Origin of the sequence: Breznakibacter xylanolyticus (assembly GCF_003254275.1) — a bacterium.
Classification (GTDB): Bacteria; Bacteroidota; Bacteroidia; order Bacteroidales; family Marinilabiliaceae; genus Breznakibacter; species Breznakibacter xylanolyticus.
The window spans coordinates 1-47670 of sequence record NZ_QKZK01000009.1; the positions used below are offsets into that span (position 1 = coordinate 1).

The 47670-nt window shown below is 46.2% G+C and carries 45 protein-coding genes and 1 pseudogene; 34 read left to right on the forward strand and 12 right to left on the reverse strand.

The window, feature by feature from the left end:
• Positions 1-115: 115 nt before the first annotated feature.
• Entirely contained in the window at positions 116-1558 is a 1443-nt protein-coding gene (locus LX69_RS06805) for an IS4 family transposase (RefSeq protein ID WP_111445080.1), read from the forward strand.
• A gap of 271 nt (positions 1559-1829) precedes the next feature.
• On the opposite strand, the gene LX69_RS06810 is transcribed toward LX69_RS06805, so the two are convergent.
• The 6 genes from LX69_RS06810 to yihA all read right to left on the reverse strand — a co-directional run bounded on the left by LX69_RS06810 (position 1830) and on the right by yihA (position 5980).
• A complete protein-coding gene (locus LX69_RS06810; protein WP_111445081.1) occupies positions 1830-2393 on the reverse strand; it encodes a DUF4924 family protein in 564 nt (187 codons plus the stop codon).
• Between the two features lie 49 nt (positions 2394-2442).
• Entirely contained in the window at positions 2443-2856 is a 414-nt protein-coding gene (locus LX69_RS06815; RefSeq protein ID WP_111445082.1) for an RNA-binding S4 domain-containing protein, read from the reverse strand.
• 103 nt (positions 2857-2959) lie between these two features.
• On the reverse strand, positions 2960-3523 hold the full coding sequence (gene pth, locus LX69_RS06820) for an aminoacyl-tRNA hydrolase (RefSeq protein WP_111445083.1): 564 nt from the start codon (positions 3521-3523) through the stop codon (positions 2960-2962).
• A gap of 134 nt (positions 3524-3657) precedes the next feature.
• A complete protein-coding gene (locus tag LX69_RS06825; RefSeq protein WP_111445084.1) occupies positions 3658-4227 on the reverse strand; it encodes a 50S ribosomal protein L25/general stress protein Ctc in 570 nt (189 codons plus the stop codon).
• Positions 4228-4324: 97 nt separating this feature from the next.
• On the reverse strand, positions 4325-5263 hold the full coding sequence (locus tag LX69_RS06830) for a ribose-phosphate pyrophosphokinase (RefSeq protein WP_111445194.1): 939 nt from the start codon (positions 5261-5263) through the stop codon (positions 4325-4327).
• Between the two features lie 81 nt (positions 5264-5344).
• Entirely contained in the window at positions 5345-5980 is a 636-nt protein-coding gene (gene yihA / locus LX69_RS06835) for a ribosome biogenesis GTP-binding protein YihA/YsxC (protein ID WP_111445085.1), read from the reverse strand.
• A 194-nt stretch (positions 5981-6174) separates the two neighbouring features.
• Here yihA and LX69_RS06840 point away from each other — a divergent pair, with 194 nt between their 5' ends.
• The 3 genes from LX69_RS06840 to lysA all read left to right on the forward strand — a co-directional run bounded on the left by LX69_RS06840 (position 6175) and on the right by lysA (position 10153).
• A complete protein-coding gene (locus tag LX69_RS06840) occupies positions 6175-7170 on the forward strand; it encodes a type I phosphomannose isomerase catalytic subunit (RefSeq protein ID WP_170124272.1) in 996 nt (331 codons plus the stop codon).
• Positions 7171-7586: 416 nt separating this feature from the next.
• Entirely contained in the window at positions 7587-8897 is a 1311-nt protein-coding gene (locus LX69_RS06850; RefSeq protein WP_111445087.1) for an aspartate kinase, read from the forward strand.
• 107 nt (positions 8898-9004) lie between these two features.
• Positions 9005-10153, forward strand: a complete 1149-nt coding sequence (gene lysA, locus LX69_RS06855; RefSeq protein ID WP_111445088.1) for a diaminopimelate decarboxylase — start codon at positions 9005-9007, stop codon at positions 10151-10153.
• 57 nt (positions 10154-10210) lie between these two features.
• On the opposite strand, the gene LX69_RS06860 is transcribed toward lysA, so the two are convergent.
• Entirely contained in the window at positions 10211-10513 is a 303-nt protein-coding gene (locus LX69_RS06860; RefSeq protein ID WP_111445089.1) for a Dabb family protein, read from the reverse strand.
• Between the two features lie 135 nt (positions 10514-10648).
• Between LX69_RS06860 and LX69_RS06865 the strand changes: the two genes are divergently transcribed.
• Entirely contained in the window at positions 10649-11377 is a 729-nt protein-coding gene (locus tag LX69_RS06865) for a 3'-5' exonuclease (protein ID WP_111445090.1), read from the forward strand.
• A gap of 5 nt (positions 11378-11382) precedes the next feature.
• On the opposite strand, the gene LX69_RS06870 is transcribed toward LX69_RS06865, so the two are convergent.
• Positions 11383-12183 (reverse strand): alpha/beta fold hydrolase, encoded by an 801-nt coding sequence (locus LX69_RS06870; protein WP_111445091.1) that lies wholly within the window; start codon positions 12181-12183, stop codon positions 11383-11385.
• A 79-nt stretch (positions 12184-12262) separates the two neighbouring features.
• Positions 12263-12982 carry a pyridoxine 5'-phosphate synthase gene (locus tag LX69_RS06875; RefSeq protein WP_111445092.1) on the reverse strand — a complete coding sequence of 240 codons (720 nt, stop codon included), beginning with the start codon at positions 12980-12982 and terminating at the stop codon, positions 12263-12265.
• Positions 12983-13128: 146 nt separating this feature from the next.
• Between LX69_RS06875 and LX69_RS06880 the strand changes: the two genes are divergently transcribed.
• The 10 genes from LX69_RS06880 to murI all read left to right on the forward strand — a co-directional run bounded on the left by LX69_RS06880 (position 13129) and on the right by murI (position 23478).
• Entirely contained in the window at positions 13129-13794 is a 666-nt protein-coding gene (locus LX69_RS06880; protein WP_111445093.1) for a CBS domain-containing protein, read from the forward strand.
• A 58-nt stretch (positions 13795-13852) separates the two neighbouring features.
• Positions 13853-15259 (forward strand): BamA/TamA family outer membrane protein, encoded by a 1407-nt coding sequence (locus tag LX69_RS06885; protein WP_170124273.1) that lies wholly within the window; start codon positions 13853-13855, stop codon positions 15257-15259.
• A 224-nt stretch (positions 15260-15483) separates the two neighbouring features.
• Complete coding sequence (locus tag LX69_RS06890) at positions 15484-16359, forward strand: NAD kinase (protein ID WP_111445095.1); 876 nt, start codon at positions 15484-15486, stop codon at positions 16357-16359.
• 302 nt (positions 16360-16661) lie between these two features.
• Complete coding sequence (gene porG, locus LX69_RS06895; RefSeq protein WP_170124274.1) at positions 16662-17408, forward strand: type IX secretion system protein PorG; 747 nt, start codon at positions 16662-16664, stop codon at positions 17406-17408.
• 7 nt (positions 17409-17415) lie between these two features.
• The gene (locus LX69_RS06900; protein ID WP_111445097.1) at positions 17416-18159 is read left to right on the forward strand and encodes an isoprenyl transferase; all 744 of its coding nucleotides are present in this window, start codon (positions 17416-17418) and stop codon (positions 18157-18159) included.
• Between the two features lie 6 nt (positions 18160-18165).
• Positions 18166-20730 (forward strand): outer membrane protein assembly factor BamA, encoded by a 2565-nt coding sequence (bamA, locus tag LX69_RS06905; protein WP_111445098.1) that lies wholly within the window; start codon positions 18166-18168, stop codon positions 20728-20730.
• A gap of 151 nt (positions 20731-20881) precedes the next feature.
• Positions 20882-21454 carry an OmpH family outer membrane protein gene (locus LX69_RS06910; protein ID WP_245934957.1) on the forward strand — a complete coding sequence of 191 codons (573 nt, stop codon included), beginning with the start codon at positions 20882-20884 and terminating at the stop codon, positions 21452-21454.
• 83 nt (positions 21455-21537) lie between these two features.
• Complete coding sequence (locus LX69_RS06915) at positions 21538-22050, forward strand: OmpH family outer membrane protein (RefSeq protein ID WP_146260662.1); 513 nt, start codon at positions 21538-21540, stop codon at positions 22048-22050.
• Positions 22051-22072: 22 nt separating this feature from the next.
• Positions 22073-22585: an OmpH family outer membrane protein gene (locus tag LX69_RS06920; protein WP_111445100.1), complete on the forward strand. Its 513-nt coding sequence runs from the start codon at positions 22073-22075 to the stop codon at positions 22583-22585.
• A gap of 65 nt (positions 22586-22650) precedes the next feature.
• Positions 22651-23478, forward strand: a complete 828-nt coding sequence (gene murI / locus LX69_RS06925) for a glutamate racemase (protein ID WP_111445197.1) — start codon at positions 22651-22653, stop codon at positions 23476-23478.
• 56 nt (positions 23479-23534) lie between these two features.
• Here the strand turns inward: murI and LX69_RS06930 are convergent, their stop codons facing one another.
• A complete protein-coding gene (locus LX69_RS06930) occupies positions 23535-24053 on the reverse strand; it encodes a gamma carbonic anhydrase family protein (protein ID WP_111445101.1) in 519 nt (172 codons plus the stop codon).
• Positions 24054-24480: 427 nt separating this feature from the next.
• Between LX69_RS06930 and LX69_RS06935 the strand changes: the two genes are divergently transcribed.
• The 11 genes and pseudogenes from LX69_RS06935 to LX69_RS06980 all read left to right on the forward strand — a co-directional run bounded on the left by LX69_RS06935 (position 24481) and on the right by LX69_RS06980 (position 36465).
• Positions 24481-26328 (forward strand): 2-oxoacid:acceptor oxidoreductase subunit alpha, encoded by a 1848-nt coding sequence (locus LX69_RS06935; protein WP_111445198.1) that lies wholly within the window; start codon positions 24481-24483, stop codon positions 26326-26328.
• A 3-nt stretch (positions 26329-26331) separates the two neighbouring features.
• Positions 26332-27366, forward strand: coding sequence for a 2-oxoacid:ferredoxin oxidoreductase subunit beta (locus LX69_RS06940; protein ID WP_245934958.1), 1035 nt, complete (start codon positions 26332-26334; stop codon positions 27364-27366).
• A gap of 101 nt (positions 27367-27467) precedes the next feature.
• A complete protein-coding gene (locus tag LX69_RS06945) occupies positions 27468-30395 on the forward strand; it encodes an FAD-binding and (Fe-S)-binding domain-containing protein (protein ID WP_245934959.1) in 2928 nt (975 codons plus the stop codon).
• Between the two features lie 231 nt (positions 30396-30626).
• Positions 30627-30929: pseudogene (locus LX69_RS18440) on the forward strand (Glu/Leu/Phe/Val dehydrogenase dimerization domain-containing protein); the annotation flags it as partial.
• A gap of 92 nt (positions 30930-31021) precedes the next feature.
• On the forward strand, positions 31022-31810 hold the full coding sequence (locus LX69_RS18445; RefSeq protein WP_449495009.1) for a hypothetical protein: 789 nt from the start codon (positions 31022-31024) through the stop codon (positions 31808-31810).
• Positions 31811-31873: 63 nt separating this feature from the next.
• Entirely contained in the window at positions 31874-32650 is a 777-nt protein-coding gene (locus LX69_RS06955; protein ID WP_111445102.1) for a TatD family hydrolase, read from the forward strand.
• Positions 32651-32996: 346 nt separating this feature from the next.
• On the forward strand, positions 32997-33797 hold the full coding sequence (locus LX69_RS06960; RefSeq protein ID WP_111445201.1) for a MotA/TolQ/ExbB proton channel family protein: 801 nt from the start codon (positions 32997-32999) through the stop codon (positions 33795-33797).
• A 7-nt stretch (positions 33798-33804) separates the two neighbouring features.
• Positions 33805-34251, forward strand: a complete 447-nt coding sequence (locus LX69_RS06965; RefSeq protein ID WP_111445103.1) for a hypothetical protein — start codon at positions 33805-33807, stop codon at positions 34249-34251.
• Positions 34252-34285: 34 nt separating this feature from the next.
• The gene (locus LX69_RS06970) at positions 34286-34864 is read left to right on the forward strand and encodes an ExbD/TolR family protein (RefSeq protein WP_111445104.1); all 579 of its coding nucleotides are present in this window, start codon (positions 34286-34288) and stop codon (positions 34862-34864) included.
• A gap of 3 nt (positions 34865-34867) precedes the next feature.
• The gene (locus LX69_RS06975) at positions 34868-35341 is read left to right on the forward strand and encodes an ExbD/TolR family protein (RefSeq protein WP_111445105.1); all 474 of its coding nucleotides are present in this window, start codon (positions 34868-34870) and stop codon (positions 35339-35341) included.
• A gap of 197 nt (positions 35342-35538) precedes the next feature.
• Entirely contained in the window at positions 35539-36465 is a 927-nt protein-coding gene (locus LX69_RS06980) for a magnesium transporter CorA family protein (protein WP_111445106.1), read from the forward strand.
• Positions 36466-36548: 83 nt separating this feature from the next.
• Here the strand turns inward: LX69_RS06980 and LX69_RS06985 are convergent, their stop codons facing one another.
• On the reverse strand, positions 36549-37277 hold the full coding sequence (locus tag LX69_RS06985) for a CDP-alcohol phosphatidyltransferase family protein (RefSeq protein ID WP_245934960.1): 729 nt from the start codon (positions 37275-37277) through the stop codon (positions 36549-36551).
• A gap of 335 nt (positions 37278-37612) precedes the next feature.
• On the opposite strand from LX69_RS06985, the gene hisG reads away from it, so the two are divergent.
• The 8 genes from hisG (at position 37613) to LX69_RS07025 (ending at position 46447) form a co-directional block, all read left to right on the forward strand.
• Positions 37613-38464: an ATP phosphoribosyltransferase gene (gene hisG / locus LX69_RS06990; RefSeq protein WP_111445108.1), complete on the forward strand. Its 852-nt coding sequence runs from the start codon at positions 37613-37615 to the stop codon at positions 38462-38464.
• Between the two features lie 9 nt (positions 38465-38473).
• Entirely contained in the window at positions 38474-39751 is a 1278-nt protein-coding gene (hisD, locus tag LX69_RS06995) for a histidinol dehydrogenase (RefSeq protein WP_111445109.1), read from the forward strand.
• Positions 39752-39789: 38 nt separating this feature from the next.
• The gene (gene hisC / locus LX69_RS07000) at positions 39790-40821 is read left to right on the forward strand and encodes a histidinol-phosphate transaminase (protein ID WP_111445110.1); all 1032 of its coding nucleotides are present in this window, start codon (positions 39790-39792) and stop codon (positions 40819-40821) included.
• Positions 40822-40926: 105 nt separating this feature from the next.
• Complete coding sequence (locus tag LX69_RS07005) at positions 40927-41808, forward strand: alpha/beta hydrolase (protein WP_245934961.1); 882 nt, start codon at positions 40927-40929, stop codon at positions 41806-41808.
• Between the two features lie 141 nt (positions 41809-41949).
• Positions 41950-42141: a HEPN domain-containing protein gene (locus tag LX69_RS17955; RefSeq protein ID WP_221621297.1), complete on the forward strand. Its 192-nt coding sequence runs from the start codon at positions 41950-41952 to the stop codon at positions 42139-42141.
• A gap of 172 nt (positions 42142-42313) precedes the next feature.
• A complete protein-coding gene (locus LX69_RS07015) occupies positions 42314-42616 on the forward strand; it encodes a nucleotidyltransferase domain-containing protein (protein ID WP_111445112.1) in 303 nt (100 codons plus the stop codon).
• A gap of 87 nt (positions 42617-42703) precedes the next feature.
• A complete protein-coding gene (hisB, locus tag LX69_RS07020) occupies positions 42704-43840 on the forward strand; it encodes a bifunctional histidinol-phosphatase/imidazoleglycerol-phosphate dehydratase HisB (protein ID WP_111445202.1) in 1137 nt (378 codons plus the stop codon).
• Positions 43841-44278: 438 nt separating this feature from the next.
• A complete protein-coding gene (locus LX69_RS07025) occupies positions 44279-46447 on the forward strand; it encodes a rhamnogalacturonan lyase (RefSeq protein ID WP_170124275.1) in 2169 nt (722 codons plus the stop codon).
• A 218-nt stretch (positions 46448-46665) separates the two neighbouring features.
• On the opposite strand, the gene LX69_RS07030 is transcribed toward LX69_RS07025, so the two are convergent.
• The gene (locus LX69_RS07030) at positions 46666-47403 is read right to left on the reverse strand and encodes a DUF6261 family protein (protein ID WP_111445113.1); all 738 of its coding nucleotides are present in this window, start codon (positions 47401-47403) and stop codon (positions 46666-46668) included.
• Between the last annotated feature and the right edge of the window lie 267 nt (positions 47404-47670).

Genomic DNA, 47670 nt, shown 5'->3' on the forward strand with positions numbered 1-47670 from the left:
ATTCAACTTTCGCAAGTACGATATATGACTGATTTACAACAAAAAAGCAGCACAATAATTTGGTTAAGATCCTGATATTCAGTATCTTTATGTCGCCAAACAATCCCAAACGATTATGCTGCGGTTTAAAGATACTGTAATACTTTCAGAGATTAATGGCTTTTTTACTTCAAGTGAAAAAGCGATGGATACAATTTTTACCACGATACGTTCATTGACATTTTCGGATACAAAATTTGGGTTTTCACAAGCCTGTAATCATAAGTACACCAATCACGGAAAACTTGCTTTATTGCTGTTGTTTCCTTTTTTTGAAGTTAAAACATCATGGCATTATTCGAATTCCGGTTTAAGCCGTATTCTATACTGCGGTAAAGATGTATTTTATCGACTCCTGAACGATTCCTCCATCAACTGGCGTAATTTGGCATATAGCCTGAATATGCAATTGATACGTAAGGTGCAGAAAAGTACGGATTCGACAAATTTAAACCCGACCTGTTTGATTTTCGATGATACTGATTTGCCCAAGACTGGTCGCAAGATTGAGTTGATTAGCAGAATTTATTCGCACGTAAGCCATACGTTTAATATCGGGTTTAAAGGGCTTTTCATGGGGTATCACGATGGAAAGAGCTTCTTCTCTCTTGACTTTAGTTTGCATGGCGAGAAGGGTAAAAATCAAAGCAAACCTTATGGATTCACCCCGATCCAAATCAAAAAGCAATACGCAAAGAAACGACACAAGACGAGCATGGGAAGTGAACGCGTCAACGACTACCATTTGAGTAAAATTGAGTCCATGATCAAGATGATTCGCTTGGCTATCACCAAAGGCATTCGCTTTGATTATGTGCTTACTGACAGTTGGTTTACCTGTTTTGAATTGATCAAATTCATTGTTACTCGCCGTATCGGCTGCCACTTCATTGGCATGATCAAAATGGGAAAAACTCGATATGAGGCCTTCGGCAAAAGCCTGACATCGAAAGAAATCATTGATTTACTGCGGCGTAAGAAAAAGACCAAACGTTCTAAGCTTATCGGTTACTATTACGCTGAAACCATTGTTGACTTTAAAGGGGTTCGCGTAAAGCTCTTTTTTTGTAAAGCCTCCCACAAAGGCAACTGGAATGGCATGATGACCACCAATACAGAACTAACTTTCGAACAAGCGTATAAAATCTACTCGACTCGCTGGTCTGTGGAGGTTTTTTTCAAAGAAAGCAAGCAGCACCTTGGCTTGGGTAAATGCCAGTCGCAGGATTTTGATGCACAAATTGCATCGACGACGCTTTGTATGGTTCAATATAACATTCTTTCGGTCATTAAGCGGGTCAATGACTATGAAACACTCGGTGAACTATTTAGAGCATCACAGAAAGATGCCCTAAAACTAACCATTGCCGAGCAGGTATGGCTAATAATCACGGAGATATTGAGTGAATTGTCCGAAATGTTTAATGTCGAAATCGAATTGTTAATGGAAAAATTATTTGCTGAAAATGATAAACTTACAAGATACTTAAATCTCAACAGCCTATTACAGGCAGGTTGACAGAGCTTGCGAAAGTTGAATGATTTATTGAAATTGCACTTTGTAAATCCACTTAAAGCCCCAACGGGGCTGAATCCCTCTTATGTGCTGCGTCCAAAAACGCTTTCGCCCCTTTGGGGCTTGTTCTTTACCTCTCTTTTTCCCAGGGCTACGCCCTGGGCTCGATGCTTACGCCCCTTAGGGGCTATACGGCCTAACCTTTATGTAGGCGTTTTAACTGATATTGTTCATGTGTCTATTTCAAAACATCTAAATAGTTGATGCTTTTGAGTTATTGTTCATTGTCGTTTTCGTCACCTATTTTGCCAGCTTGCCACAGAGGGTATTTTTTTGCCAGCAATGCCATGAGTCGGCTAATTGATCGGACGGCTTCGCGGGTGCCGGAGCTGATCTCTTTTCCTTGTAATTTGAGCAGGAACGAGCTGTAGATGGCTGTCAGGCAAGTGTCGATTTCATTGCCGGGTGTTTGACCCATTTTGCGCTCAAATTCAATGATAAATGGGGCTGTTTGGTAATATTGGTTGCGGTAGGCAGCCTCCCTGACGTCCTTCATCAATGTCATGTGCAGTTGGTGCAAGTCGTTGACGGTGTTAAGATTGATTTGAAGATGCCCGCTTTGTTCTTTTTTTTCCAGTCGCATCATTTCCACCAGGTTTTCCCACCAATCGCGAATTTCAAGCAAGAGGTCGGCCGGTTGGTCATGGTATTGGGTGATGATGTTTTGGTCGATTTTCTGCATGTCCAGATTGTTGGCTCTAATCAGGTCTTCAACCTGCCACATGTAGAGCATGTATTCAATGATGTTCTCTTTTTTCTTTGTTTGAGCAATAATCATGTTGATGTCATTTTTACGTGATGGTGGATTGCCTTAGGGGGGATGATGATTAAGAGTCGTGCTCCTCTTCTTCGTCCCAGTCGGATTCGAAGAGGTCATCCAGGTCGCGACGTTCTTTTTTTGTCGGACGTCCCAATCCTTTGGGGCGGTTGAGTGACTGAGCCATTTTGGCCATTTCCAATAGTTGGAGCTGTTCGGGGGTGGTGACGTCTTCCAAAAAATCGGGAACGAGCTTGGCTCCCATTCGGTTGCCCGATGTTTGCTTTACACGGAAGCTTCGGGTGATGGGCGGTTGGCGGAGTTCAAATGTGTCGCCCGGTTTTATCATGCGCGAGGCTTTGAGGGGTGACCCGTTGATCGTCACCCGGTTTTTTTCGCAGGCTTCGGCGGCTAGGCTTCGTGTTTTAAACAGGCGTACGGCCCATAAAAACTTATCGATGCGGACGGGTTCGTTGGTTTTCATGTATTTATTAGTATCAAGACATAAGTATCAGGAAGCAAGACTGAGATAGGGATTTTCATTTTCCAGTGTTCACGGGCTTGCTTTTGTGTGTCATGGCATCTCGTTATTTGTTGTTGAATTGGGTCATGGTGAGCTGGGTGCCGATGGTGCCAAAACTTTTAATCATTTCAATGGCCAGGTCGATTCGCGTTTTGAGTGCTGCTTTTTCATCGGCATTCCATTCGCCCAGTACGTAATCTATTTGGCGTCCTTTGGGGTAATCGTTGCCAATGCCAAAGCGAATGCGCGAATAGTTGCTATGTCCCAAGGTGGCTTGTATGTGTTTGAGTCCGTTATGTCCCGCATCACTGCCTTTGGGCTTGAGGCGTACCGTGCCAAAGGGAAGTGCCAGGTCGTCCACCAGTACCAAGAGGTTTTCGACAGGGATTTTTTCGGTCTGCAGCCAATATTGTATGGCGTTACCGCTCAGGTTCATGTAGGTATTGGGTTTGAGAAGGATGAATGTGCGCCCCTTAAATCGATAGGTGGCTATGCTGCCGTAACGTTTTTCTTCAAATTTTAAATCTTCCTTATCAGCCAGGATGTTTAGAATGTCGAATCCTATGTTGTGCCGGGTGTTTGTGTATTCACTGCCAATATTGCCCAGTCCGGCGATGAGATATTTCATGGTTGGTAGAGATTTTTTTGTTTCAGGATTGGCAAAGTTAGTAAAAGGAGTTGTGATGGAGAAAAGCAATGGCTGGGGACAAAAAAACCTCCATGCGCGTGCATGGAGGTTTTTGGGAATCGCGATGCGATGGATTATTTTCCTTGCTGAGCGGCACGTGCGGCACGAGTCAGTTTCACTGCAACCACAACGGCATTTTTAGCGTTCAGAATTTCGATGTTGTCAAAAGCCAACTCTTTTACCTGAATGGTTTTACCCAATCCTAAGCTGTCGATTTTAATCTCCAGGTTATCGGGCATGTCTTTGGGCAACGCTTTCACGCGCAATTTGCGCAATTCGAGTTGCAACTTACCACCGGCCTTCACACCTTCGGCAAACCCCGACAAAGTAACGGGAATTTCCATTGTGATGGCTTTGTCGTTGTTGATGCTCAAAAAGTCAACGTGCTGAATGGCGTCAGAAACAGGGTGAAATTGAATGTCCTGCATGATGGCGCTGTAGGTTTTGCCATCGATGTTCAGATTCACCAGGTACACGTTGGGCGTGTAAATCAGGTGACGGAATTCTTTTGCAGGAGCCGAGAAGTGTACGTTACCTTCTGTTCCGTAAAGAACGCAGGGAACCATTTCTTCGGTGCGCAATTGCTTGGTGGCTGATTTGCCCAGGTTGGCTCGTAATGAGCCGTTCAATTCAATCGTTTGCATTGTATAAGTTTTAGTTGTGCTACTCAAAATCAGCCCGATAATCGGGTCGATCTCCCATCACACGGGAAGCCAAAATGGCGGCTGCAAATTTATAACTTTAGTTGATAAATTGTGCGCTGATGGATTGATAATTATAAACTTTTTCGATGGTGTCGGCAAAAACCTGTGCTACTGAAAGGACTTTAATTTTGTCGCTCTCCTTTTTCAAAGGGATGGTGTCGGTGACATACATTTCGGTGAGTGCCGAGTTGTTGATGTTGTCGTAAGCTTTGCCCGAAAGCACGGGGTGAGTGACAAAGGCACGCACGCTTTTGGCACCGTCAGCCATAATCACATCAGCAGCTTTTGAGAGAGTGCCGGCAGTGTCGGCCATGTCGTCAATCAGGATGACGTTTTTATCTTTCACATCACCAATAATGCGAATTTCGTCCACCACGTTGGCTCTTGAGCGTTGTTTGTACCCGATCACCATGGGAGCGCCCAGGAATTTTGAGTAGGTGTTGGCACGCTTGGTACCCCCCACGTCGGGCGAAGCAATAACCAGGTTATCGAGGTTCATGCTGCGGATAAACGGCACGAAAATCGACGAGGCATAAAGGTGATCGACCGGAATGTTAAAGAAACCCTGAATTTGATCGGCATGTAAGTCCATGGTGATAATGCGATCCACGCCGGCCGCGGTGAGCATGTCGGCAACCAGCTTGGCGCCAATGGAGACGCGCGGCTGATCTTTACGATCCTGACGAGCAAAGCCAAAGTAGGGAATCACCGCCACAATTTTGTATGCCGAGGCACGTTTGGCGGCATCAATCATCATCAGCAATTCAAACAGGTTGTCGGTGGGCGGGAACGTCGATTGCATCAGGAATACATGCGAACCCCTGACGGTTTCCTCGTAAGCGGTAGCGAATTCGCCATCGCTGAAGTGGATGCAATTGATTTTGCCTAAATCTCTGCCCGAGCAAAGACTGATTTTCTCTGAAAGATAGAGTGTGTTTCTTCCCGAAAAAAGCTTGATGGGTGCTTTTGGTGGCATTTTGATGGTTTGTATGGATTGATTTTGATGCCGCAAAGATATTTAAATTGCGTGTGAATTGATTGCTACTTTTTTATGAAATCATTGACCTAAATCGTGTTTTTCCTCACGTGGGGGGAGAACCCAGTTTGCATTCAGTTCATCAATGTATTGCAATATTTCTTCTTTTCCTGTTTTGTGACTTGATGAAGAAATGAAGAAATGGGGCATTTCTTCCCACTCCTGAAGCATGACATCGGCATAGTGTTTAATATTGTCTTGCAATGCCTGTGGTTTAAGTTTGTCGGCCTTGGTGAAAATAAGCGTGAATGGTATTTGTTTCTTTCCCATTTCGCGCATAAACTCAAGGTCAATTTTTTGTGGCGCTAGCCGTGAGTCAATCAGGATGAAAAGGCACTGCAGGTTGCTGCGTTGAGTCAGGTAATGGTTGATGATGGTGGTGAAGGTGGCCTTGAGACGTTTGCCCACCTTTGCGTAACCATATCCGGGCAAATCGACCAGATACCAGTTTTTGTTGATTAAAAAGTGGTTGATGAGCTGCGTTTTGCCGGGGGTGCCCGATACTTTGGCCAAATGACTGTGGTTGCACAGCATGTTGATGAGCGACGACTTGCCCACGTTTGAGCGTCCGATGAAAGCGTATTCGGGGAGCGTTGGGGTAGGGCAACGGCGTGCATCGCTGTTACTAATTACAAATCGGGCTTCATTAATTTCCATTCAAAAAAGTTTTGTGCAAAAATAGACATCCTCAACGAATTATATGTGTGAATGATCATTTTGCAGGAAAGTTTCTCATGAACGATGTTTAATTTTGTACATTGAAAAAGGGGGCGAAGCTTCGTATGAGCCATTGTTGCTCTGATGATTGTGCTTACTCTAAATAAATGGTTATTTCAAAAAAAGCAAATATAATGAACACACTTTATCCACTGAAGTTTCGACCTATCTTAAAAGATAAAATTTGGGGTGGTCACAAGTTGCAGGCATCCTTTGGGAAACAAGCACCCGAATTGCCCAATATCGGCGAGAGTTGGGAAATATCGGGGGTTGAAGGGAGTGAATCGGTGGTGAGCAATGGCTTTCTCGAAGGCAATACCCTTAACGAGTTGGTTGAAACCTATATGGGAGATTTGGTTGGCGACAGCGTGTTTGAGCGTTTTGGTGAGCAGTTTCCCCTGTTGATAAAGTTTATTGATGCGGCTGATGATTTGTCTATTCAGGTTCATCCCGATGACGAAATGGCCATGGATCGACATCAGTCGTATGGCAAAACTGAAATGTGGTACGTGATGCAGGCCGATGCCGGTGCTAAGCTGATATCGGGATTTGCCAGGTCGGTCACTCGCGATGAGTATCTGAAGCATCTCGAACATAAAACATTGAACCAGATTTTGGGCTATCACGAGGTTACTCCGGGCGATATTTTTTTCATGCCATCGGGGCGTGTGCATGCCATTGGGGCAGGCATTTTGCTGGCCGAAATACAGCAATCGTCTGATGTGACTTACCGGATTTATGATTTTGACCGGCGCGATGATCAAGGCAACTTGCGCGAGCTGCATACTGAACTGGCTCTTGATTGTATTGATTTTTCAGAGTTAAAGGATGCCAAAACTGTGTGTCAGCCACAGGCAAACCGATCTGTCAGAGCTGTGGAATGTGATTATTTTACTACTAATTTATTGCATTTGACCATGCCGGTGGTGAAGGATTATTATCCCATCGACTCCTTTGTTATATATGTGTGTGTTGAGGGTGAGTGCTTTTTGCAGTACGGTGATGCACAAACGCTTGGATTATGTTGCGGTGAATCGGTGTTGGTTCCCGCCTCTCTCAACGATGTAACGCTGGTGCCCGCACCCACGGCCAAATTGCTTGAGGTTTATATCGATTCGGAAAGAGTATAACCCCCTTTTAAATCATCGAAAGTGGATGTTGAAGCTTGTCTTTGGCATCCATTTTTTGTTTCGAGATGTCACAATTTGCAAATTTTGATTCCATGTCGATTCGTGAAGAGAAGATGGCGTAAGACGATGAGGGAGGTGATAAGATACAGCAAGATTTTTAGAGCTGAATTCTTTGTTTCTTCAGTCTCGTCTATCAGTCTGAAGTTTAATGATTTTCTCATTTTTTGTCTGAATGTCATTAAGGATATGACATTGAAGTGAGATTCAAACGAATAGATGGTTGTTAAAATCTCAACACACATAATGGTTTTTAAACATTTCTCTTTAAAAATTACTTGTCGATTAAAAATGTTGTATTTTTGCGTCGACAAAAAATGTGTTAAAAAAGAAATCATAACAAAATAAGACGGTAGAACATGAGAGTTTCAAAGTTTGGCGGTACATCTGTTGGTTCTGCTCAACGGATGATGGAAGTGGCTGGTATCATTAATGATGGTGTTTCCAAGGTGGTGGTGCTTTCGGCAATGTCGGGAACCACAAACAATTTGGTTGAAATTGCCAGCCATCTTTATAAAAAAGATCAGCAGTCGGCAGCAGATGTGATTGCCCGACTGGAAAAGAAATACATCACCGAGGTGGAAGCTCTGTATTCAACACCGGCGTACGTTCAAAAAGGAAAGGATTTAATCAAAAGTCATTTCGACTATCTCAAGTCCTTTACCATCGATATGTTTACCGTTTACGAAGAGAAAGTGATTTTGGCACAAGGGGAGTTAATTTCCACAGCCATGTTTCAATATTATCTCGAAGAGCAGGGCCGTTCGTCGGTGTTGCTGCCGGCACTTGAGTTCATGCGTACCGATAAGCACAACGAGCCGGACATGACTTACATTCAAGAGAATATTGCCCGTGTGATGGCGCCATTTAAAGGAGTTGAAACGTTTATTACACAGGGGTATATTTGTCGCAACGCCTTTGGTGAAATTGATAACCTGCAGCGTGGCGGGAGTGATTATACTGCATCGCTCATTGGCGCGGCCATTAATGCCTCTGAAATTCAAATTTGGACCGATATTGACGGGATGCACAACAATGACCCCCGTTTTGTGGAGGGTACCAAATCCATTTCAGATTTGTCGTTCGACGAAGCTGCAGAACTCGCCTATTTTGGAGCAAAAATTCTGCATCCCACATGCGTGTTGCCGGCTAAGGACAAAAATATTCCGGTTCGATTGCTCAATACTTATGAGCCACAGGCTCATGGCACGCTTATCTCGGGCAACCAAATTAAAAACCGAATTGCCGCTGTGGCCGCCAAGGATGGCATTACTGCCATCAAAATTAAATCGAGCCGCATGTTGATGGCTTATGGCTTTATGCGTAAGGTATTTGAGATTTTTGAGAGTTACAAAACACCCATCGACATGATTACGACTTCTGAAGTGGGTGTGTCACTGACCATTGATAACGACCGCAACCTCCCCGAAATAGTTGAAGATTTGAAGAAGTTTGGAACCGTAGAGGTTGATACCAACCAAGTTATCATTTCGGTGGTAGGAGATTTGGTCGCCGATACCAAGGGTAATGCCGATAAGGTATTCCATGCATTGCGCGAGGTGCCCATTCGTATGATTTCTTATGGAGGCAGCAATTACAACATTTCGTTGCTGATTAATGCTGAGGACAAAAAAGTTGCATTGAACGCTTTGAGCCAAGGATTGTTTTAATCATGTGCCAACTATCTTTTTGATGGGATTGGGCAGATTAGACCATTGTCGTCACTCTTTTTTTAATTTTATTTCATTCAAACGAATTTGTTTAAAAATACATCAGCATGGGATCAAAATTTCCGGTTGCACAATGGGAACAGCAGCCGACACCGTTTTATTATTACGATTTAAAATTGCTAGGAGACACCCTTGATACGGTGATGCACGAAGCTGGCAAGTATGGTTATCATGTGCATTATGCCATGAAGGCCAATGCCAACGATGGTTTGCTTAGCGAAATGCAGCAACGTGGCCTGGGCATCGATTGCGTGAGTGGTAATGAGGTGCGCAAAGCCATTGAGTTGGGTTTTGATTCTTCAAAGGTGGTGTACGCAGGTGTTGGAAAAGCCGATTGGGAAATCAATCTGGCTTTGGATGCGGGTATTTTTGCTTTTAATGTCGAGTCTATTCCCGAGTTGGAAGTTATTAATGAATTGGCCGGCAAAAAGGGAAAAAAGGCATCGGTTGCTTTGCGTATCAATCCTAACGTAAATGCCAATACGCATCATTATATCACAACCGGGTTGGAGGAGAACAAGTTTGGCATTAACCTTTGGGATGTGGAGAAGGTGGTGAATACCATTGCCGGTTTATCGAACATACAGTTGGAAGGACTGCATTTTCATATCGGGTCGCAAATAACCGATTTGGAACCCTTCAAAGGGTTGTGCATTAAGGTGAATGAATTGCAAGATTGGTTTGAAGAACGTCATATTGCGTTGAAAGTCATTAATGTGGGTGGCGGATTGGGCATCGATTACCATGAGCCCGATATGCACCCCATGCCTAACTTTAAGGCCTATTTTGAGGTTTTTCATCAGAACTTGCAACTCCGTCCGGGGCAGGAAGTGCATTTCGAATTGGGGCGCTCCCTGGTGGCTCAGTGTGGATCGTTGATCACTCGCGTTTTGTATGTCAAAGAAGGAGTGAACACCAAGTTTGCCATTGTTGATGCGGGGATGAACGACCTCATTCGTCCGGCGCTTTATCAAGCTTATCACAAAATCCAAAACCTCACCTCGAATGGCGAAATTGGGAAGTACGACGTGGTAGGACCGGTGTGCGAATCGTCCGATTGTTTTGGCAAGGCAGTAGATATGCCTTATACCAAACGTGGCGATATCATTGCTTTGCGTTCCGCCGGAGCGTATGGCGAAATCATGGCTTCGCGATATAATCTGCGCGAGTTTGCCAAGTCGGTTTATTCTGAATAAATTGAAATAGAATATCACATAAAGCCCCGCGAGTAAAATACTTTCGGGGCTTTAATATTATCCTATCACAAAGTCCACACATGCCCGGTTTTCTTTGATTTCGCCAATGATGCGTGCTACGGCCACGTGATCGGGATGAATGGCGTAGCGGTGCAGGTCATCCATGTTGTCGAATTCGGTAATGAGCGCCATGTCGAACGATTCGGAAGGGTTGGCGTTGATGCCCACCTCGATGTGGCGCAGAAAGTCGAGCTTGTTTTTTAAGTCCAGCAATGCCGTCTTAATGTTGTTGAGTTTTTCGTTTTTTTCTTCTTCGCCTTCAAACGTTTTGAATTTAAAAAGGACTACGTGTTTGATCATTTCAATGAATGTTGATGTGATTAATATTTTGTTTGCTGCAAAAATAAGCAATCACTCCGCTCATTCTAAACAAAAGGCATCATTTTCCCGTGCTTTTTTATCATCTTAGCATCACGAATCAATTTTAAAGTGGTTATGCTTGATCAAACACGCATCGAAGACATCCTGTTTCTGGATATTGAAACAGTACCCCAGTGGGAGGATTTTCGTCAGCTCGACGAAACATCAAAGGCTTTTTGGGATAAAAAGTCGGCCTATTTTCGGAAAGAGGATCAGTCACCGGCCGACGTTTACGAACGCGCCGGTATTTATGCTGAGTTTGGGAAAATTGTTTGTATTTCAGTGGGATCCGTCATCGTGAGGGGTGGGGTGAGGCTTTTTCGATCCAAATCCTTTGCCGGGCACGACGAACAGCAGCTCTTGGCCGAATTCGGACGCATGATTGATAAAAGCTTTTCGTCTGATCATCCACGTTTTACCAATCTGTGCGGTCACAATGTCAAAGAGTTTGACATCCCATACATTTGTCGTCGCATGCTCGTCAATGGGGTTCCCATTCCAACCGTGTTGGATGTTTCAGGTAAAAAACCCTGGGAGGTGCGCTTTCTCGATACGCTCGATTTGTGGAAATTTGGTGATTACAAAAACTACACATCGATGGCTTTATTGACTCATATATTTGGCATTCCCACGCCTAAGGATGACATTGATGGAAGTCAGGTGGCCAAAGTGTACTATGGCGAAGGCGACTTGGAACGCATTGCCATTTACTGCGAAAAGGATGTGTTGGCGACCGCTCAGTTGTTGTTGAGGTTTAAAGGCGAACCATTGATTGACCCGTTGAATGTGGAGCGCGCCGTTTAAGGTGTTCATCCATTGATGAATGTATTAATGGCATTTAAAACCAATTCAGGTTTTTCGGCATGCAACCAATGGCCTGCTTGGGGAATGGTGATGAATCGGGCATTTGGAAATAATTTGCGGGTGGGGTCAATGTCCTTATCCTCAATGTAAAGTGATCGTTCTCCCCTAATGAAAAGGCACGCATTCGTGAATGGGGTCGCACGGAGGTTTGTGAATCCGTCGGCGATTTCTGTTAGGTTTTGATATAGTGCTTCAATGTTGAGTTTCCATGCAAAGGTATTGTCCTCGTTTCGTTTGACGTTTTTTAGAAGGAATTGTCTCAGCATGGCGTTTGGGATATATTCTTCTGCATGTTTTTCAATCTCCTGACGTGTGAGGCAATTGGAGATTGGGATGGCGCGTAGAATATTAATCAGATGGTCGTGTCGGTTTTCAATTTGTTTATTGTCAAGCCAGTGTGTGTATGATACAGGGGCAATGTCCACCACGATGAGTTTTTTGACTTTTTCGGGATATTTCAATGCTAAATGCATCACCGCTTTACCTCCCATCGAGTGCCCAAGGAGGTGTGCCGAGTCAATCCCCAAGTGGTTCATTGTGTCCAGCAAATCATTGGCCAGTTCCGGGTAATTGTGGGCGTGATGGTGTGGCGAAGCCCCGTGGTTGCGAAGGTCGGGCAGCACGATCTGGTAATGAGGTGCCAGGCTTCGTGCCATACTTGTCCAGTTGTCGCCTGAGCCATACAGGCCATGAACCATCATTATCCAAGGGCCGGATGTGCCATATGTTTTGTAGTGGAGATGCATGGTGCGTGTGTTTCAGAAAATAACAAACCCCTGTCGTGAAATGTTCTCAACAGGGGTTTGTGGTGCAATGTAAAGGCTGTTATTTCTTAATCAGCTGGTCTTTGTACATGATGATGGTTTGCTCCAGTCCATAATACAGGGCATCACAAATGAGGGCATGCCCAATGGACACTTCCTTGAGGAAGGGAATTTTTTCATTGAAAAAGCGCAGGTTCTGGAGATTCAGGTCATGTCCCGCATTGATGGTTAAGCCCAGCTTTTTTGCCTGATTGGCGGCCTCTACGAAAGGCGCCACCGCAGCTTCTCGGTCTTTTTCATAACCTTTGGCATACGGCTCAGTATAGAGCTCAATGCGATCGGTATCCGTTTTTGCTGCGTAACTAATCAGTTCAGCCACAGGGTCTATAAAGATGGATGTGCGAATGCCTGCTTCTTTAAAGGTGCCAATTACATCTTGTAAAAAAGTCAGGTGGGTGATGGTGTCCCATCCCGCATTGGACGTGATGGCATCGGGGGCATCGGGAACCAGGGTCACCTGATGAGGTTTAACCTTTTTGACCAGTTCGATGAACTTGGGCGATGGATAACCCTCAATGTTAAACTCCGTCCGGATGAGTGGGCGGATGTCGGTGACATCTTTATAGCGAATGTGGCGCTCGTCGGGGCGCGGATGAACCGTGATTCCTTCGGCACCAAAGTTCTGGATGTCATTGACCGCCTTCAGCAGGTCGGGCATGTTGCCGCCCCTTGAATTACGGAGGGTTGCGATTTTGTTAATATTGACACTCAGTTTTGTCATGAGCAAATACTTGTTTTAAATCAGGTGTGTGAGGATAAATAACCGCTAAAATGTTTGATTGTTTTGGCAAATTAGGGTAATTTTATCAACAAGATCAGGCCTTGATCATCGGGCAAAAATAGAAAGTATTTCGTTATTGATGCGATATGTTGGCAAAAGATTTATACTCGGATGTGATTCCTTCGCTGAAAACTTCTGATACAGGGTTGGATGCGCTCAACTGGATGGAGGTGTTCAGGGTGTCGCATTTGCCCATTGTCAACAATCGGGTTTTCTTAGGACTCATTACTGACTTGGATATATATGATCTGAACAAGGCCGACGAGCCGTTGGGAAACCATACGATGTCGTTGATGAAGCCTTATGTTTTTTATTATCAGCACATTTATGAAGTGGTGGCATTGGCGGCTCGATTAAAACTAACGGTGGTGCCAGTTCTCAACGAACAAATGGAATATCTGGGGGTGATTTCGCAAAGTGAACTGTTGCATCGAATGGCCGATATTATTGCCGCTCACACTCCGGGAGGGATTATTGAGTTGGAATTGGGGCAACGTGATTATTCTTTGGCTGAGATATCCAGAATTGTTGAAGACAGTGATGCTAAAATTCTGAGTTTGTACGTGAAAGAGAATCAGGAGACCAACAGCTTGCATTTGTGTATCAAGCTAAATAGAACTGATTTACGTCCGGTGTTGCATGCCTTTGATCGTTACGGCTACAAAATCAATGCTTCATTTTCGGAAAATGATTTGCTTGATGACGGCGCTATGAAAAACTACGATGCGTTGATGATGTTTTTAAATGTGTGAGGTAAGGGCCTAACAAATAGGGGGTTGGTATATGTGTGGGAGCAGGTCATTACGGTGGATGGCAGGGATGTTATTTCTCTTTTTGGTTGGTTTGGCCGAAGCCGCTTGTTATGACCCTTTGTTATTTGAAAAGCACCTTTCCTCAGAGCAATCGCTGGTGATTGGCCAAATTCAAGTGTCGGGTAACGAAACGACCCGTTTGCAGGTGATCATGAAAGAGTTGCCGTTTCGCTCCGGTGATACCATTGCATCTGATGAATTGATGCGTTTGGTGGAGTTGGGGCGTCAAAATCTCTTGAAAACTTCTTTATTCAATTTTGTTTATGTCAATACTCAAAGCGATTCGTTGTCAACGGTCGATGTTTCTATCCGTGTCGAGGAGCGTTGGTATTGGTGGGTGTTTCCAATTATTGAGCCGGCAGATCGGAATGTGGCCTCGTTTTTTGGAAATGGCAATTGGGACATGATGAATTATGGCGCCTATGTGCAGCGTGATAATTTTAGAGGGCGGCAGGAGATGTTGAAGTTTCGTTTGCGCGTGGGTTATGCCAATCAATTGGCGGTTCTCTTTCAGTCGCCTGAGTATAAGCGTAAAACCGGGTGGGGCATGGCTGTTAATTACAATGTCTTTGATCATTTGCCGGTATTTACGCTCAATGATCAACCGGTTTATTATAAGAATGCCGGAAACGCCGTTCATCGTTATTTTAATGCGTCGATGTATTTGCAGTATCGGCCACAGTTAACTGTTCGGCATACCCTTGAATTGAATGTTTTTTCACATCGTGTTTCCGATACCATTTTGGCGCTCAATGCCAATTTTTTCCCACATCAGCATTCATGGTTCGATTACCTGACCTTGACGTACAGTTTGGGTCGTGATGTGCGTGATAGCAAGCCGTATCCGTTGAGTGGGAATTATCAAAATTTTCGTTTAACCAAAGCTGGGCTGGGGGTTTATGAGGGTGAGCCTGATTTTTGGACAGCTCGTCTTCGGATTAATAATTATTGGCCGTTGAAGAAGCGTTTTTATTCATCGATCGAAACCATGGGAGAGGTGTCATCGCAAACTGATTTGCCTTATGTGGTGAAGAGTGGATTGGGGTACCGTGATTTTTTGCGTGGATATGAGTATTATGTGGTCGATGGTTCTATCACGGCCATGGCCAAAGCCAATCTTTTATTTGAATTGTTACCCACCCGGGTGGCTTATTGGAATTTTATCCCCACGCCCAAATTTTCAAAAATTCATTATGCCATATACTTACGCGGTTTTATTGATAATGGGTATGTGGTGAAGCAAAACGCTCATCCACTCAATCGGATGGTAAATTCTCATCAATATGGTTGTGGTTTGGGGGTTGATTTTGTGACTTTTTACGACAAAGTGTTCAGTTTTAATTATGCGGTTAACCGATTTGGAGAGCATGGTTTTTATTTTCATTTGAACCTTTTGTTGGAGTAACTCATGTGGTGTGCTGAAGCGTTTTGGTGGTTAGAAAATACTCAGCAATTATTTTGACATTCAAAATAATCATGCTTTTGAGAGATAAAATTATCCTCTTGGTTTGTTTCATGGCTCCCATCGATTGCAGATTCGCAACTTCCTGTTAGTTTTACATGCTTTTCTTTTTGACGTGGCCGGGAGTCGGTTCACAATTGGGAAGGTTTCATTTTAAACGTACAGGCGTGAAGGTTGCTGTTTTTGGAAAGCGGTTTGAGGCGAGTTTTATGCCGCATTGTATCGATCTTTTTCAGTTTCTCGATGACAACGGGTGTCATGTGTGGATTTATGCCCCATTTCTTGATTTTTTGGAACAAGAAATGGGTTTCCTTCCTCGGGTGGCCGGATGTTATTCCGATGCAGCCGGTTTGAGTGGTTGTGAGTTGTTGTTGTCCATTGGTGGCGACGGGACCATTCTTGAAGCTGTCACATTGGTTCGAGATTCGGGTATCCCGGTGGCCGGTATCAACAGCGGGCGATTAGGTTTTTTGGCCGATGTATCAGGCGAGGAACTGATTCCGGCCATGACGGACATCCTTCAAAAAAACTATCATATTCGCGAGCTAAACCTCTTGCAGGTGGAGACGAGCGGTGGCGATTTTGGGGAACTTAATTTTGCGCTCAATGAGTTGTCGATTGCCAAGCGCGACAATTCGTCGATGATTACGGTGCATGCCTGGTTGAATGGCGAATTTCTTAGTTCTTATTGGTCCGACGGGCTCATTATTGCCACGCCGACGGGGTCGACGGCCTACTCCTTGAGTGTGGGTGGTCCCATCATGCATCCGCAGGCACAAAGTTTTGTGATTTCGCCCATCGCTCCCCATAACCTGACTGTTCGGCCATTGGTAATCCCCGATCACTTTGAGATGGAATTAAAGGTGGATGCTCGTGGTGGTAAATTCATGGCCTCGCTCGATTCGCGCAGCCGGGTGATGGATCAGGAAACGATTATTAAGGTGCGTAAAGCTGGCTTTAGCGTACGCATGATTGTGCGGCAGCCCAATTTTTACTGCACTTTGCGTAAAAAATTGATGTGGGGAGCCGATGCCCGAAACTGATTTCGACTTGTTCTTTTTCATGTGGTAACAATAAATGAAACGGTTTTGGGTTTGTTAAAATAAGTTCTTTTGAACGCTATGATGGTGCTCATTTGGGTGTTGTTTGATTTAAACATGCTGTTGGTTGAGCATTTGCCATGAAGCCGTCATGAAATATTAAGTTTGTAAAACCATTATCCCTTGGGGCGGATGCTCCGAAACGATACATGTCAGTAAATCAATATCAATTCATACGAGATGGTCTTTTTCTAAACCGATTTTTCGGTGAGGGAAAAAGATGTTTCGGGGCATTGGGTAAATCAATGGTCAACGGACGATTGAGTGCCTTGGGATGGGCTATCATGTTGGTGTTCATAGTGATCACTTCGGAACGGTCACATGCACAGCGGCGAGTTGATTTGGGTGGTTTCCTGGGTGCCTCGTATTATCTGGGCGATTTGAATCCGTCGGTTCATTTCAAAAATTCTCATCCGGCCATTGGGGGGTTGTTGCGTTACAATATTTCGTATCGGTGGGCGCTTAAGGGGGCTTTAACGGTTGGCGCTATCAGTGGGTATTATCCAGTGAATGAAGTGGTGTTAAAGCCGCTAAACACTGATACCTATCGTTTCAAGCGAACCATGGTGGATTTATCAGGAATGATAGAATTTAATTTTATTCCGTTTGACCACCCGTTTATCGAAAATTCCAATCTGACGCCTTACCTGACCACAGGTGTGGCAGTCACGCAATATCGACGATATGAGGTGGATGAAAGCGGTAACAATGATAAGTCGGTTTTTCTATTATCTTTGCCGTTCGGTTTGGGTGTTAAGTATAAGATAACGGACTGGATTCGAGTGGGTGCCGAGTGGACGTTGCGAAAGACATTTGTTGACGACCTGGATTTGACTACGTCACAACCCTCGGTTGATCCTTCTGATCCTTACGCTTTTCACGAGGCCGTTAAATCACACAACAACGATTGGTACTCCTTTGCCGGTGTCATTGTGTCGTTCAGCATGTTCGACCGAAAGACATCATGCAACGCAGGGTATAAGAAATTTTGATGAACGTATGTCGCTGAAGGATCAATTGGTGAAGGAGAAACTGCCGGTGCACGTGGCGGTGATCATGGACGGAAATGGCCGATGGGCTCGCAAGCGCGGTAATTCGCGTGTGTTTGGCCATCGCAACGGCGTCCGGGCGGTGCGTGCCGTAACCGAAGCTTCTGCTGAATTGGGGATTGGTTATTTGACCTTGTATGCTTTCTCGACTGAGAATTGGAACCGTCCCAAAGCGGAAGTGGATGCCTTGATGGCTTTGTTGGTGAAAACCATCAGTTCTGAAACCAAAACACTGATGGATAACAATGTGCAACTCAATGTCATTGGATGTCGGGAGTCGTTGCCGTCAGGCGTTTTGAAGCAGTTAGAAAACTGTATTTCTCAAACTTCTGCCAATACAGGACTTGTGTTGACATTGGCCTTGAGTTACAGTTCCCGATGGGAAATACTGGAGGCGATCAAAAATATTGTGAGAGATGCCAAGACTGGACAAGTAACGGAAGAACAGATAGATGCCGATCTGTTTGGGCAATATCTTTCCACTGCCGGGATTCCCGATCCTGAATTAATGATCCGTACCAGTGGTGAGAACCGCATCAGCAACTTTTTGCTATGGCAATTGGCTTATTCGGAGCTATATTTTAGTGACGTGCTATGGCCCGATTTTAATAAGGAAGAATTTTATAAGGCGTTGCTGGATTTTCAGGGGCGTGAACGGCGGTTTGGAATGATCAGCGAACAAATTAAAAAGTAACAAAGAATGCAATACCGGATTTCTATCTTCTTCGTTCTGGCTTTTGTTTTAATGACTCTGCGGGGATTTGCCCAAGAGTCGCTCCCCAATATCTCATACTCAGGGACACCCAAGAAATACGAGATTGCCGACATCACCGTGGTGGGGGTTCAAAACTATGATCCGGCCATCCTGGTCAATTTGTCAGGATTGCGCAAGGGGCAAACCATTAGTGTGCCCGGTGACGAAATCACACAAGCCATCCAAAAATATTGGAATCACGGTTTGTTTTCCAATGCTAAAATTGTTGCCTCCAAAATTGAAGGACGCCAAATATGGCTCGAAATTCAGCTTTCGGAGCGTCCTCGCTTGAGCGAAATTATTTATTACGGGCTTAAAAAGGGTGAGATAGAGACCATTTCCGAGAAGGTGGCCATGATGAAAGGATCGCAGGTGACTCCATTTTTGGTGAATCGTGCTGAGAAATACATCAAAGATCACTTTGTGGAAAAAGGCTTTTATAATACCGAAGTTAAAATATTTCAGCGCGACGATACCACCAAAGTCAATCATGTGATATTGGAAATTACGGTCGATAAAAAAGAAAAGGTAAAGGTGAAAACCATCACCATTACCGGTAATCAAATTTTTACCGCTCGTAAGCTCGACCGAGCCATGAAAAAAACCAATGAAAAAGGTAAGATCCTCAATTTCTTTAGGACTAAGAAATTCGTGATTGAGAAATACGAAGAGGACAAAGTGGCCATGATTGATAAGTATAACGAAAAAGGTTACCGCGACGCACGAGTGGTTTGGGATTCAATTACCCGTAACGACGACAATACGGTAAACGTTCGCATTCATGTTGAGGAAGGTAAGAAATACTTTTTTGGCGACATCAGCTGGGTGGGCAATACCATTTATGCATCAGATTATTTGAGCCAAAATTTGAAGGTGAAAAAGGGTGATGTGTTTAATCCCAAGTACCTTGAAAAACGATTGAGTACGGACGAGGATGCTGTGAGCAACCTATATATGGACAACGGGTACCTGTTTTCGAGCATTACACCGGTTGAAATCAGTGCCAATGGTGACACCATTAACCTGGAGATGCGGGTGTTTGAAGGACCTCAAGCCACCATTAACAATGTGGTGATCAACGGTAACACGAAGACACACGAACATGTGGTACGTCGCGAAATTCGGACCAAGCCCGGTCAGTTATTCAGCAAATCAGAGTTGATTCGTACCGTGCGTGAGTTGGCTCAGTTAGGGCATTTTGACCCCGAAAAGATTTCGCCCGATGTGCAGCCCAATCAGGAAGAAGGCAACGTTGACCTGGTGTATAATCTCGAAGAAAAGGCCAACGACCAAATTGAGTTGAGTGGCGGTTGGGGTGCCGGTATGTTTGTGGGCAGTTTGGGATTGAAGTTTACCAATTTCTCGGTTCGCAATATTTTTAACGGAGAGGCTTGGCGTCCGTTGCCTACCGGTGATGGGCAAACGCTCTCGTTGCGTGCGCAAACCAATGGTTCATATTATCAAACCTACAGCGCTACGTTTGTAGAGCCATGGTTGGGTGGTAAAAAACCCAATTCATTAAGCTTGTCGGTGTACTATTCAAAAATGACCAGTATGTCGTCGAGTATGTATGGCAGTTATTATAGTTCATACTATGGGAATCAGCAGGAGGACGATCGGTTCATGAAAGTGTTTGGTGCTTCGATAGGTTATGGCAAGCGTCTCACCTGGCCCGATGACTTCTTCACTATTTATGCTGAATTGGGATATCAGTACTATAGTTTGAAGGATTGGACATCGATGTTTATCTCTGATGGTAAATCGAATGTGATTACCCTTGGTTTGACATTGAGTCGAAACTCCTTGGACAATCCCCTTTACACCCGTTCGGGTTCTAATTTCAGCATCGGAACCAAGTTTACACCTCCTTTTAGTTTGCTGATTGATAAGGATTATAATACGCTTTATAAGCGAGCCAATGATGGTACTTCGACCAATGCTTCAAAGGCAAAAACCGAATTGTATCAGTTTGTGGAATATCACAAATGGTCGTTTAAAGGTGAAATGTTCAAGCCATTGGACAATCGCTCAAAACTCGTATTGCGCGGAAAAGTTGAAGGTGGATTCTTGGGATATTACAACGAGAGCACTAAGTCGCCCTTTGAGAAATATTATGTGGGGGGTGATGGCATGTCGGGATACAGCATGTACGGAAGCGAAACCGTGGGCGTACGTGGATATGAGAATTCCTCTTTAACGCCTATCAACAATACGGGTCAGTACGATGGTAACATGTACACCAAAATGACCATGGAGTTGCGTTACCCCATTACGTTGCAGCCTTCGGCTACCGTTTATGCTTTGGCATTTGCCGAGTCGGGAAATGCCTGGACCGAATTTAAGGATTATAATCCCTTTAACTTGTACCGATCGGCCGGTGTTGGCTTGCGCATCTTTTTGCCCATCTTTGGGTTGATGGGTATTGACTGGGGTTATGGCTTTGACGAGGTGGCCGGACGTCCCACGGCCAATGGCAGTCAGTTCCACTTTGTGATTGGTCAAAGTTTTTGATAACCTTCAATTATTTGGTGCGGTTTTTGTCTGAATGAGCTTTGTTTAAAACTCATTCCATGATGTAACAAGCCATGACGAACCTGTCGATGTGCAGGTGTAAGTTTGTTGGTGAGTTCCATCTGGTCATTGAAAATCAAATTATAAACAGATGAATCAATTCTTCAACCAAAGGATGAAATCATTTGCCGGTCAACGCAGGATCGTTGGTTTGGTGGGTGTGAAGCTGGCTGTGATGCTGGTGTTGTTTCTGACGTCGTGGTCTGTTGACGCACAAAAATTTGCGTTTGTTGATACCGATTATATTCTTAAGCGGGTGCCTGCTTACGAAGCTGCTCAGGAACAGCTCAATGTGGCTTCTCAAAAATGGCAGCAGGAGGTCGAAAAATCTTTTCAAGATGTGAGTGCGTTGTATAAAAGCTATCAAACTGAGAGTGTGTTTCTTTCGCCCGAGATGAAAGCCAAGCGCGAAAACGAAATTGTAGAAAAGGAAAAGCAAGCCAAACAGTTACAGCAAAAATATTTTGGCAACCAGGGCGAGTTGTTTAAAAAGCGAGAGGCGCTCATTAAGCCCATTCAGGATGACATTTACTCGGCCATTTCGGCTGTTTCGAACGAAAAGGGACTCTCGGCGGTGTTTGATAAAGCCTCCAATGTAGGCGTTCTTTTTACTGATCCCAAAATCGATATCAGTGATGAAGTGATCAAACAGATGGGACTGTGATTGGTTTTATCGTTTAATTTTATATGTTTGTATCACTCAAAAATTAGGCAGTTGGCCCAATTGTTATTATCTATTTGAAATTTATGAAATTAAATCGCATTGTCGTGTTGTGTTTGCTGGCTGCCGGTTTGACTGTTCAAGCTCAGCAAAAATTAAAGTTTGGCCATATCGATTCGGAAGCTTTATTTTCCGCACTGCCTGAATTGGCTAATGTTGAAACGCAAATGGATGCTGAGTATAAAAAGTATGAGTCGCAACTGACCACTATGCAAGAGCAACTTCGCAACGATCAGCAGAAGTACATGGAGGAAGCAAAAACTTTGAGTGCAGACGTGCGTAGTGAGCGCGAAAAGGCGCTCATGGAAATGAATCAGCGGGTTCAGACCTATTATTCTCAGGCTCAGCAACAACTTCAGGCTAAGGAACAGGAGTTGAAAACACCCTTGATTAAAAAAGTTGAGGACGCCATAAAAGCTGTGGGTGAAGAGAATGGTTTTATTTTCATTTTTGAAGAAAAGGCAGGATTGGCCGTTTATCATTCCGAGAAGAGCGAAGATGTGGCTCCTTTGGTTAAGTCAAAGTTGGGTATTAAGTAAATAATCTTGTAAAGAAATAGATATGAAGTTTTTAAAATATTCATTGCTGGTTGCATTGTTTTGTGTTGCAGGAGCCCTTTCGGCTCAGGATTTAAAGTTTGGACATATTGATGTGCAAGGACTCATCACTCAGTTGCCTGATAAAATTGCAGCCGATCAGGCTTTGCAAAAACAAGCCACAGATCTTCAAAATAACCTGAAGGTGATGACTGAAGATTTGGAGAAGAAGTACACCGAGTACCTCGAGCAACGCGAAACCATGGATGAGTTGATTCGTGCCACTAAGGAGAAAGAGATTCAGGATTACGATCAACGCATTAAGAATTTTAACATGCTGGCTCAACAAAACTTGCAAAAGAAAGAGCAGGAGTTGTTACAACCCATTATTGAGAAAGTTCAAAAGGCCATTGATGCAGTAGGTGCTGAAAATGGATTGATTTATATTTTTGATGTGAGTTCGCGTGTGGTGATTTATCATTCCGATAAAAGTATTGATTGTGCACCGTTGGTGAAAGCTAAGTTAGATATCAAATAATTAGTTGATTCATATTATTCACAAGAGGGGACCCATTGGGCTCCCTTTTTTTTATTTATAGTAAGATGGGGCAACCACAAGGAGCTATTGGCGTTTTTGATTCGGGGTATGGTGGGCTCACCGTGCTTAAGAGTCTCATGGAGCAAATGCCGAATTACGATTTTATCTACTTGGGTGATAATGCTCGCACTCCCTATGGCAACCGTTCGTTTGAGGTGGTATATGAGTACACGCTTCAGGCCGTCGAAAAGTTGTTCGACATGGGATGTCATTTGGTCATTCTGGCTTGTAATACAGCCTCCGCAAAAGCGTTACGAACCATTCAACAGAAAGATCTTCCCCGCATTGATGTTACGCGGCGTGTATTGGGGGTGATTCGTCCCAGTGTTGAAGCTGTGTCGCAGTATACATCAACCGGGCATGTGGGCGTGGTTGGAACCGTAGGGACGGTGATGTCCGATTCGTATCCTCTCGAAATCAAAAAGCTCTATCCTCACATGACGGTTGTGCAGGAAGCGTGTCCCATGTGGGTGCCATTGGTCGAAAATGGGGAAGCCCATTCTCCCGGTGCCGATTATTTTGTGCAGAGGCATTTGATGCAGTTGATGCAGCGGGATGAGCAAATTGATACGTTAATTTTGGGTTGTACCCATTACCCGTTATTGATCGATAAAATACGTCAATATTTGCCTTCTAAAGTGACTGTTTTATCGCAAGGCGATATTGTGGCAGCTAGCTTGGTCGATTATTTGCATCGGCATCCCGACATGGATGCCAAATGTCTTAAGCAAGGGCAGGTACAATTTTTTACCACCGAAAGCACCCAGAAATTCAGTTTAGCTGCAGCGCTTTTCCTCAATCAATCGGTTGAAGTACGTCATGTTGGATTGTAATAAAAAAGCCCGTCAGCAATTGAGCAAACGGGCATTGTAGTACTACGGTTTGATAATTATGATTCTTTATACCATCCGGCATACATCAGGTAGTTGTTCGATATTTTTTCAATCATCTCTTTCGTTTGCCCGGGTTCAATGTCCTTTACTTTTTTTGCGGGAACGCCGGCGTACACACTACCGGGTTCGACAATGGTGCCCGTGAGAACCAGTGAATTGGCTGCGATGATGGAATTTGATCCAATCACGGCATGATCCAAAATGGTGGCACCGATACCGATGAGCGCGTTTGATTCGATTTTCGCACCATGTATGCAGACGTTGTGCCCGATGGAGACATTGTCGCCAATCTCGATGGTTGATTTTTGATACAGCGTATGCAAGACTGCTCCGTCCTGGATATTCACTTTATTTCCAATTTTGATGGAGTTGACATCGCCCCTCAGAACTGCGTTGAACCAAATGGAGCAGTCGTCGCCAATTTCTACATCGCCAATGATGGTGGCGTTTTCGGCAAGGTAAACATTGTTGCCGATTTTTGGGGTGAACCCTCTGACTGATTTGATGAGTGCCATGATGATGTTATTGTCTCTGATTATGGTTGCAAAGATAAGGATGCCTTTGATGATGAAACAATGTTTGAGGATTTTTGGTTGCCGATTCTCGTTTTTTGTTTGTTTCTAATTTGGAATTATTCAAAATTAGAGTTGCCTTTTTTATTGAATTTTTATGTCGTCGTTTTTCGTAATTATCAAACATTCAGGTGTTAGAGTGTGGATTTTTATCCATCATTTGTGAATATTCATTCATGCAAGATGGTTGGTTGCTTCTGTAAGCCTTGATTCACACCTTTATACCAGGAGATAGTTTCCTATATTTGTGCTGCTTTTTTTGAGGCGGTACAGAATTCAATTTTTTTCTAAATCAATATGTGGTCGGTGCTAACGGTTCTTGCGTTAGTGTCGGCTCATTCGGTGTATAGCCGAATTAATGTATTTGACCATGATGCAGAAGACAAAAGTTATTGAACGCGAAGAGGTTGTGGTGCGTTTTTCGGGCGATTCGGGTGATGGTATGCAGCTCACCGGCTCGCTTTTTTCGAACACGTCGGCCGTTTATGGAAACGACATTTCTACATTTCCCGATTTTCCATCTGAAATACGTGCCCCGCAAGGAACCATTGGCGGGGTGTCGGGTTTTCAGGTTCACATTGGTAGCGGCGATGTGCATACGCCAGGAGATCAGACTGATGTGCTGGTTGCCATGAATCCTGCGGCATTAAAAGCCAATGGTAAGTTTATGAAACCCGGTGGTATTTTGATTGTTGATATTGACAGTTTTGACGAAAAGAGTATTGTAAAGGCGGGATATCAAACTGAAGATCCTCTTGCTGAAGAGCATCTGGGGGACTATTATGTAATAAAGGTTCCTATCACATCGCTGACCAAGGAGAGCTTGAAGGAGATGGGATTGGATGCCAAAAGTATTTTGCGAAGTAAAAATATGTTTGCCCTCGGTTTGGTGTGCTGGTTGTTTAACCGCCCGCTGGAATATACGCAAACATATATTCGAAATAAATTTGCCAAGAAACCTCAAATTGTTGATGCCAACCTTAAAGTGTTACAGGATGGTTACGATTATGGGATGATTCTTGAGGCTGTGACACCTTCGTACCACATTCAGCCTGCCGATATTGAGAAAGGATTTTACCGCAACCTTAACGGAAACACTGCCGTGGCTTGGGGGTTTATCGCTGCTGCCGAAAAAAGTGGTCTCGAGTTGTTTTTGGGGTCTTATCCCATTACGCCTGCCACTGAAATTTTGCAGGAATTGAGTGGGCGTAAGGATTTGGGCGTTAAAGTGTTTCAGGCTGAGGATGAAATTGCCGGTATATGTTCGGCTTTGGGTGCATCCTTTGCAGGACGATTGGCTCTGACTACGACTTCGGGGCCGGGTTTCGCCTTAAAGGCCGAAGCCATTGGTTTGGCTGTGATGGCCGAATTGCCTCTGGTGATTGTTGATGTACAGCGTGGGGGGCCTTCTACCGGATTGCCCACTAAGACTGAGCAAAGTGACTTGTTTCAGGCACTTTATGGACGTAACGGTGAGAGTCCTGCTGTGGTAATAGTTGCCAGCACGCCCGTCAATTGTTTTGATTATGCCTATATGGCTGCAAAAATTGCTGTTGAACACATGACGCCCGTGATTTTGCTTACCGATGGATTTTTGGCCAATGGCACGCAGCCTTGGCGAATCCCCGATTTAAGTGAGTTTCCTGCTATTGTGCCGCCTTTGGTTCATCAAAAAAAGGATGGATGGTATGCTTATGCGCGCGATGCTGAGAGCTTGGTGCGTGGTTGGGCTGTTCCTGGAACTCCCGGTTTGCAACATCGAATTGGTGGCTTGGAGAAGGATTATTTCACAGGTGCCTTGTCGCACGATGGGCCAAATCACCAAAAAATGGTGGATACCCGCGAAGCTAAAGTTCAGAAAATCGCAGACTCGCTGCCTCCTCTCGAAATATTGGGCAATGAAGATGCTGACTTGTTGGTGATTGGATGGGGTGGAACCTTTGGTCATTTGCATACCGCCGTGGCCAGGCTCAATGAACAAGGCTATCGTGTGGCTCAGGCTCACTTTCATTACATTAACCCGATGCCGTTAAATACCTACGAGGTGCTGAAACGTTATAAAAAAATCGTGGTATGTGAACTCAACCTGGGGCAGTTGGCCGGGTATCTGCGTATGAAATTCCCCGATATTCAATATGCTCAGTTTAATAAGGTTCAGGGCTTGCCATTTACAAGTGCCGAATTGGTTGATAATTTTAAAAAAATGTTGGAGGATTAAGCCATGACTGAAAAAACGATGATGCAGGAGGCATCAGCATTGACATATACCGATTTTAAAAGTAACCAAAGTGTAAAATGGTGTCCCGGATGTGGAGACCACGCCATATTGAATTCGGTGCAGAAGGCCATGGCCGAGCTGGGGTATTCGCAAGAAGAAGTCGCAGTGATATCCGGTATTGGCTGTTCGTCGCGTTTTCCTTATTATATGAATGCCTATGGTTTTCACACCATTCATGGCCGTGCTTCAGCGGTGGCTACCGGTGTGAAAATTGCCAATCCAGAGTTGAAAGTTTGGCAAATTACCGGTGATGGAGATGCTTTGGCCATTGGGGGCAATCATTTTATTCATGCCGTTCGACGTAATATCGACCTTAATATTATTCTCTTTAATAACCAAATTTATGGGTTGACAAAGGGTCAGTATTCTCCCACTTCAAAAAAAGGGTTTGTGTCAAAAACCTCTCCCTTTGGAACCATTGAGAATCCGTTCCGTCCCGGAGAGCTTACCATTGGTGCTCGCGGGCATTTTTTCGCGCGTACCATTGACAAGGAGCTGAAGCTGACCGTTGAAGTGCTCAAAGAAGCTGCAAAATTTAGTGGTGCTTCGGTGGTTGAAGTGCTTCAAAACTGCGTGATTTATAACGATCGAACTCACGAAGTCCTCACCGAAAAGGGTTTTAAAGAGGAGCGTACCATTGTGCTTCGTCATGGTCAACCGATGTTGTTTGGCAAGGACAACGACAAGGGCTTGATGTTGGATGGTTTGAATCTGAAAGTGGTGAAATTGGGCGATAATGGGATTACTGAAAAGGATATTTTGGTTCACGATGCCATGAATCCCGATCCATCGTTGCATCTCAAATTGGCCAATATGGAATATCCCGACTATCCGGTGGCCATGGGCGTGATTCGCGCGGTGCCTTATGCGACATACAATGCCGAGTTGGTTGAGCAGATTGAAGCAGTACAAGCTAAATCGAAAATCAAGTCGTTTAAGGATTTGGTGTTTTCGGGCGATGTATGGGAAGTGAAGTAATTGTTACATGATATGATAGATGAATGACGCCAGCGGATCACCCGTTGGCGTCATTTCGTTTTAAGGCATGCTTGTTTGCATTGTCAAACCATTATCTTTGAATGGATAAACTGTTCGCCATGACCACACTTCCGCCGGCCATTGTGGCCGAATTGCGTCGCCTGCTAAAGGGCGATGTGTATGAGGATATTTCCACCCGATTGATTTATAGCACCGATGCATCGGCTTATCAAGAAATACCAATGGCAGTGGTGCGGCCGCGCGATGTGCAGGACTTAAGCCTGTTGGTGTCGTTTGTGCGACGTCATCGCTTGCCTGTCATTCTTCGTGGCGCCGGGACTTCGTTGGCCGGGCAGGTTGTGGGTGGTGGCGTTGTGGTGGATGTGTCGACTTTTTTGAATAAGGTGCTCGAGGTGAATGTCCCCGAACAATGGGTGATGGTTGAACCCGGCGTGGTGCTTGATGAGTTGAATTTGGCCGTTAAACCTCATGGCTTGTTTTTCGGCCCTGAAACATCTACCTCTAATCGGTGCACCATGGGCGGAATGGTGGGTAATAATTCCTGCGGCAGTCATTCATTGGTGTATGGCAGCACACGCGATCATTTGCTCGAGGTGCATGGCTTTTTATCAAATGGCGAGGAGGTGGTTTTCAAATCCTTGTCGCATGGCGAGTGGGAGTCAAAATGTAAGAGTGAGACCCTCGAAGGGGACATCTATCGTTTTTTTAGAGAATTGATGGCTGACCGGGATATGCTCGATGAAATTTGGCGTGAATATCCGCATCCCGACATTCATCGGCGCAATACCGGTTATGCTCTCGATGTGGTGTGCCGTCAAATCCGTGAGACGGGGCACATTAATTTGGCACCATTAATTGCCGGTTCCGAGGGGACGTTGATGGTGATGTCAAGGCTGAAATTGTCGTTGGTGCCACTGCCTCCCTTGGCTTGTGGGCTGTTGTGTGTGCATCTTCATTCGTTGCGTCAGGCTGTTGACGCAAACCTGGTGGCATTGACGTTTTCGCCTGTGGCCGTTGAATTAATGGATAAAAAAGTTCTTGATTTAACGCGCGAAAATATCGTTCAGCGTCAAAATCGGTTTTTTATTGAAGGTGACCCTCATGCTCTGTTGTTGGTCGAAATGCGTGGCGATAGTCCTGAGGATGTGCAGGTGCAGTCACATCGTTTGGTCGATGCATTACAGCAACAACGTCTTGGTTACGCTTATCCATTATTGACCGGGTTAGACATCCGGCGAGTATGGGATTTACGAAAGGCCGGGCTGGGCGTTTTGTCAAATATGCCGGGTGATGAACTGCCCGTGCCGGTCATCGAAGATACTGCCGTGCGGGTGCAGGAGATGGGTGATTATCTCGATTCAATTTCTGCAATGTTGCAACGATATGGGAAGTCATGTGTTTATTATGGGCATATTGGCAGTGGCGAGTTGCATCTTCGTCCGGTGTTGAACATGAAACAACCGGGCGATGTGCAGATGTTTCGTAACATTGCATTGGACACTGCTCACATTGTGAAACATTTTCGGGGTTCGTTGAGTGGTGAGCATGGCGATGGGCGGCTTCGGGGCGAGTTTATTCCCTTGATGGTGGGTGAACGTGTTTATGAATTGTTACGCCGTTTGAAGTCGGTCTTTGACCCTGTCAATCTTTTCAATCCAGGTAAAATTGTCGATGCCCCGTCCATGGATGCATGTTTGCGTTACCGGATGGCAGAAGTGGCACTGCCCGAATCTGTTTTTGATTGGAGTGAATCCGGGGGCTGGGTTCAAGGGGCTGAACGTTGCAACGGTTCGGCCGATTGTCGTAAGAGTAGCCTGATGGGCGGCGTGATGTGTCCTTCGTTTATGGCGTTGCGAAACGAGAAGGACTCGACACGTGCAAGAGCCAATCTGTTGCGGCATTTTTTTACCGGTTCTCTGTCTATCGATAAGCAGGGGATGGCGGTAGTTCTCGAAGCACTCGATTTTTGTTTGTCGTGCAAGGCGTGTAAGGCTGAGTGCCCTTCTAATGTGGATATGGCCAAACTCAAGGCTGAATTTTTGAATTGGTATCGTCAAAAGTATGGCTCAACATTGCGCGAGCGTGTGTTTGCCTATCAGCCTCAATGGATGAAGCCGGTATCCTTATTGCCCTGGTTTTATAATTGGATGGTGGGAAACCAGTTGATGGCTTCGTGGTTGGCAGGAGTCCTTGGCTTGGATGCTGATGTTTCATTGCCACGTTTGGGTTCCCGCACCTTGCGTCATTGGTTTCGTGATGAGCGGTTTGTGCCCGATGGACGCCGAGTGGCCTTTTTTGCCGATGAGTTTACCAATTATTCCGATGCAGCCATTGGGATGAAGGCCATTGCTTTGTTGCAGCGGCTGGGCTATCGTGTTGAGATGCCCAAGCATGTCGAGAGTGGGCGAACTTTTTTGTCAAAGGGATTTTTGCCTGATGCCCGCCGGGTGGCACGGAAAAATGTTCAGCTCTTGTCCTCTCTTGTCTCCGATGAGATGCCTCTGGTAGGGGTGGAGCCATCGGCCGTGTTGACTTTTCGCGATGAATATCCCGATTTGGTGGGGAGTGATTTGGTTAATTCGGCCCAGTCATTGGCGCAACATGCGTTGACAATAGAGGAATTTCTGTGGCGCGAGATGGCGGCCGGGCGAATACAGCAGTCATCTTTTACGGATAGCGTTCGTCACGTGCGTTATCACGTACATTGTTATCAAAAGGCGTTGAGTGATGCTTCTGTGACAGGTAAGGTGTTGTCGTTTCCTGTTAATTATACTGCCGAAGCCATTTCATCAGGTTGTTGCGGCATGGCTGGTTCGTTTGGTTACGAGGCCGAGCATGCCGATTTGGCGCAGCGCATTGGGGAGCTTCGTTTGTTTCCCGCTGTGCGTTCAACACCTGTGGGGGTGTTGGTGGCTGCTGCCGGCACTTCCTGTCGTTCGCATATCTTACACCATACCGCCAGGCAGGTGCAGCACCCTGTCGAGATATTGTATGAAGCGTTGGTGTAAATGATGGTTTTTCTTAACTTATGGTTTGCAAACCGAGATTGTCTGTGGCGTTTATGGGCAGTCTCAATAATTCCATAGGATATGCAAACGATGAGCGAATTTTTGGAGATGGTTCGGCTGCGAAATCCCCATGAGCCGGAATTTATACAAGCTGTTGAAGAAGTGGTGACATCGGTTTGGGAGGCTTATGTGTCCAATCCGCGATATGTTCAAGCCCGTTTGCTTCATCGCATGGTTGAGCCTGAGCGAATTGTTTCATTTCGCGTGTGTTGGGTCGATGATGCCGGGCAGGTGCAAGTTAATCGAGGCTATCGGGTGCAATTCAATTCTGCCATTGGGCCTTACAAGGGTGGTTTGCGCTTTCATTCCAGTGTGTCGCTGGGGAGTTTGAAGTTTTTGGGTTTTGAACAAACATTCAAAAATAGCCTGACCTCACTACCGATGGGCGGAGGAAAGGGGGGCTCCGATTTTAGCGTTCGGGGACGTTCCGATGGGGAAATCATGCGTTTCTGTCAATCTTTTATGTGCGAGTTGTTTCGTCATATCGGGGCTGATACAGATGTTCCGGCCGGTGATATTGGCGTGGGGCTCGCGAAATCGGCTACCTGTTTGGGATGTATAAAAAATTGCGAAATCACTTTACCGGGGTGCTCACCGGTAAGGGGCTTGACTATGGTGGAAGTCTCATTCGGCCGGAAGCCACCGGTTTTGGAGCCGTTTATTTTGTGCGTGAGATGTTGGCCGAAGTGGGAGAGGAGTTGCGAGGCAAACGACTGGCCATCTCCGGGTTTGGCAACGTGGCCTGGGGGGTAGCGCTTAAGGCTACGCAATTGGGTGCCAGGGTGGTTGCTCTTTCAGGGCCTGATGGTTACGTGCATGTGCCCGATGGGATCACCGATGAACAAGTAGCGTATATGCTCGAGTTGCGTGCATCTAATCAGGATGTGATTCGCCCCTTTGCCGAGCGTTTTCGTGTCAAATATGTTGAAGGCCGCAAGCCTTGGGAATTGCCTGTAGATATTGCCATGCCCTGTGCCATTCAAAACGAGATGGACGAAGCGGACGTGAAGCAGCTCATTCAAAATGGATGTCGTTTGATTGCCGAGGTCTCTAATATGGGTTGTACGGCTCAGGCCGTGACGCTGGCCAATCGCCATTTGTTGTTTGCCCCTGGAAAAGCCGTTAATGCCGGGGGTGTTGCCACATCGGGGCTTGAGATGTCCCAAAACAGCATGCGCTTGAGCTGGAGTCGTGAGGAGGTTGATGCCCGTTTGCTTCATATCATGCGCAACATCCATCGCACCTGCTTGCTTCATGGTAAAATGCCCGATGGACGCGTGGATTATGTGAAGGGAGCCAATGTGGGTGCATTTATTAAAGTCGCTGAGGCCATGATGGCACAAGGCATTGTGTGATTTTTTATTCCCTCATCGGGGTGTCATTTGGTTCATCTTTCTATTTTTGTTGAAAAATGAATCATGAGTTGGATCGATACCCATTCGCACATATATTTAGATGCTTTTGATGATGACCGTGACAATGTGGTGGCACGCGCCATTGAGTCAGGTATTCAGCACATCCTGATGCCCAATGTGGATATCTCTACCATCGATCGCATGCATCAGGCCGAACAGCGCTATGCATGTTGTAAAGCCATGATGGGACTTCATCCCACTTCGGTCAACAGCCATTGGCAGGACGCATTGGCGGTGGTTGATGGTTGGCTGAAGCGTCGTGCTTATGTGGCAGTGGGTGAGATTGGCGTTGATTTATATTGGGATAAGACGTTTATAAATGAACAAATTGAAGTGTTTGAACAGCAAATTCGTTGGGCCATCGATCTTGATTTGCCCATTGTGATACATTGCCGGGATGCTTTTCCTGAGGTTTTTGCGGTGCTTGATCGATGCCACACTTCCCGACTCCGCGGGGTTTTTCACAGCTTTAGCGGTGGCGTGGATGAGTTGCAAAAGGTTGCTCAATATGGGACATTCAAGGCTGGCATTAACGGGGTGGTGACATTTAAAAATTCTCAGCTCGCTGATGTGATTTCACGCTTCGACGCGTCGTTGTTCCTGTTGGAGACCGATGCACCTTATTTGGCTCCTGTGCCGCATCGGGGACGGCGCAACGAACCGGTTTATTTGCTTCGCGTGGCTGAGCGGGTTGCATTGGCTTTGGGTTTGTCAATGAGTGAATTGAGTGAAGTGATGGCGCAAAACACCCGGGATGTTTTTGGGCAGATGGGGAGATGAGGGCTTAATCTTTTTTAAAATTCACCATCAAATATTAAACAGTTTTTTGTGAATCGTTTGATTGGGGCATGTGCCATTTTGTGTTTGGGGAAGTGTGGGCGGCTTGAGTTAATGCATTGATAGGCAAATATTTATTGACTTAGTGTGAGAACGGTAAATAACATGCTTCAAAATTTGTAATTGACTTTTTTTTTGTAATTTGCAGTCCTCAAAACGCAAGGTTTTTAACGAATCTTTTTTAATTTTGTTGTTCGGATTTCCAATCGTAATTCTTTTAAATAAACAATAAACAGAGAATTAATTTTAAGTATTAACAAACTAATACAAATCAAATTTTTGAATGGTTATGAAAAAGCTATTTGCATTATTTGCTGTTATTGGCATGCTTTATTTAGGAACTGCTCCTGTCAGTGCTCAAGAGCCTGAAGCAGCTCAAACAGAAGCACCCGCACAGGTAGAAGAAGCCGCTGCACCTGCTGTGGATGCTGCTGCTGCCACTGATGAAGCTCCTGTGGGTCTTCACAAGTCTCTTAAAATCAAATTCGTTGAAGGTGGTGTGGGCTGGATGATCCCCATCTTGTTGTGTTTGATTTTAGGTTTGGCGATCTGTATTGAGCGCGTTATTTATTTGAACTTGTCAACATCAAACACTAAGAAACTGTTGTTGAACATCGAAAATGCTTTGAACAATGGTGGTGTAGAAGCTGCTAAGGAAGTATGCCGCAACACTCGTGGTCCTGTTGCCTCTATCTTTTACCAAGGTTTGGATCGTTACGACGAAGGTGTAGACGTGGTTGAAAAATCAGTTGTATCTTACGGTTCTGTTCAAATGGGTCTTTTAGAAAAAGGATTGACTTGGATTTCACTCTTTATTGCCTTGGCTCCTATGCTCGGGTTCTTGGGGACTGTAATCGGTATGATCCAGGCTTTCGACAGCATCCAGGCTATGGGTGACATTTCTCCTACTGCTGTTGCCGGTGGTATTAAAGTGGCTTTGATCACCACAGTATTCGGTTTGATCGTTGCGATCATTCTTCAGGTATTCTACAACTATATCCTTAGCAAAGTTGACGGTATCGTTAACACCATGGAAGATGCTTCTATCTCTCTGTTGGATATTATTGTAAAATTCAAAATGAAAAACTAATCAGACAATGAAGAAAATCACCAAAATAGCCAGTGTAACGATGTATATCGTCCTGCTGTTGACCGTAGTGTTCACAGTCTTGACGTTGGTAGGCGGTTCCGTTGAAGGTGATACAAACGAAACGCCAGTATATCTGGATACACTGATGAATTTCACCTACGTTCTTGTTGGTGCGACTCTTGGCATATTGATTCTTTTTGAAATTTTCCATGTTGTGACCAACCCGGCCAACGCAAAACGCACCGCCATTAATTTGGTGATTGTTGCTGCAGTGATTGGGGTGGCGCGCATGATGGCTGATGGCACGCCTTTGAAGATCATTGGTTACGAAGGTTCTGATAATGTACCTTCGATGTTAATCCTCACGGATGTGGGCTTGTATGTGTTCTATATCTTGTTTGGTGTCACATTGGCAACTATCCTGTTTGCAGAAATTTCAAAGAACTTTAAATAATTCGGGTTTTACCTGTTAAAAATTTAAATCAATTATGGCAAAAAGAGCAGCACCGGAAATCAACGCGGGATCTATGGCCGACATCGCCTTCCTGTTGTTGATCTTCTTCCTCATCACCACTACTATGGGGACAGATGCGGGCTTGGCACGTATGTTGCCACCTCCTCTTCCTCCTGAAACAGAGGCGCCACCCCCGGTGAATGAGCGAAATGTTTTCGTGGTTTTGTTGAATAGTAATAACCAGTTGTTGGTTGAAAACCAATATATGGATATTAAGGAGTTGAAACGAGCAACCAAGGAGTTTATTGAGAATCCGTTCAACAAGGAAAACCTTTCAGAGAAGAAAGATCAACAGATTGACTTTTTTGGACTTTATCCGGTAAGCAAGGGTATTATTTCCTTGCAAAATGACCGAAATACGCAATATCAGGCTTATTTGTCAGTTCAAAACGAATTGCAGGCAGCCTATAATGAGTTGCGTGATGAATTGTCAAAACGCAAGTTTGGGAAGGGTTATGCCGACTTGGATGAAGAGCAGCAAAAGGCCGTTCGTGAAGTCTATCCTCAGCGTATTTCCGAAGCAGAACCTAAAAACGTAGGCACTAAAAATTGAGATATGGCGAAGTTTAAGAAAAAAAAGGGGGGCAGAATGGCTCCCATCAGTACCGCTTCTTTGCCTGATATCATCTTTATGTTGTTGTTCTTCTTTATGGTGAGTACCACGATGAAAGAAGTGACGTTTAAAGTTCAGATTCGGACTCCGGAGGCGACAGAAGTAGAAAAACTGGAGAAAAAGTCATTGGTTACTTACATTTATGTGGGTGTACCGTTAAAACAGTATCAGAGCATGTTTGGTACTGAGCCTCGAATCCAGTTGAATGATGCTTTTGCGACGGTGAATGATATTCAAAGCTATATCGCTTCTGAGCGAGAAGCAATGAAAGAGAGTGACCGTCCTAAGATGACAACATCCATTAAGGCCGATTTTGATTGTCCAATGGGCGTTATCACCGATATTAAGCAAGCATTGCGTCAGGCTCAAGCATTGAAAATCAGTTATAGTACACGTAAAGTGGAAAAAAATAGCTGATAGTTAATGATTGAAATAATTTTAAGGGAGGGCTTTGGGCTCTCCCTTTTTTGTTTTTGGATGGTTTGGTATGTCACACAATTTTCTAATTTCGCAAACGATTTTTAAGTGTAATTCAAATGGATGATTATCACCCGGAAATAGATTAATCACAAGGGCATCTTCTGATGCTCTGATAAAGCGTTGGGAGGTGGAGTATGATTGGTTATTATGTGAGCAATCGGGGTTTGCACACTGTTGCCCAGTGGGAGCCAGGGTGTTGGATTAATGTGGAGTGCCCAGGTGATGAGGATCGTGAGTTGTTGCTCAATCGTTATCAGGTTCCGGAAGCTTTTTTAAATGATATTGAGGACGTTGATGAGCGACCGCGCATTGAAGAGGAGGATGGATGGCATTTGATTGTGATTCGGATTCCTTGTCGCAATGTTGATAGTGGTGTTCCTTATTCAACAGTCCCTTTAGGTTTAATATTTAAAGACGAAGTGGTGGTGTCGGTTTGCCATTTTAAGACCGATTTGATTGATGACTTTATTCTTTACACTAAGCGGAAAGCATTTGATATTCATACCCGATACGATTTAGCTTTTCGATTGTTATTGTCGGCTTCTGTGTGGTACCAGAAGTACCTAAAACAGGTAAATATGCGCATTAAGGAGGCTGAGAAGGAGTTGGAACGATCTATTCGCAACGAGGATTTGCAGACCTTGCTCAAGCTCGAAAAATCACTTGAGTTTTTTATCACTTCCCTCAAAGGGAACGATATCCTTTTACACAAGTTGCGAAACCTTAAATCGCATCGGGATACGTTTGATGCCGACTTGGTTGAAGACGTTGAAATTGAGTTAAAACAAGCTCAGGAAACCACCAATACCTATAGTAACATTTTGAGCGGGATGATGGATGCGTATGCTTCGGTGATCTCCAATAACCTGAACGTGATTATGAAACAGTTGACATTGGTGTCAATTATTTTGATGATTCCCACGTTAATTGCCAGTTTGTTTGGAATGAATGTCCGGAACGGGCTTGAAGAACAATCGTGGAGTTTTGGGTTGATTATTATTATTTCGGTAATGTTGTCGGGGATTGGCGTGTTTTTATTTAAACGGAAGAAATGGTTTTGATAGTGCTTGTGGCAATGCATTATGAAATAAAAACAGACCGTCCTGTGTAAATAGGCGGTCTGTTTTTGTATGGGGTTTGTGTGTTAATTTTTTTGTGTCATATTAGCGACAATCGAGAAGAGGATGTACAGTAAAATCAGGATGGAGATGCCTCCCCAGCCCAGAATTCCTATAAGAATGAGTCCTGCAATTAATAGAGTGTATCGTGGTGCATTGCCTTGCCATCCGTAGGTTTTGAATTTTAGAGAAAACATGGGTATTTCGCTTACCAATAGTGAACTGAAAATGGCAATGGCAATGATGATAAATGTTGGCGACAGGATGTTTTGAAGTGCCGTTGCCGATGGGCTTTTCAATAATAGCACGAATGATGCCGTGAAAATACCCGTTGCAGTGGTGGTAAGTCCCAGAAAGTTTTCACTTTGCCGAGTGTCGACATTGAACTTTGCCAGTCTTAGAGCCGCAAATGCCACCAGGATGAACGGGGACATCACGATAATCTGGTTGATGAGGCTCATGTTGAAGAACGATTGGTTGGTGCTGGCAAATTTGAGACTGTACATCATGTTTGACCAGATGGCAGCCGGTGCAAAACCAAAGCTAATGAGGTCGGCCAGGGAGTCGAGTTGTTTGCCGATTTCGCTGTAGGCTTTCAGGGCGCGTGCTGCAAATCCATCGGCAAAGTCAAATAGCGCACCGAAAAAGATGAGATATGCAGCCGTTTCCCAGTGGCCATGAATGGCCATAAAGACTGCAAAAACACCGCAAAGGAGGTTGAGGAGGGTGATGAAATTAGGGATGAATCGTGTCATTGCTTTGTTAATTGGATTGAATGGCGAATGTAATGCAAACTCTTTATCTATGATGTTGTTTTATATGAAAAATGTGTGAAGGAAGCTTTTCCTGAAGGACGAAGTTAAAAAATCAGGGATATTTTTTGTGACTTTGAATTATCCTTTTAATTTTGCAAATGATTTGAATATAAAACAAATGAACACTAACACACATCATCATCACCATCTTGTCTTACGCCATATAGGGTAGGTGGTTTGATTGTGTCTGTTTGTGAAAGATATGTATCAGGGCTTATCCATTTGGGTAGGCCTTTTTTATTGTCACGAGAGGGAAATAACTAAAAGAAAACGATATGTTACGAATTGCATTGCAGAAGAAAGGCCGTTTGAACGAAGATTCAATGGCATTGCTCAAAGAAGCAGGAATCAAGTTTAATGTTGGCAGCGGAAAATTGGTGGCCACATGTGCCGACTTTCCTATCGAAGTGTTGTTTTTGCGCGATGATGATATACCACAGACTGTAGCCAACAATGTGGCCGATATCGGAATTGTTGGTGAAAATGAGTATCAGGAAAAGCAATATGAACTCACCATTGCCAAACGTTTAGGCTTTAGCAAGTGTCGCATTTCGTTGGCCATCCCTAAGGAGGAGAACTATACCGATTTAGGTTGGTTCAACGGCAAAAAAGTGGCCACCTCATATCCGGTGATTCTTCGGAACTTTTTTAATGAGAAAAACATCAATGCCGAGATTCATGAAATTGCCGGGTCAGTAGAAATTGCACCTGGTATTGGGTTGGCCGATGCCATTTTTGATATTGTAAGTTCCGGAAGTACCTTGGTGGCCAACCACCTTAAGGAGGTGGAAGTGGTGATGAAATCGGAAGCCTTGTTGGTGGCTGCGCCCGGTATTTCAGCCGATAAACAAGCCCTGCTTGATGAGATTATTTTCCGTATCAATTCGGTGAATGCTGCCAAATCGAACAAGTATATCTTGCTGAACGCGCCCAACGACAAAGTTGCTGAAATTGTGAAGGTGCTGCCAGGCATGAAAAGCCCCACTGTATTGCCTTTGGCTCAAGAGGGATGGAGCTCTATTCATTCTGTAATTGGCGACAAGCAATTTTGGGATGTCATCGGTAAACTGAAAGAAGCCGGTGCTGAAGGCATCTTGGTGGTTCCCATCGAAAAAATGATTCTTTAAAAGGCATTTATGCAAATATCCATCAGACCCGCTGTGGATCAGTGGAGCGAATTGCTTCGCCGTCCCAATATTGATGTGTCCGACTTGTTTGGCATGGTTCAGGAGGTACTCAATCATATCCGTACCGATGGCGATGCGGCCGTGCGTCGTTATACTGCCAAATTTGACGGATACGATGCCCAGGTTGTGCAAGTGTCGCAAGAGGAGATTGACCGTGCCTGCATGGCCGTGTCCAACGAGCTTAAGCAAGCCATTATCACCGCCCGGCACAATGTGGAGAAGTTTCATTCGGCTCAACATCTTGCGGTAAAAAAAATTGTAACACAGCCCGGTGTGACCTGTTGGCAAAAAAGCGTGGGCATCGAAAAGGTTGGCCTTTATATTCCGGGAGGAACAGCACCTCTGTTTTCAACGGTGTTGATGCTGGCTGTGCCGGCTAAAATTGCCGGTTGTAAGGAAATTGTGTTGTGCACCCCGCCCGATAAGGAGGGGAATATTCATCCTGCCATTCTTTACACCGCTTCGCTGGTGGGGGTTCACAAGGTGTTTAAGGTCGGGGGCATTCAGGCCGTAGGTGCTATGGCTTACGGAACCGAAAGCATTCCCAAGGTGTATAAAATCTTTGGCCCCGGTAACCGTTACGTTACGGCAGCCAAGCAATTGGTAAGCTTGCGCGATGTGGCCATTGACATGCCGGCAGGCCCTTCGGAGGTGCTGGTGATGGCCGACAACTCAGCCAATGCCGCCTTTGTGGCTTCCGACCTGTTGTCGCAGGCCGAGCATGGTGCCGACAGCCAGGTGATTTTGGTGACCAACAGCGAGGATATGCTCAATAATGTGATGGCTGAGGTAAAGGTACAAGTGGCGCGTTTGCCCCGCGAGGAGGCCGCCACCAAGGCATTGACTCACAGTCGTGCCATATTGCTCGATACTGTTGAAGAAATGGTGGCGCTGAGCAATGCCTATGCACCTGAGCACCTGATATTGAGTGTGAAGGATGTGCATCGGGTGGCCGAGCGCATTGTTAATGCCGGTTCGGTGTTTATGGGCAACTACACGCCCGAAAGTGCCGGCGATTACGCCTCCGGCACCAATCACACGTTGCCCACTCACGGATATGCCACGGCTTATTCGGGCGTAAACCTCGATAGCTACATTCGTAAAATTACGTTTCAGGAGATTACCCGCGATGGTCTCATGAAGTTGGGGCCTGTGATTGAAACCATGGCCGCTGCCGAGCTGCTCGAAGCTCATAAAAATGCCGTGACCCTGCGCCTGAACAGCTAAGGTTTTCATGCTGATGTTGAAATTTTAAATGACAACTTATGAACTATTTCGAAAAACTTTTACGACCCAATATCGCTCGATTAAAACCTTATTCATCAGCTCGCGACGAGTACACCGGTGACGAGGGGGTGTTTCTCGATGCCAACGAAAATCCCTTTAATTCGCCCTACAACCGTTATCCCGACCCGCGTCAGCGTGTGTTGAAGGCCAAAATTGCAGCCATCAAGGGCGTTGAGCCGGGCTGTATTTTTCTGGGCAATGGTAGCGATGAACCCATCGATCTGATGTATCGTGCCTTTTGCGAGCCGGGGGTCGACAATGTGGTGTCCATTGACCCTACATACGGGATGTATCAGGTTGCTGCCGATATCAACAACATTGAGGTGCGTAAGGTGTTGCTCACTGCCGATTATCAGATGGATGTGCCTGCTTTGCTGGCGGCGGCTGATGACAACACCAAACTGTTGTTTCTCTGTTCGCCCAATAACCCCACCGGCAATTGTTTTCATATTGCAGACATTGAGGCCATCCTCAAAGGGTTTAAAGGAATGGTGGTGCTGGATGAAGCCTACATCGACTTCGCTCCCGGTAAAAGTTTCCTGCCCCGACTGGCCGAATTTCCCAATCTGGTGATTCTGCAAACCTTTTCGAAGGCATGGGGCATGGCCGGATTGCGTTTGGGAATGGCTTTTGCTTCGCCCGAGCTGGTGCAGGTGCTCAGTAAAATTAAGTATCCCTACAACCTCAATATTCTGACCCAACAGACAGCCCTGGAGTTGCTCGACAGTGTGTCGGAGATGGAGAATTGGGTGAAGCTGTTGCTCAACGAGCGTGAGGTGCTTTCGGCCGAGTTGGCCAAGCTGCCTTTTGTAAAGAAGCAGTATCCTTCGGATTCCAACTTTTTGTTGGTGAAGACTGAGGAACCCCGTAAGATCTATCAATATCTGGTGGGTCATAAAATCATCATCCGCGACCGTTCGTCGGTGGCCTTGTGCGAGGGATGCCTGCGCATCACGGTGGGATCGCCCGACGAGAATCGTCAGTTGCTTGATGCGCTCAAAAAATATTGAGTTAACCTTATTGGCGATGGCCGGCAGATGTGAGACATCGGATTGGTCATCGCCTTTAATTTTTCTGAAGGGATGAAGAACGCTTTTATTTTAATCTTTTTAGCGATGATGACAACCGCATGGGGTCAGTACCGGCGCATCGCTTTGTGGGACGGAGAAGTGCCCGGCAATAAAGCCAATGTGCAGGTGGCTGAAGTGAATGTGAATAACCGCGTGTCGAAGGTGACACGGCCCGAGCTGTTGCATTACAAGGCTGTGAATGGTGTCGATTCGCTCCGGCCGGCCATTGTCATTGTGCCCGGTGGCGGCTACATTCGCGAAGCCATCGATCACGAGGGATATCTGGCCGCCGAGTGGTTTGCCCGGCAGGGCTTCGAAGCCTTTGTGCTCAAATATCGCCTGCCCGATCGTGAGCTGGTGAATGACGCTGCGTTAGTGCCTCTGATGGATGGTCAGCAGGCCATTTACCTGGTGCGTTCGCGGGCTGCCGAGTTTGGCGTGGACGCCTCGCGGGTGGGCATCATTGGCTTTTCGGCGGGCGGGCATTTGGCTTCGTCGGTCTCTACCATGTTTTCGGAACCTGTCAACAAGCAGTTGAAACCGGCCGATGTGCGCCCCGATTTCTCGGTGCTGATGTATCCCGTTATTTCGATGGATACGTTGGTGACGCATCGGGGCAGCCGCGACAATCTGTTGGGCAAGGAGCCCGATGAGGCGATGGTGGCCCGTTTCTCCACCGACCTGCAAGTGTCGGCACAAACGCCGGTGACGCTCATGGTTCACGCCATCGACGACAAGGCCGTGCCGGTGGCCAACACCGAGCGCTATGCCGGTAACTTGTTTGCCAGGGGCGGCAACGTCACCAAGGTGATTCTGCCCATGGGCGGCCATGGTTTCGGTTTCGACCCTAAGCGTCCGGTTGCTTACTGGACCGGTTATTTGAAGACCTGGCTGGAGGCTAATGGATGGATGACGGGTGTGAAATAACTTGAGCGAGGAATTCAATTCTTATTGGGGGTTGGATGTCGTATCTTTGTTGTCATCATGAGTGTTGTGCCAGAAGTGACGAGCGTAGAATATCTGCTGAAAGATTATCTGTTTGTAATAGATTTGATCAACGATTAAAAGATGAATGCCAAAATTAAATATTGGATTGATTTGTCGGATTATGATCTTGAAACAGCAGAAGCCATGCTGATGAGTAAGCGATATTTATATGTTGGATTTATGTGCCATCAAACCATCGAAAAAGCTTTTAAAGCCTATTTTGCCAAGATGAGTCCTGATGTTGTCCCGTTTCTCATAGTTTGTCTTACTTAGCTAAGAAGGGTGGTTTCTATGAGTTGTTTACAGATGTGCAAAAGGAATTTATTGACCAGATTGAACCTCTCAATATTGAGGCACGTTATCCTTCTCATAAAGAAAGATTGCTGAGGAGTTTGAGTGATGCTAAATGCATTGAATTGATATGTAGAACTAAAGAATTGCAGCAATGGATAAAAGAGAAGCTATAGGTAAAGTAACCCAATACAGCTCGTTGCTAAAACAGCATATGCAATTTGAAAAGGTATATCTTTTTGGTTCATATGCCAAGAATACGAACCGGGAAGATAGCGATATTGATGTTGCCATTGTTGTGAAGCATGTGGATGGTGATTTCTTTTCGGTGACCCCTTTGCTTTGGAAGCTGCGACGAGAAGTTGACGACCGCATTGAGCCGATTCTCATCGAACGGGATTTTGATGATGCCGGATTTATGAGTGAAATCTTAGAGCATGGAATTGAAATCGCCTAAGAAGGAGGCTGGTTGTTTTATCCCAATAAATTAAATGGAGTGTTGATTGCGCTGCATCAATTTCGTGCAGCCAAGTATGATAGAACTATGCAAACCAAACAAAAAATACTATTCATCGACCGCGATGGCACGCTGATACTCGAGCCTCCGGTCGATTTTCAGGTGGACAGCCTGGAGAAGCTGGCCTTTTACCCCGGCGTGTTTCAAAACCTTTCGCGCGTGGCCACGCACCTGAGCTATCAACTGGTGATGGTGACCAATCAGGACGGGTTGGGGACGGCTTCGTTTCCCGAGGAGACTTTTTGGCCGGCGCAAAATAAAATGATGCAGGCGCTCGAGGGCGAGGGCATCCGTTTTGATGCCGTGCACATCGACCCAACGATGCCGGCCGACAATGCCCCCACGCGCAAGCCGCGCACGGGCATGCTTACTCAATACTTTGGTGAGACCTACGACTTGTCCGGCTCGTTTGTCATTGGCGATCGGCTCACCGATGTGGAGCTGGCCAAGAACCTTGGTTGCAAAGCCATTTTGCTCAAACCTGTTGACGAGGGAACCGATATGGTGGCGGGCGCCGGTTTTGCCGACGTGTGCGCCCTCATCACACCCCATTGGAGTGAGGTGGCTGCCTTTTTGTTTCGCAGCGACCGCACGGCGGTGGTGGAGCGCAACACGGCCGAGACCCGGATTCGCGTAGAAATTGACCTCGACGGCACCGGCAAGTGCGACATTCACACCGGGTTGAGTTTTTTCGACCACATGCTCGAGCAGATTGGACGTCACTCGGGGTGTAACCTCACCATTCGGGTAGACGGCGACTTGCACGTCGACGAGCACCACACCATTGAGGACACGGCGTTGGCATTGGGCGAGGCCTTTCGTAAGGCGCTGGGCGACAAACGCGGCATTGAGCGTTATGGTTTTGCCCTGCCCATGGACGACTGTCTGGCATCGGTGGCACTCGACTTTGGCGGGCGTCCCTGGCTGGTGTGGGAAGCCGACTTTAAGCGTGAGAAGGTGGGTGACATGCCCACCGAGATGTTTCTGCACTTCTTCAAGAGCTTTAGCGATGCGTCGTTGAGTAACCTCAACATCAAGGCCGAGGGAGCCAACGAACATCACAAGATCGAAGGCATCTTTAAAGCCCTGGCGCGTGCCATCAAAATGGCCATTCGCAAAGACCCCATGAGCAATCAACTGCCCAGCACCAAGGGGGTGTTGTAAGACGTTTGGGGGATTAAACGCTGAGACGCCAAGACGCTGAGTTTATCTGTTTAGGAATCGACTTTTAGTCATCTGACATCATTCAAATCTCTGCCTCTTTGCGCCTCAGCGTTTAAATATGACTATCATAAAGGCGCTGAACCGTCGGAACTCCCCGGCTGTTCAGCGCCTTTTGTGTGTGGGGCGAGGTTCTTTTCGCCTGCCCTTATTCTGCAAGATGTACGATTGTCGTGGTATTTGAATCAATTTGTCCACCTCTTTCGCAGTGGATTCATGTAGTTTTGTGTTAATAAATGACAATATCTGAAAATAAGTGTGTCGCAATGCGGTCGCTTTCCTTCATAAAGAATGTGCACGAGAATAGAAAAGCGAACGGGAATTAATACAAAACATCTCAGCTTACCCCTTTGGGGGGATGAGGGGGCTAAATTTTTAAATATGGAAAAAAACTACACAAATCGATTGGTAACGATGGCCGTGTTGCTGTGCATGGCCTTGTCGCTTGCAGGGCAGCGAAAGATGGAGAGTCTCGATAGAGGCGTGGTGGCCGTGAAAGTTACCAATGGCGTGTTTCTGAGCTGGCGTCTGTTGGGCGATGAGTCGATGGACATGCAGTTTAATGTTTATCGCAATGGACAACTGTTGTCGGGTTCTCCCTTTTCGGGAGCCACGAATTTGGTGGATGCCTCGGGAACCACGCTGAGTTCGTACACCGTTGAAGCCGTGCTCGAAGGCCAGATACAAAACATTTCGCAGCCGGTGACCCCTTGGGCATCGCAATACAAAACCTTGCAGCTGAACCGCCCTGCCGCGGGCGTCACACCTCCCAATGCGTCGGGCAATGTGGGGAAGGCGGGGACTTCGTATCCTGACGGGCAGAATTACACCTACACCCCCAACGATTGCATGGTGGGCGATGTGGACGGCGATGGCCAATATGAGCTCATCGTGAAGTGGGATCCGTCCAATTCGCACGACAACTCGCAGTACGGCATTACCGGAAATGTGTATGTGGATGCCTACGAGTTGAATGGGACGCAATTGTGGCGCATCGACCTGGGGCGTAACATTCGCGCCGGAGCTCATTACACGCAAATCATGGTGGCCGACTACGATGGCGATGGCAAAGCCGAAGTGGTGATGAAAACCGCTCCCGGCACTGTCGATGGTCAGGGCAAGAATGTGCTCATGGGTTCTGATGCCCCCAATGCCGATTATCGCAATCTCGATCCTACCAAAATCAGCGGATCGACGATGGTGGGCACTGTGCTCACCGGGCCGGAGTATCTGACGCTTTTCGATGGCACGACGGGCGCCGGGTTGCACAGTGTTGCCTTTGCCCCTGTGCGTAGTTCCATTTCGTCGTGGGGTGACAGTTACGGCAATCGCAGCGAGCGCTATCTGGCTTGTGTGGCCTACCTCGACGGGGTGAACCCCAGCGTGGTGATGGGGCGCGGCTATTATGCCAAAACCTGTTTGAGTGCATTTGATGTCGTCAACAAGCAACTGGTAAAGCGGTGGGATTACGTGGCCTCGTCGTCGGGTACGGGAGCCTACGGGCAAGGGAACCACAACCTGAGCGTGGCCGATGTAGATGCCGACGGCAAAGACGAAATCATCTATGGCGCTTGTGCCATCAACGACAACGGCGCTTTTATGTATCGCACCGGGTTGGGTCATGGCGATGCCATGCATCTGTCCGATTTGAATCCCGATCGTCCCGGGCTCGAGGTGTTTTGCGTGCACGAAGAAACCTCGGCCGCTTACGGCTACGAGATGCACGACGCCGCTACGGGTGAAGTGCTTTGGGGAGTGAAGACCGGCACCGACGTTGGCCGGGGCGTGTCGGCCGATATTGATGGGGCGCATCGCGGCTTTGAGGCGTGGGTCAACGATGTGTTGTATTCGTGCACCGGCGAGGTGATTGCCAATGCCAAGCCGGGGTCGGTGAACTTTAGGGTGTATTGGGATGGCGATCTTCAGGACGAGTTGCTCGACGGGGTGGCCATTGGTAAGTGGAATTCCATTTCGAAAACATCATCTACCCTCATCAATTTTGGCAATTTGGTGAGCTCGGCATCGTGCAACAGCACCAAAAAAACGCCCTGCCTGAGTGCCGATATCCTGGGCGACTGGCGCGAGGAGGTGATTCTATACAACGCCAATGATCCTTCAAAAATCAACATCTTTACCACGGTGATTCCTACCGATCATCGTTTGTTTACCCTCATGCACGACCCTGTGTATCGTCTGGCTGTTGCCTGGCAAAATGTGGCCTACAATCAGCCGCCTCATTTGGGTTTTTACATTGGCGACGGGGTTGATGATTTGGTGGCTCCCAATATTGAAACCATCCCGTTGGCGGTCAACAATCGCCAGCAGGGCGGGGTGGAGGTGTACGGCATGCGTGGTCAGCGCATTGGCATCAAGGCCGATGCCGAAATTCTGGAGGTGGTGGTGCATGGCATCACCGGGCAATTGCTGGCCGGGCAAGGAGCCGTGAGTGGTGACGAAACGGAGCTGACCGTGCCACTCGGGCATCGACTGTGCCTGGTGAAGGTGACCACCCGCACCGGAACACAGGTGCGCAAGGTGGTGTTGCCCTGATGATGGGGATGATTGAAACGCTGAGACGCCAAGACGCTGAGTTTATTTGTTTATGAAGCGACTTTTAGTCATCTGACATCATTCAAATCTCTGCCTCTTTGCGCCTCAGCGTTTAAATATGACTATCATAAAGGCGCTGAACCGTCGGGACTCCCCGGCTGTTCAGCGCCTTTGATTTTATTGGCTTTGGCACTTAGTTGCTCTGATGCTTTCTTCCCTCAGTTCACACAATGCACAGCCGTTTTTTGGGGGCGTGAGGCCGATGGTGCCGAGGAGTCGTGGCGGGGGGCGAAGTCGCGCATTTGTTCGCGAATGGTGTTGAGCAGCACCAGGCATTTGGGGCAATTGTCGAAGAGGATGCGGGCCTGAATGTGCTCGCACAGCCGGGCAAAGGCAGCGTCGAGCAGGGGACGCACCTGTTTGATGCGGATGTCGGCCTGCGACAGGTTTTCGGGGCAGTGGTGCTCCATGATGTGGGCGAAGGCCATGTTTTTGTGGTTGAGCTCGGTCATCCAGTCGGTGAGTTGCAATTGTTCAAACAGGCGAGCATGGTTGTCGCGGGTCATAGTCAGCAGGTGGTCGATGGCGCGGGTCTCGTGGTGGTAGCCCTTTTGGGCGGCCTTTTGGCAGCGCAGCAGCAGTTTGTGCGCCAGTTGCGCGGTAGCCCTTTTTTCGGGGTCGAAGTGGCGGGTGAGGGCGGCCACCATCTCGAGCAGACTGGTGAAGATGAGCTCGCGCTGAAAGTCGGCATCGGCCAGTCGGCGGTAGGCATCGTGGCTATGCGCTTTCATAATGGCTTCGTGAGCCAGCAACAGCAGGGCGGTGTAGTCCGACCAGGCGGCGGGAGCGCCAATGTGGCGGGGGATGTGCTTTTCAATCAGCTCTACCATGGTGCTGTGAAAGCGGTAATGGTCGTCGAAGTGGCAGTGGGTAAGGTTCAGGGGTAAGGTTTTCATTGTAACGTGTAAGGATATAAGTTTAAGGTTTAAAGTTTGGGTTTTTTAAGTTTCAGGTTTCAGGTTACTGATGAACCTGAAACCCGAAACTATAAAAGCATGAACAATCTTCAATGGCAATGTTACGAAGTTTGCCGAAGTGGTCAGCCATACCAATGGGGGGTTTTGGGGGGTGCCCAAGGGCTGTTTATCCTTTCAGGTGCCATGCCACCAAAGTGGCAGTGGCGGGATACAAAAAAACCTTTCCGGCGTGGGCCGAAAAGGTTT

Bases quoted from the DNA above. Each gene is read 5' to 3' on its own strand.
- LX69_RS06805 (WP_111445080.1), top strand. From the start codon at position 116: ATGCTGCGGTTTAAAGATACTGTAATACTTTCAGAGATTAATGGCTTT.
- LX69_RS06810 (WP_111445081.1), bottom strand. From the start codon at position 2,393: ATGATTATTGCTCAAACAAAGAAAAAAGAGAACATCATTGAATACATG.
- LX69_RS06815 (WP_111445082.1), bottom strand. From the start codon at position 2,856: ATGAAAACCAACGAACCCGTCCGCATCGATAAGTTTTTATGGGCCGTA.
- pth (WP_111445083.1), bottom strand. From the start codon at position 3,523: ATGAAATATCTCATCGCCGGACTGGGCAATATTGGCAGTGAATACACA.
- LX69_RS06825 (WP_111445084.1), bottom strand. From the start codon at position 4,227: ATGCAAACGATTGAATTGAACGGCTCATTACGAGCCAACCTGGGCAAA.
- LX69_RS06830 (WP_111445194.1), bottom strand. From the start codon at position 5,263: ATGCCACCAAAAGCACCCATCAAGCTTTTTTCGGGAAGAAACACACTC.
- yihA (WP_111445085.1), bottom strand. From the start codon at position 5,980: ATGGAAATTAATGAAGCCCGATTTGTAATTAGTAACAGCGATGCACGC.
- LX69_RS06840 (WP_170124272.1), top strand. From the start codon at position 6,175: ATGAACACACTTTATCCACTGAAGTTTCGACCTATCTTAAAAGATAAA.
- LX69_RS06850 (WP_111445087.1), top strand. From the start codon at position 7,587: ATGAGAGTTTCAAAGTTTGGCGGTACATCTGTTGGTTCTGCTCAACGG.
- lysA (WP_111445088.1), top strand. From the start codon at position 9,005: ATGGGATCAAAATTTCCGGTTGCACAATGGGAACAGCAGCCGACACCG.
- LX69_RS06860 (WP_111445089.1), bottom strand. From the start codon at position 10,513: ATGATCAAACACGTAGTCCTTTTTAAATTCAAAACGTTTGAAGGCGAA.
- LX69_RS06865 (WP_111445090.1), top strand. From the start codon at position 10,649: ATGCTTGATCAAACACGCATCGAAGACATCCTGTTTCTGGATATTGAA.
- LX69_RS06870 (WP_111445091.1), bottom strand. From the start codon at position 12,183: ATGCATCTCCACTACAAAACATATGGCACATCCGGCCCTTGGATAATG.
- LX69_RS06875 (WP_111445092.1), bottom strand. From the start codon at position 12,982: ATGACAAAACTGAGTGTCAATATTAACAAAATCGCAACCCTCCGTAAT.
- LX69_RS06880 (WP_111445093.1), top strand. From the start codon at position 13,129: ATGTTGGCAAAAGATTTATACTCGGATGTGATTCCTTCGCTGAAAACT.
- LX69_RS06885 (WP_170124273.1), top strand. From the start codon at position 13,853: ATGGCAGGGATGTTATTTCTCTTTTTGGTTGGTTTGGCCGAAGCCGCT.
- porG (WP_170124274.1), top strand. From the start codon at position 16,662: ATGGTCAACGGACGATTGAGTGCCTTGGGATGGGCTATCATGTTGGTG.
- LX69_RS06900 (WP_111445097.1), top strand. From the start codon at position 17,416: ATGTCGCTGAAGGATCAATTGGTGAAGGAGAAACTGCCGGTGCACGTG.
- bamA (WP_111445098.1), top strand. From the start codon at position 18,166: ATGCAATACCGGATTTCTATCTTCTTCGTTCTGGCTTTTGTTTTAATG.
- LX69_RS06910 (WP_245934957.1), top strand. From the start codon at position 20,882: ATGAATCAATTCTTCAACCAAAGGATGAAATCATTTGCCGGTCAACGC.
- LX69_RS06915 (WP_146260662.1), top strand. From the start codon at position 21,538: ATGAAATTAAATCGCATTGTCGTGTTGTGTTTGCTGGCTGCCGGTTTG.
- LX69_RS06920 (WP_111445100.1), top strand. From the start codon at position 22,073: ATGAAGTTTTTAAAATATTCATTGCTGGTTGCATTGTTTTGTGTTGCA.
- murI (WP_111445197.1), top strand. From the start codon at position 22,651: ATGGGGCAACCACAAGGAGCTATTGGCGTTTTTGATTCGGGGTATGGT.
- LX69_RS06930 (WP_111445101.1), bottom strand. From the start codon at position 24,053: ATGGCACTCATCAAATCAGTCAGAGGGTTCACCCCAAAAATCGGCAAC.
- LX69_RS06935 (WP_111445198.1), top strand. From the start codon at position 24,481: ATGATGCAGAAGACAAAAGTTATTGAACGCGAAGAGGTTGTGGTGCGT.
- LX69_RS06940 (WP_245934958.1), top strand. From the start codon at position 26,332: ATGACTGAAAAAACGATGATGCAGGAGGCATCAGCATTGACATATACC.
- LX69_RS06945 (WP_245934959.1), top strand. From the start codon at position 27,468: ATGGATAAACTGTTCGCCATGACCACACTTCCGCCGGCCATTGTGGCC.
- LX69_RS06955 (WP_111445102.1), top strand. From the start codon at position 31,874: ATGAGTTGGATCGATACCCATTCGCACATATATTTAGATGCTTTTGAT.
- LX69_RS06960 (WP_111445201.1), top strand. From the start codon at position 32,997: ATGAAAAAGCTATTTGCATTATTTGCTGTTATTGGCATGCTTTATTTA.
- LX69_RS06965 (WP_111445103.1), top strand. From the start codon at position 33,805: ATGAAGAAAATCACCAAAATAGCCAGTGTAACGATGTATATCGTCCTG.
- LX69_RS06970 (WP_111445104.1), top strand. From the start codon at position 34,286: ATGGCAAAAAGAGCAGCACCGGAAATCAACGCGGGATCTATGGCCGAC.
- LX69_RS06975 (WP_111445105.1), top strand. From the start codon at position 34,868: ATGGCGAAGTTTAAGAAAAAAAAGGGGGGCAGAATGGCTCCCATCAGT.
- LX69_RS06980 (WP_111445106.1), top strand. From the start codon at position 35,539: ATGATTGGTTATTATGTGAGCAATCGGGGTTTGCACACTGTTGCCCAG.
- LX69_RS06985 (WP_245934960.1), bottom strand. From the start codon at position 37,277: ATGACACGATTCATCCCTAATTTCATCACCCTCCTCAACCTCCTTTGC.
- hisG (WP_111445108.1), top strand. From the start codon at position 37,613: ATGTTACGAATTGCATTGCAGAAGAAAGGCCGTTTGAACGAAGATTCA.
- hisD (WP_111445109.1), top strand. From the start codon at position 38,474: ATGCAAATATCCATCAGACCCGCTGTGGATCAGTGGAGCGAATTGCTT.
- hisC (WP_111445110.1), top strand. From the start codon at position 39,790: ATGAACTATTTCGAAAAACTTTTACGACCCAATATCGCTCGATTAAAA.
- LX69_RS07005 (WP_245934961.1), top strand. From the start codon at position 40,927: ATGATGACAACCGCATGGGGTCAGTACCGGCGCATCGCTTTGTGGGAC.
- LX69_RS17955 (WP_221621297.1), top strand. From the start codon at position 41,950: ATGAATGCCAAAATTAAATATTGGATTGATTTGTCGGATTATGATCTT.
- LX69_RS07015 (WP_111445112.1), top strand. From the start codon at position 42,314: ATGGATAAAAGAGAAGCTATAGGTAAAGTAACCCAATACAGCTCGTTG.
- hisB (WP_111445202.1), top strand. From the start codon at position 42,704: ATGCAAACCAAACAAAAAATACTATTCATCGACCGCGATGGCACGCTG.
- LX69_RS07025 (WP_170124275.1), top strand. From the start codon at position 44,279: ATGGAAAAAAACTACACAAATCGATTGGTAACGATGGCCGTGTTGCTG.
- LX69_RS07030 (WP_111445113.1), bottom strand. From the start codon at position 47,403: ATGAAAACCTTACCCCTGAACCTTACCCACTGCCACTTCGACGACCAT.